Here is a 44,976-nt window from a genome sequence, read left to right as displayed (position 1 = left end):
ATATGCATAAATTGCTATCTTCGTCTTGTTGCTAATCCCATGCTTTCTTTCCTGTTTATAAAAATCAGAATCTAACATTATATTAGCTCTTTTTCAACTTGGGGTAAACATACGAGCGTCTGGCTGAAGATGGCTTTTTGTAAAAATGTAGGATTCTTAATACCAATAGTTTCGGGTGGTACATACAGATTACAAACATTTTATACATTGCACAAAATACTATATATTAAACAAATGTCAAACGATGTCAGGTTTCCACACACGCTGTTGAACCCGGTAGATGTTTAGGCTCCCATATAGTCGCATGATTAAAAGTCGCTTCTATTCATATTAATCCGTGATCTCAAATTCCGTGACCACGATTCCGTGATCGGATGGGTATAAAACAGGACCGTTATCTCCTATCCGAATCGGTTCATTGATGTATTCATGGTAAGTTTTGGATTTCAGAGGATTCAGCAATCTGCCTTTGTAAAAGATGTAATCGATGCGATGGGAATCGCTTTTTCCTTTTGTGTTCCATGTAATGCCCGGATGCCTTAACACATCGGGGTTCAACGCCCGGTAGGTATCCGTTAATCCAAGATCTTCCAACACTTTGGTGGCATACCAGGGGACTACCAAACCATCATGTATACCTTTTGTTTCTTCGCCCCAGTCCAAGTGAGATGGTGTATTGAAATCGCCGCCAATAATGAAGGGTATGGAATCCGATTCCGCAGCATACTTCTCAATATAAGGCAACACCTTTTGAATCATTTCATACTTACTACCCGTTTTTTCCATATCGAGTAGTTCTTTAGCATTCATCCCCATCTTATGAGGCTCATCATACCAGGGCGTATAATGAAACCAATTCGACAGAAATCGTATGCTCTGATCTTCTATAAAAATTTCTCGTCCTCCGAGGTAAAAAGGGTACTCCGTATCGATCCGCTCTCCGAAAGGGTATTTGGAAAAAATCGACAAGTTAATGGACTCGTCATCCAAGGCAGTGCCCTCGGGTGCGATCAGATGAAAGTGATATCCCAAAGCATCCGCAATTTTCTTGCCCGACCCATAGGTTTCGACCATCAAAACCACATCGGGATTAATTGCCTGGATGATTTTCACCACATTCTCAGGCCCTTTTTCTATGTCATTGCCCCCATGGAGGATATTCCAGGCCATCACTTTAAAGGTAGTGACGGGCTCTTGTGCAAAACTTTTCATGGCCAGAAGTGTGATGATAGCAAGCGCGATGGAAGTTCTCATTTCTAATCTATTATTAGACATTCCATATAATACCATGCCTTTATTTTTACGTTAAACTTTTCAATGGGCCTGGTGGTCTGTTTTATATGTTCTTATAAATAAACACCCTGCGCTTCCATCCCCAATAAGTTTGGGATGGAAGCGCCATAATTCTATATTTTTGATTGAATGCGCTTCCAGATCACTTCGGGCTCACGAATCGCAGATTGAGCCAGGCGATTCAATAGCGCACGGGAATTGAACACTCTAACGTCCTTCCCCTTTTGTTACTGGTTCTGATCACCGGTCGATGATCCAGGCATTTAAATAGTGATGAGGCGTTTCCAGGACTACTTTAAATAGTTCTGAATCGGGCATTCCAATTGCAAATTCGGCTTCTTCTTTGGATAAATCAACCTCACCTAAACTAAAATAGTGATCCTCTCCCCCGTAGCGAAAATGATTGGTCGTGGTTATCCAAACCCGCGCTTTTCCTCCGTTGTCCAAGGAGTCCCAGGTCAATTTAATTTTTTCACCCACCTTTCCTGAATTCCGATTGACCAGATCACTCGATTTTTCTGCAACCAGGTTTACTGCGTCTACTTCACTCATCAAAGAAACGCCGTCAAGCTCCATAGCCCGGTATTTGGGTATGGATACCTCCATAAAATCAGCAATGGTCGGCAAGATATCCACAACAGCCACCCGGTAATTTTGCGCATATTCGTTGAGTTCATTCTGATTTGTGACAATCCAGGTGGCTCGCTCTCGTTCTGACTGTCCGCCATGGTCTTTTCCGGTATCCGCAGAACGGCCGTGATCGGTGGTAATCACGACCAACCATTCTTCATTGTTGTTCATTTCCCGTTCTTTCACAGCTTCCCATATCCGGCCCACCTGATCATCCATCAACCGTATGGATTCATAGAACTTAGGATGATCTCCATATTGATGCCCCATGTTATCGGTAAACTGCAGGTAAACCCAACTCATGTCCGGCCCTTCTTTCCGGATATTTTGGGCCGCTTCGTCCGCAACCAGGTTATCAATATCCCGGATATACGTCGTCGCTTCATCATGGGGAAACCGGACGGTATCCTGTTCAAAACCATCAAAGTAGTAATCCATCTGCAACCGACCGGTGGCATCCAACCCCGTTCCAATCAACTTAGTCCGGTTATCCAGCCATGTGGAATACACTGCCATTGTCTTTGCAGGATATTGTTCTTTAAAATATCGAAAGATGGTCCAATATCGATAATTGGGATCCTTAATTTCATTCCCCCACACATTGTGTTTATTCGCCCAGGTCCCGGTGAGTAAACTATTGTATCCGACAGCTGAAATGGTAGGTGTTTCCGAATAGGTTCCCGCACCACCACCCACATAGGCCGGAATAAATGCGCCTTCTTCAGCAATAGCATCCAGATGGGGTGTACTGACTTCCTGAATCACATCGTCTGAGATCCCGTCTACGATCATAAAGAGCGTTTTACGATCAGGTTGATCTCCATTCTGGCTGTAGCTCGGATTCACAAAAATAGTGCAGAATAAAATGAAAAGAAAATAATTATTAAAAGTCATTCTTCAAAAATTAGTTATCAGTTTTGGTTTTTGTATTCATATTTTGAAAGCCGGCAGTATTATTTCCAGGTAAAAAACGAAGGTAGTCATAAATTAACACTGTGCTCACCGTTCTTCTATTCAATTTAACCTCAAAAAGTGTGCGGAATATAGTTATTCTTAAATGTACCATCCGGGTACAAATCGAGCACCGCATACCCCGGTGGTGTTTCCAGGTAGTAGCCCTTACCGGCAGAGGCCTCGTCGCCATCCCCCCACCAAAATCCACTAAGTGCCCCGTTGCAACGGTAAGAAACCCCATTGTACCAGGCTTCATCCACCATATGTTGATGGCCGCTGAGGCACAGCTTTACCTTATCCTTGTGCTTATAAAAGAGGGTTTTCAACTCCTCAAAATCCGAATGCTGTCCCCCGACAAAATGATCGGTGACGCCCAGAATGGGATAATGGGACATCAGCAATACCGGTGTGTTCTTCTCCAAAGCATTTAATTCATCTTCGAGCCATATTCTTTGATTTGAGTCGAGTTGAATCCCGGATTGATTGCTGTCCAGGACGAAAAAATGCCAACCTTGTCTGTAAAATGAATAATACCGGTGCGGAATTTTCAAACGTTTCACGGCATATTCTTTTCCATACATCGCATCATTTTTGGAAGGTGCTGCCCACCACATATCGTGATTACCCAGGCAGCTGTGCATCTCATAGCCATCGGCCAAAGCTCGAAAATCATCCCATACCTTCCATTGTTCTTCCACCCTTTGCCGGGTGACATCGTCATAGGAGGCATCGTGAATGGAATCGCCGCCGTTCAGAAAGAAATCAACCTGCTCATCAAGAATAGCCTCCATGGCCCGGCGTGCACGCGCCGGAACCTCTTCTTCCGGTCTGATGTGCACATCTGTGATGTGCGCAATTCGTAATCCCTCTTTTTTAGACTTAGGTTCGGATGACCATCGAGTCCAGCTCAGTCCTGCACCTGCTGAAAGGAGGGTGTTTCTAATCCAATCCCTTCTTCTCATTTTACCAACCAAATATTTGCTCCAGATTCGGATTCAATACCATTTGAGTCGCTGGAATCGGACGGTAGTAATACTGGGGTGTCACAAAAGTTCGAGTTGCATTCTCGGTGATAATTTCACCTCCCTCTTCGCCATTTTCGAGATAAACGGTTCCACTGCCATCCGCTATGGTACTCACGCGGTAATAAATCAACTTCTCCCCCAAAGAATTGGTTTCCTTTTCATCCTCGAATGGAATATCTTGATCAGCACTGATTAGGGCTATATCAACCACGCCGTCTCCGGTCATATCATACTGTCCAAGTCCGGGAAAATACATCCCTGAAGGCGCTTTAGTCAATAAATCGCCGGCGGCCCATCGCATCAGATCGCCGAATCGGAAATCTTCAAAAGCCAATTCTACCCGACGCTCCCGTCGGATTTCCAGTAATACCCCGGCATTTTCGCCTCTCAAGTTAGGGTAACGCTCCATAAGAAACGGGTCCGGATTCGCATTAGCCCAGTCATAATCCAGTACATTAACACCAGCACGTTCCCGAAGCACATTGATGGTTTGATCCAGTATGGTTTGATTAACCACTCCCAGTTCTGCCGATGCCTCCGCATAAATCAATAAGATTTCAGCATAGCGAATAGCAGGAAAATCAGTACTTCGCTGGACAATATTATCGGGGCTGTTGTCATAGCCTTTGATCTGATGATACCCCGTAAAGTTTTTATTTAACCGTTGAATATATGGATTTTCATCTCCTCTGTTCTTCCAACCCGGATAGGCATAGGAGCTCATCAACCGGAAATCCCGGTTCAGGAATTCCTCTACATAAAGCTTCTCCCTGAAGTTTTCCATTTCTGTGAACCGGCTGCCATCACGCATCAGGTAAGTCTGGAGCAATTCCCGGCTAGGGCTTTGTTCATAGTCACTAAAAATAGTAGACAACTCCAGACCATGGCCTATTTCGTCATCATAAATATGGGGCATTACAACCTCCGGATTACTGGTAAGATCCTGGGATGAGAATAAGGTCTTGTAGTCCGTTTCGGGGTTGCCGGTATTGTATATGGAGAACAACCCACTATCCATGATATCTTTGGAAACAGACTGAGCGATTTGAAAAAATTCATCCGCCGTATTTTGAAGCTCCAGTTCGGGGTGGTATTTACGCCAGGAGCCCTCGGACAACGCAATCCGGGCATAGATCGATGCAACCATCCATTTTCCCGGGGTGCCTTCAGCCACTTCTTCCCTAACGTGTTCGTAGGCAAATTTCAAATCAGCCATAATGTTTTCCACCACCATCTGACGTGAATCACGTGGTTTTTTAAGCGCTTCCTCGTCAGAAGTATTCAGTGTGGAAGAATACCAGGGCAGATCAGAATACCGCGTAACCATTCCGTAATAAAACCGAGCCCGATACATTCGCGCCAGTCCGATGTAGTGATTTTTAATATTTTCATCCACATCGGCCTGATCAACATTTTCCAAAAAGTAGTTAATGTCACGCAATCGTCCCCAATTCCAACCACCGGTCAACGTCTCTGGAGAAGGAGATCCACTCAACAGGGTTTTTATTTCGACGGCACCGGTGGTCGCCAGATTGTCCGTACCCTGTTCTCCTTGATAAGCCCATTTACTCTTAAGACTTAACAAACCGTCAATGTACAATTTCAGGTCTTGCTCTGTTTTGAAAAATTCTTCGGGTGAAATTGATGTTTGCGGATATTTATCGAGAAAATCGTCGCTACAAGAAAATAGAACGCCCGATAAAAATACGATCATAATATATGCTGCTGTATTTCTCATTGTATATAGTTTTAGAAATTGATGTTAAGTCCGAAAGAAATCTTCCGCTGGAAGGGATAAGCCCATCCATAGCCATCCTCTACCGCTTCGGGATCCATAAACTCCTTGATGGGCGAAAACTCAAATAAATTTTCACCGGTAAAGAACAATCGGAAACGACTAACCCGAACTTTCTCTGTGAGTTTTGCCGGAAGCGTATAACCCAGTGTTAAGTTTTTCACCCGGACGTAAGCTCCATTCAATAAGTGACTTGTTTGTGGTATATCGAGTCCTGCACCACCGTAATTATTGTCAGCCAACCACGATTGCAAAACCGGAAACTGAGAATCCAGGTTTTGTTCTGCTAAGCCGGCATCCAGGTACGATTGGGAATGCTGTTTACGCAACGATTCCGAATCACCTTCAGGCCGGTAAAAGTCCAGGTTCCACGGATACACATTGGCATAAGGCTGCTGGTAGGGGCCCCAGTATAAATAATGCTTGGGATAGAAGTCCCGCTTCAAAACTCCTTGCAGGAACAAGGAAACATCAAAACCATTCCACATTCCGGACATATTTGCTCCAACCCGATACCGGGATGATGTATTTCCTATTTTTACTAAATCCTTTGGATCATCCGAAGATCTTCCTTTTTGAATCGCACCATTTCCATCCTGATCGATATACTTTGGCCATCCGGGAACTATAGTTAGTGCACCCCAGGGGATTATTTCCGATTCGTCCAGCGCATCGATTTCTTCCTGGTTTGTAAATAACCCGTCACTCTCCAGGCCCCACAGCTCACCGATCTCTTGTCCTTCCCGCCATCCGGAGAATAGGTTCAAATCATTCTGAAATTTGGTAATCCAGGACCGGGAATCAGATACGATGAATTTCACATCAAAATCAAAAGGCTTGCCGGCCAGACTAACCGCGTTGCGGTAACTGACGGAAGCTTCCCATCCTTTGGTTTCCAGGTCAGCGATATTTTGTCGCGGCACCGAGGAACCCAAAACAGCTGGCAGCTCCTGTCCGGCGGTGAGCATACCCAGTGTTTTCCGGTTGTATATATCAAAAGCACCTTGCAGTTTTCCTTCAAAAAAACCAATATCAGCCCCGAAATTTAAGGTTGATACTCGTTCCCAGGTATAATTCGTCGGGTCAATCTGAAGAGAGGGTGCTCCTCCTGTAATGACCGTTGGTTGGGTTCCGTCTATAATGTACGTCGAATTCCCAGTTCCCAAGGTTTGGATATAAGCAAAATTTCCAACTTCCTGGTTACCTAAGTCGCCGTAGGAGGCCCGAATTTTCACAAAAGGCTCTGCGCCTGAAAATAAATTTTTAATAAATGGTTCTTCGCTAATGACATATCCCAAGGATACGGAAGGGAAAAAGCCCCAGCGTCCATCTTTAGGAAAACGTGAGGAACCATCATAACGCCCATTCAATTCAAGCAGGTACCGATCTTGATAATGGTAATTCAATCGTCCAAATACACTCCGTGTAGCGTATGAGCTATACCCGGCATCGATCGTTGGTTCTCCACTGGTCAGGTTGATATAAGGAAGTGAGGAAGAAATCAACACATCCTTGCTGGCAGCCAGGCTGGAAAAAGAATAATCTTCCTGGTTGACACCGCCCAGTATTTTAAAGAAATGATTCCCGTCCGTTTTACTATAGGTCGCAAAAAGATCCAATATCGTGTTGTTGAGTTGTCCATTGGTTTCTCCGACACCACCAGTTCCTCCTTCTGTCCGTACATCGTCCGGACCAAATCCAATCTGGTATTGTGTGGTATACCTGCCATACTTCCAAAGTTCTTTTTTGAACGACACACGGCCGGTTACCGTTAATGCATTTTCGAAAAAATTCGCATTGGCCGAGAGAATATTTTGAAATCCGGTCAGTGTGTTTAAATTTTTCCCACCGTCCACGAGGCTGGCTGCCAATCGACCTACATCTGTATTGGCCCAGGTTCCGTCGGGGTTCTCAGCCACATCAATGGGGATCCGGTAATAAAGGTCCGTGAGATTTGTTCGTGGTCGAGCCCGCTCTGTTTGATAGATACTGGTGTTGTTGTTCAATTCCAACCATGTTAGTGGATCGAAATTCAATTTTGCACGGAGGCCGTTTCGATTGTAATAATCATCGGTCAATTTATTCAATCCGTTTTCATTGGTCAGATCACCGGAAAGATAATACCCAATTTTCCGACCATCTTCAAAACTGTATCCTCCGCTAAAAGCCAGGCTGTGGTTGTACGACATCGCTGAATTATTCAGGAAATAATCATTCCAATTGTTGTCTCCCATATAGGCCCATTTGGTTGGATCTTCCGGATCCAGACGCACTTCTTCTATGGATGGATCTTCCGATCGTTCTTTGGCCCATCTAAAATGTTCATCGGAATAATTGATATAATCCCAAGGGGTGTTGTTTGACCCGATTTCTTTCACTCTGCTGAAGATGTAAGGATCTGTGACTGGTTCCGGTAAGACGGTCGGTTTTCCCCACGCCATATAATTGCGGTATTCAATTTTTGTCTTTCCATCGCTGCCCGATTTAGTGGTAATCAGAATCACACCGTATGCTGCTTTTGCACCGTAAATAGCGGCTGAAGCAGCATCCTTTAATACAGAATAGGATTCAATATCTCCCGGATTGATTCGAAGTAAATCATCATAACTGGAGGCTATTCCATCAATGACCACCAAAGGACTTCCGCCGTTAATCGAAGTAAATCCACGAATATTAATAGTGGGTTTGGTCCCTGGGGTTCCTCCCGCATAATTAATGTTAAGGCCCGGGCTGATCCCTTGTAATCCCTGCATGACATTGGCCACCGGCCGGTTCTCAATTTCCCGACCATCAATGTAATCGACTGCGCCGGAAATATTTTCCTTTTTCTGGGTTCCGTAGCCCACTACCACGACCTCCTCCAGAGTTTCTGTATCAGTCAACATCCGGACATCAATGGTGGTCCGGCCATCCACGGGTGTTTCCACCTTCCGATAGCCAATGTAAGAGAACACCAGCACGTCATTGGCGTCGACATCCGACAGCGTATACATTCCGTCAAAATCTGAAGATGTTCCAATATTTTTGTTTTTCACGGTTATATTTACCCCGATTAGCGGCTGCCCATCTTCGTCGGTGACTTTTCCCGAAACATTTATCGCTACCCCCGTCAATTGGCGCAAGGGAGGAACCCATGCTGGCAGAAGCCTGGAAGATCCCGAACGCACATTATTGGATACGGTCGCCTCCACGGCGTCTTTTTCGTCGATGATTTTTTTAAAGTGTTTCATCATCTCCTTCAGCGATTCCAATCCTTCCTCAGTGTCCTTGTAAATAACGACAAATTCACTTTTAAACACCTTGAATTTCAGGTCCGTTTTACTAAGTAATACTTCCAATTCATCGTCGATGGAAGTCTTGCTGTCTTCATCATACTCTACGTTTATGTCGTCCACCAAGGTTCTGTCGTAGGTGAAGTATACGTCGTACTTTTTACTAAGAAGAGAAATCGCCGTCAGGAGAGCAATTTCACCGTCTGGTGCGTTATTGCTGGTAAAACCGGGGCTATACCCCGCCAGTAATAGTGTAAGAATCAATACCCATAGTTTAATTTTCATCATAACCGAGTTTTTTAAATTAGTATCTAATGAGGTAATTTCAATTTAATTCATAATAATCATCGTGTCGGATCAAGTTTTTACCCAATGCCAAAGCCAAACCTTCGGAAACCAATTCCCAATTGGTATATGGTAAAGCAAAGTCCATCGGTCGGTCATTGAGTTCTTCATCATCCAATGCCAATTGGACACCGTAGATCGCTTCCACTTGTTCGAGGATTTCTTTCACCGGTGTATTGGTGAATTTCAACACCCCATCTTTCCATTTGGATTGATCCGCAAATTTTTGATCCGTCGATTTAGTAATTTTATGCGTTTTATCCAGGACAAAAGCCGATTCTCCGGATGATAGGGTCACCCCATCACTTTTATCATTTTGATTAAATACCTGGAGTTTCCCTTCTTCCAGATAAATTTCTTCTTTACCATTCCGGTTTTTAACATTAAAGGAGGTACCCAACACTTGAATGGTTAGATCGTTGGAGTGCACTAGAAATGAACTTCCTTCCACTTTCTGGACATCAAAAAAAGCTTCGCCTTTCAATCGTACTTCACGGACCGATTGATCAGATGAGGACCAGACCAATTCAGAATTGGCATTGAGCGAAACGCGGCTATCATCCGGAAGGGTAATCTTTTTGGTTTCACCGTTGTAAGTGGTGTATATTAAATCATTGCTCGAAGTGGGATTTAAAAAAAACAGCCCGGCCACGATCAACACCAAGATAGAGGCTGCAGCGACAAAACGAAAGAACTTTGGATTCCTCCTAACCCTTCTTGCTGGCTCTTGCTTTGATTCCACTTTAATATGGGCCAGGTCCTTAACAAGAACTTCATCAAAATATTTCTTGTTTTCAGCTTTAGCGACCAGCGATAAAAATTCAAGGTATTCCTCTTTTGATATCGCATCTGCATTCAACTGGTTAACCAAATAATAAATTCTATTTTTTTTGTCCAACTCCGTGTGTTTAATAGATTAAATCGCATTCCCGTATAAAGACTCCAATGCTGTGGGGGTAGGTCTAATCGGTCGGGGTATTTTTCAAAAACTTTCCCATTTCTCGGCTTGTCAGACGTCATATATGCGTCCAATGTCTCCAAAAACTCAGTCTTTGAATCCCAGTGGTCTCGATACATTTCAATGGAATAACGATGAAATTATATAAAATACTGTTAAATTTGTCGTGTGATGGATGACATGCATAGAGACCAATATATCGGCAACAGACGGAAGAGCGTTTTCAAATTTATCTTGGGCAAAGTTAAAAATCCGCAATTGGCGGAAGATTTGACCCAAGAAGTATTTCTTCGGTTTATCCAATCGGTTAATAATTCCAACGAAATTAAAAGCCCAGAAGACTACCTTTTTACTATAGCCAGAAACCAGGTTTATGACTATTGGCGAAAGGCAGCCGCTGATCAAAAGATTCAGGAATCGTACTGGCGTGAAATCCAAATTAGTAAATTAACTCGTACTTCCCCGCTGATCCAGGATGACAGAAAAATTATTTTTGCGCACCTCGAAGAACTATTTACGGATCAACAAAAGAAGATATTCTTTCTTCATCGAAACGAAGGTCTCTCATACAACGAAATAGCTGACCGTTTGCAGTTATCCAAAAGCACGGTTAAGAACCATATGGTGGCTGCGTTGAAAGTCATCCGGAATTTCATGGATGAACATTTTGAGAAATTTATCACGGTGGTTGGAGGTATTTTTTTCTTCTTGTAAATCAAGCCAGCTAATCTGTAAATGCACGGAGCGCCAAGTGCACCAACTTATAAAAAATGTATAGGTATTATCTAGCGCTACCATCTTCAGCTTGTACCTCTTTAGCGCAAATAAAAGCTCTATTTGAGCTTCATTCAATCGACCTCGGAGCGGTCACAACTATGGTAGCTAATGGTCTTGCAGTATTCTTCGACTTCGGAGAAGTCGCCATGTCTAAGCATACATTACGACCCCTCTGAGGTCGACATTTTGACAATAACCGTTGCTAATAAACTTGGACCTGCGCTGCAGGTCTGATTAGAATCTACGTTTAGGGCGCTAAGTACGCCCCCCAACTCATCAATGAATTTATAAGGTTAGTTGATATTACATATATCAAAACCTGAAATACTACCTCAATACTGTGAAAAAAGGCATGAGATATAAGACATTTCAGTGATTGAAATGTACCGAGCCTACAGCTCTCAAAATAATTCATTCCGCTATCATATAATCCGAGCCAACGGCTCTTTACCCTTCATATATATCCTTTTCACTAGATAGACGAGAGCCATAGGCTCGACCAAAATATGGCAGCCCCGTCCCCAACAAGTTGGGGATTAATCCGGGGTAATTTTTCGTACTAATTAAATCGAAAGCCATAGGCTCGGAGCATATTACGTGATCACATGGTCCGCTTTCGCAGCAAACAAACATAGTCTGTTCTATTGTGATTACATTTTTAAAACCACAGAAAATTATGACAGATACACTGACCGGTAAATTTTCTTTAATTAGGTGTAATCTCAAATATGGCGTGTCATATTCTCATGTTTAATGACCTAATCGAAGCTTACGTTGATTTCAGGCTTTCTCTAGGAAATGACAATTATTATAAGTTCTATGCTTTCGCCATTTATAATAATGTACACCCAAGTCAATTTAGCACAAAATACAGCGATATAAATACTCCGAATGTAAGATTAATTACGCACTCAAATTCTCTGACTTGTTGGGAATAGAAGCGCTTCATATAATGCATACAACTTCTGAATTGCAGCCCGAGTCCATTCCGGCTCCCATCCTATTTCACTTGTTCGCCCGACATCAAGTATTCCATGCTGTTTTTCAATATTGTCTGATAGGCTTTCAATCCATGCGCCCGTTCATCATGCCCGAGCGTATTTGCGACAATGTTTGCGGCGGGGTGATCTACGACCCACACCACCGGAAAGGTGTCTCCTGATTCCAATCCGCGCCCTATCGCCAAAACCTCAATACTGGCTTCGGGGTCTTTTTCCCACCGGTACAGCTCATCGACGATCCGAAAAGTACCCGGGACTCCTCTCATAATGGGGTGATCCGGTTTGACCACCTCCACTTCAAATTCTTGTAACGCTTCGTGAGAACGAGAACCTCCCCCCACCAGGGTCTTATTATATTCCGGCCAATCCGCCCAGTTGTACCAGGTGCCCGGATGGTAAATGAGCATATTCATTTTACCGGAATTCACGCGATCCATAATAGCCATCCGGGTCTTTGGATCAAACGGTTTGTTATTTGTCAAAAATAAAAGATCAGTAGAAGGTAACATGGTTCTCAGTGCTTCCGGATCTTCGGTATACAGAACCGTATTTTTTCCATGGTCACTCAATATTTCACCATCCGCAAGACCAAAATACTTTAGAAAATCGTGGGATCCTCCCCCACCAATAGCAGCGATTTGCGGTGCATCTGTGTTTTCAGAAATATAAGACCCCGGGGCTGATACGACAATCACACCTTGCATCATGCGCCAATGACCAGGGAATGTGCATACATAGGGATAAATTCCGGGGGTGTTCGGTAACGTAATGACCAGTGATTCGCGATCACCTGGTTCCAGCATACCCGTGGCACCCAGGACATATTTCGAAGGAGGGACATAGGCCAGTTCAGCGGCATTGGGGTTGGAGGTAAAGGCATCCACCATGCCTCCAAACGATTCGAGCGTTCCGGGTTGAATTAGTACCAGATTATGAGGCATCTGATCTTTATTGCTCAACACGATTTCCACAGTCTGCCCGACCTGAGCATGCAAGACCGTTTTATCATAGGCCATTTCCTGATTAACAGCACGAAGCACAAAGCTCACATCAGCCTTTGGTTTACCAATTTTGCCGATTCCTACATCAATATGTTGATCGCCCGATGTATTCACACAATGCACCGCAATCACATTTTTCCCGCGTTTAAACAGTTCACTTTTCTCTGGGTCCAGCTTGAAATATTTATAATCTTCCCTATATCCGGTCTCAGATAACAAAAGCTGACCATTCACATACACTTCAAAATCTTCATCATGAACTATTTTCAAAATGGGTTCCCTAATTTCTGTATCCAGGGAGAATTCGCGCCGCAACCATATATCGGAGGACTTCCAGGACGTGTTGGTTAGGTCGGTATTGGCTCCGCCAAATATCCCGGCTCCTTTTTTCCAGCTTCTGTCATTAAAGTCTGAGTTCATCCAGTCATCAGCCGGTTGGGTGGTTGTATAACGCCATTCATTCCTACCTTCTTCAGCTGTCGGCAGAATCATTTCGACGGCAGCCGGATCGACCGATTCCGTATTTTTTTCCCGGTAATAAATTTTAATAGCCGCATCGATCCACTTGTCGTTTGTGTTGGCTTCATCCCGGGTTAGTTTTTCCATTTCCGTAAAAAGTCCGCTGGATTCGGGCAATTCACCTGCCTTAAGTATGGCAGCCAAACGAACTTGCGGATCCGAGTGGGATAATAATCCCGATTCAGCCAAATGTTCGCTCCCTTCCGCCGACAGTGGCAATAAAGCCAGGGCAGCCCGGTTCACCGCATAAGAATCAGATGACAGACCATTGATCAGTGCTGCATCAGCATCCGGGAAAGAACCACCGTAAGCCCCCAGACCATTCAGCGTCCACAACGCATGAAGGCGTGTGTGCTCCGGCACTCCATCATCGGAGGAAGCCAATGCAATTAATTCAGGAATTAAATCCGTCTTGTTTTCTTCGACGATTATGCGCTGCGCATTCGTTCGCCAAAACATATTATCACTTTCCAAACCCTTTAACAAACCTTCGTCATCCGTCGGGTCCAATGATTGCAAATCACTTGTCCGACCGTTCCGATGTGTAATCACATAGATCCGCCCGTGTCTGTAATCACGCAATTCGTTGAGATGCGCATTTCCTTCGCCTTTATCGGCGTTCCATATTTGATTGTCCATGCCCCGCTTGTCCGGGTTGTGTTGGATGACCGGATTGTACCAATCCGCCACCCAAAGATTTCCATCCGGACCTGTTTCTGCAAATACAGGCGCTGTCCACGCGTCAGTGCTTGCAAAGATATTTCCGCCATCGACCTCTTTGTAACCGGCTCCATCTTTCTTAATGCGGGCGATATGCACCAAATGTCCGGTGGGCTCACAGACATACATCTGGTTTTGATAGTCACTCGGATAATTTCGCGCGGTGTAAAAGTTCGCTCCGGAAGCAGCTGTATACCCTCCACGAACGTCCACTTGCTGCAATGGTATAGTATCGACCGGACTGATCTCATAATGCCCTTGAATAAAGTCGGCATTCATCGCCCAAGCGGGCATTTTGTCCAGATAATCATAGTGTCGTAGTGGAATTCCGACGTAACAACAGTGGTTGTTATTCGCAGTCGAACCAAACACTTCAAAATTTTCATTGAAACCGAGCCCCCAGGTGTTGTTATTAAATTGACCGACCGGTTCAAAGAATGAACCGTCTCTGGCAAAACGATACACCCCCATTTTAAATTCAATCGGTTGTCCCTGGAACGACTGTTCAAATCCAGAATACCCCACTGATCCCCAGATCATATTATCCAACCCATACCGTAGGTTTGAAGGGCCGGCATGGGTGTCCCAGGTTCCAAAGCCGCTAAACAAAACGGTTCTTTGATCGGCCTGGTCATCCCCATTGGTGTCTTCCAGAAAAACCATATCGGGAGCCTGCGCCACAATAGCCCCCCCTTTGACCAGAGTGATTCCTGTGGTCAAAGATTGCTCCGTGGCAAAATCTGTAAATTTATCGGCTTTTCCATCCCCGTTCGTATCCTCACAAATCGTAATCCGGTCCCCGCCTACATCGTTGCTCAACTCATGTGGGTAATCCTGCGACTGCACCACCCACAGTCTACCACGTTCATCCCAGGTAAATGCAATGGGATTGATAATATCGGGCTCCGCGGCAAAGAGTTGCACATCAAATCCGTCGGGAACCTGAATGTGCGTCATGGATTCTTCCGGATTGAGCGGATCCTGTACACGCGGGTCTTCACCCGTATACGTCAGTGGTGCCGGTGGTGGCTTTTGCTCGGTGCAGGATGAAAGGAGTAAAATTCCGAGTAAGAAAAACAAAAAAGTAAATGATGTGTACTTCATCGCGATGTGGTTATCAGTTAATATTTATTATGTTGTCTGTTCTTATGTTGTCTGTTAATGTGCTCTCTATGTTGAGTTCACAAGTTATCCTATACCATGTACTCTTTCACCCTCTTTTCTTTGAACTTGAGTCGTTGAGCTACAAGCTTTGAACTTTGAGCTTTCAGCTTTGAACTTTCAGCTTCCATGCTTTCAGCTTTTCTCTTTTCCAGCAATCCGCTCCTTTCGTTTGGTACTCGTTTTACTTTGAGCTTTCAGCTTAGGTCTTTGAGCTCCCCTTGCTTTCAGCTTTAAACTTTGAGCTTTCAGCTTCTATGCTTTGAGCTTGTAGCTCCTATACGGTTCTTCCCCGCTCCGATCGACGGTTCCGGCTTCCCAGCCCTGCGACGGAGAAAGGATCGCCAGGAATTCCAGATCTTCCTCCCCGGCATTGAAGGTTCCATGGACCACGTTTGCGTCGATATATACCGAGTCACCTGCCTCCAATATCCGCATTTCATCTTCGATCCACTGCTCTGCTTTTCCCCGGAGTACGTAAAGGATTTCATGCATTTCCGGATGGACATGAAAATCGTGTCCATCCCCAGCTTTAATGATGACTTTCACCATATAGGAATCCGCGTTTTCATTCAGTGTGGGATGTGAATGCCAATAATGCGATCTGTCGTCTACCTTTTCAAAGAGCTGATCGTCATGTTGGATGAAATTCCACTTTTTCTTCATACTACTATTCAAAAATTTACACTTATGATTGATATTAAACGTGAACGCATCATAATTCAAAATGCCCAAATGAATTTATCAAACGAAATTATAATCTGACAGCGTCTTGAAACTATTCGTCCATTGGAGCGTCAGTTTTAGTTCATCCGAAAGACATTTCAGCGGGCAGTTTACCGACCTGTCGTTTAGGATCTGATTGAAAAATGTTGGCAGATCTTGCTGGTGAAGTAATTTCAATACAAAGCACCTATACATTTTGCACCAAGAAACACTTTTTATCCCAAATACTGACAGGTTGGACATTATCGAGTTATTCATTAGATGTAAAAACCTCATTATGGCTTTGAAATTAAACTTTTCCAATCGCTGTCAGGTTAACTGCATACCTATTTTATATAGTCAACGATTTAAATTCTTTCGTCAAATTAGTCAACGACTCCTCTACCCCCATACGTTCCAACGAAGAAGCGCCGACGAACCCATGCAATCCATCCACATGATCCAGCGCATACCGTACATCATCCGGCGTATTGATCGGGCCGCCATGAGCCAGGAATATCGTATCCGGGTTTGATTTTTTGACCGCATCTACAATCCGTTGAGTACGTTCGATGGCATCATCCATGGAAGCTGTGGCATCGGTGACTCCAATGGACCCCCCCACTGTGGTCCCGACATGTGCAATAATGGCATCCGCCCCCACATCGGCCATCTGCACCGCTTCGTCCGGTTTGGCGACATAGACTACGGAAAACAGATCCATTTTAGATGCCAGGTTGATCATCTCCACCTCCTTCTGAAATGGCATCCCGGTTTCTTCCAACACATTTCTGAAATGGCCGTCAATAATGGAATGCGTGGGAAAATTATTCACCCCCGAAAACCCCATGTCTTTGACCTGGCCCAGAAAATGCCACATCCGTCTTCGCGGATCACTGCCGTGCACGCCGCAGATCACGGGAATTTCTTCCACGACCGGCAACACTTCAAATTCACCGATTTCCATCGCTACGGCATTGGCATCGCCATAAGCCATCATCCCGGCGGTCGACCCGTGACCGGACATTCGAAAACGGCCGGAATTGTACACGATAATAAAATCGGCCCCTCCTTTTTCAATAAATTTCGCACTGATCCCGGTACCTGCGCCGGCACCAATGATGGCCTTATTGGCATCCAGGGTGGTTCTTAATCGTTCTTTCACTTCTTCTCTGGTGTAGGGATTTCCTATCCCCGTCCATGGATTTGGCATTTTTTTAATTATTAATGGTTAATGATAAATGATTAATTATTTTCTTCCAAAATCTCTGACTCTAATTCCAACATGCTAAGTAGAGCATTTACAGCCATTTTTGCAAACTCCGGTGTATTTATGTTTTCATTAATTTCTTTGACTGTGATGGCATCCTTTACATTTTCTTTAATGGCATCGAATAAGATCCTGTCGATCTCAGGTTTATAAAATACCTCGCCTGTACCACCGATTTTTGACAAACCACCTAAAGGTAATAATATGGTAACCGGAGCCCGAGCTTTATTTAGTTTTTCTGCTATGATTTTTCCCAATTCTCGATTTTCAGCTTCATTGGTCCGCATCAACGTTACATCGGGCGCCCAACTATAGAGCTGCCTGTCCTTGTATTTATCGGGAACTGTGGCCATAGAACCGAAATTAACCATATCCAGACAGCCCGGCGCCACCACCTGGGGTAGGTTCATAGCAGAAGCAGCCGTTAAGCGATCGGGACCGGCACTACAAATGCCCCCGCACAGTTCATCAGCCAGTTCCGTGGTGGTTATATCCAATACTCCTTCAAAGAAATCCTCCTCAATCAGGGATTCCATGGTCTTACCGCCTGATCCCACTGCATGAAAGCTCAACACCTCATAATTCTTTTCCTGCAGCAGCTCCGAACACTTTTCGACACAGTTAGTCGTGTTCCCGAACACACTGATGGCAATGCTTTTCTTTTTATCTGCCCGAACTGTATTTGATGATCGGATCATCCCGGCCAAAGCACTGGCACCGCGCCGGATCACAGACCGGCTAATACTGTTTAGTCCGGCCAGATCCACAATGGAGGGCATCAAAGTAATATCCTTATGCCCGATATGAGCAGATAAATCTTTGGTGGCTAAGGTACTGATGCACAATTTTGGGACGCCAAACGGGACCTTCTGCATCACCTGGAGCCCCATGTAAGTGCCACCGCCGCCGCCCATGCTGATGATTCCATCCATTTTTTCTCCTCTACTTTTCAGTTCGTTCACGATACGTACAGCTCCGGTGCTCATGATCTCAAGCGCTTTACCGCGATCGTTTAAACTATGAAGATCATCCAGAGAACGACCTCCTTTTTGTGCGACCATCGGTGAATCATACTGCACGGCAAAGCCAACCTTACTCTTATAAACACCTAAGTTAATAGAAATCACATCCAGATTGTGCTGCGTCAGACAAGCGTGGAGGTAATCAAATTCCGCCCCTTTGGTATCAAAGGTCCCCGCCATAATGACACGGGGTTCATTTTTAATTGTTTTACATTGCATCTGGCTCCTATCTATTTTTGTGCATTTAATTTCTGAATCAAATCAACCTCATCCTGGCGGTAGGGTGTTCCATCTTTCCGGAAGATATCATGAAACCACACCTCCGGCTCCTCCCCACTTCCAATAGGAGTATTCCAGGCATAAATGGTGTTCGTTTTACCGCTAACCAATCCCCAATTTATAGCTCCTACCCGGAATTCTTTAAGTATTGGCATAGAATTTTTAAATGTGCTGTTATTTGTTCTGGCCATATACTCGGTGCATATCATGGGTAAGCCATGTGTTTTGAGTAGCTCAATGATGCGTGTGTGCTGATCTGGTCCTTCATAACAATGATAGGTCAATACATCGGAATGCAACGCTTGATAAATATTCAGATCTATAAGATCCCAGTTCCATAGTCCGACCGAAACAGGCTGAGCTGGATTGACTTCTTTAGCCCAGGTAAAAACGTTTTTCAGTAAAGCCATGGACTCATTACCTTTCCCACTGTTCCCGGGTTCATTGTACAAGTCCCAAAGCAGGACTCTTTCATCACCATCAAAGGTTTCAAGGATGTCTTTCAAATAGGTTTCCAATTGTGGGAAATTTGCAGTGTCTTTTGAAGCGGGGTTACCTGGATCCTGCATCCATCCGGAGTTCAGCTGCAATCCTCCCTGCGGTCGGAGTGCAGCTGAACGGGTCGGGGACAAGTCCTGGTTCTGCACTGTCCTCCCTACGGCCAGACAGCACCGAACCAGGGATATCACGGAATCCGAAAAAAAATTCGGCGCTCCGCGCATGAATAAAGGCCCCAGGAACGCCAGAAAAACTAAAATTATACTATTCATTTGATCATTCAATTTAACAATCTTATTATTTTTCTTTCACCACACCTCGTACAGGGGTAAGACCCTATCCAAGCGCTATTCTTCCCCCGGCAAGTTCACCACTGCGGCGGCACAGGCACTTCCACCACACGCACATTCACACCAACCCACACCCACACTTTCAAGGTATCTTCAACACCGTGTTTTCGGACACCGGAACGCCGAGGTGGGGCGTACCATCCGTATTCCATTCAATTTTTTGCATGCGGGGTGATCTTTTATGTCCACATCCCTCCCCGGGATTGGAATTCGCATGATACAAGATCCAATCCTCGGAGCCATCAGGCGATTTAAAAAACGAATTGTGTCCCGGGCCGTAAACACCGTTTTCCAGGGACTGCTTGAAGATCGGTTGCGGTGACTTTGTCCAGGCCGACGGATCCATCAGATCTCCTGATCCATCAAAACTCAGCAACCCCAGACTGTAGTAATCTGTCCAACAGGCACTGGCTGAATACACGATAAACACCCGTTCATCGTGTGTTAAAAATTGTGGTCCTTCATTCACATTCAGGTGCAAGGTATTCGGATCATTGGTCAGATCCCCTTGCTTTTCCCAAGGAAAATCCGGTTCTGAGATTAATACTCTGATTCCACGAATCGTCCAGGGATTTTCCATTTCCGCAATATAAATATTTTGCTGTCCATTCTCATTGCCTGGCCATCCGGACCAAATCATATAGAGTTGATCCTTGTATGTAAACACATTCCCATCGATCGCCCATCGATCCAGATGGGTGCCGACTTTCCCCTTGAATTCCCAATCGCCCTGAAACGGATCTTCCGATTTATTCTCCATTACGTACATCCGGTGGTTGTTATTATCCCCATCATCTGCTGCGAAATACACATACCAGCGACCTTCGATAAAATGAAATTCAGGTGCCCAAATATTTTTAGAAAACATTTCACCCGATGGAGGCACCCAGATGGTCCGTTTTTCCGCGGAGCTCAAGTTCGCCAGATTATCCGTCTTCCAAAGAATCAGTCGGTCCCCGACCGTATGGGTATAATAGTAATACCCGTCGTGCCAGGTACTGTACGGATCAGCTCCGGAAGGGAGGATCGGATTGGTAAAGGTGGTGTTTTGAGTAAATGATGGATTGGTCACCAACAGCCCCATCATCGTAAGAAGAATGAAACGCAATGAGGTGATCATAAATAGGTCTGGATTGTAATTCAGGTTTATCACTTTCTTGATGCTAAATAGAGGATATCCCCCACTTTCGTATTAATGTAATAGGTGTACATTTCTTTTGGATGGAATTCCGGCAAATCGACAGTACTATGATTCAAATGATTTCCGGCATGCATGGGTTGAAGATAGGAATTTTCTGTGGATTGAACCAAAAAATTTCCCCCGGTGATATTCAACGGTACGGGGCTTTTAATGGGTAGGGTACCTCCTCTATCACACTGAATAGAAGCAGATTCCAGTGTGCCATTTTCCCATGACACGCCTACTTCAAAACCTCCCCGGGCACGCAATCCGGACACACTTCCTTCCGTCCATGCATCCGGCAATGCAGGTAACAAATGAACATATCCATCATGGGATTGGAGCAACATTTCTGCAATACCCGCTGTCGCCCCAAAGTTTCCATCGATCTGAAACGGAGGGTGAGCATCAAACATATTGGGATAGCTGCCAGACCCGTTAAAGCGGTTGTCATTTTCCTTAACCAGATGGATGAGCTTGGACAGGATTTCAAGGGATTTATTTCCATTGTAAAGTCTCGCCCACATATTCACCTTCCACCCCATCGACCAACCGGTGGCCTGATCCCCTCGCCGTTCCAAGACGCGAAGTACAGATTTTGTCAATTCCGGTTCGGATACTGGTGTGATCTGATTCCCGGGATGAAATGGATATAAGTGCGAAATATGTCGATGATGGATATCCTGGTCTTCAAAGTCAAACTGCCATTCCTGCAACTGACCGAATGCCCCGATTTGATATGGGAGTAATTTCTTTAATTTTTGACGAACTTCACTGGCATAGTGATCGTCGATATCCAGTATATCCAGGGCTTCCAGATACCGGGTAAAACTTTCCCGGATAATGGCCATATCCATGGTAGGTCCGGGACTATGGGTGGATGTGTTACCATTACCATATTTAAAACCTTGTTCGGGGGAATGTCCCACCGGGGTAACCAGGTAACCGAGGTCATTGGGCACCAACCAATCCTTGTAGAAAAGAACAGCTCCTTTTAACAATGGGAACACTTCCTCCTTCAGGAAATATTTATCTGTCGTATATAGATAATGCTCCCAAAAATGGCTCGTTAACCACCCGGCTACCATGGGCCAGAAGGAACAGGGACAACTATCCACGGGGTCGGCCTGTCGCCAAATGCTCATATTGTGATTGCCCATCCATCCTTGATTGCCGAAGATCCGCCAGGCGGCTTCCTTGCCATTCACAGACAACTCTTTCACCGCTTTGAACAGTGGTTCGACACATTCCGAAAGATTGGTTACCTCTGCTGGCCAATAGTTCATCTCCAGATTAATATTCATGGTGTATGCGCTGGCCCAGGGAGGGATAACCTTTTCATTCCATATTCCTTGCAGGTTGAGCGGTTGTCCGCCTTCTCTGGAACCGGCGATCATAAGATATCGTCCGTACTGAAAAAACAAGGTGACCAGGTCTTCATCACCACCTTCTGCATATTTCAATATCCGCTGATCGGTCGTTAACTGCGATTGATCTGTGGGTTGATCTAGCGAAATTTGCACCCGGTCAAAGAGTTGCTTATAGTCCGCCACGTGCCGAGTGAAAAGTTCATCATAGCTGTACAAGCTGCATTGACCCAACTGCTCTAATGTCCTTTTTTCGGGCAAGTCCGGATGCAACGCCGGACTTTCCTGGAAATTGGTATAGCTCGTGGCTGCGGTCACAAAGAGAGTCAATGCATTAACTCCATCTACTATGATTTTCCCGTTTTCTATTTTTACGTCACCACCACTGTTCTCATACCTGATGCGAGTCTGAAAATACATCCCAAGTCCAGTTGTTTCTTTGCCATACAGCACCTGTTTAGCAAAAGTTTTACGAGTTCCATCCATATTGTAAATCTCTGGATATTTTCGTTGATCCACCAGCTTTTCAACGGTTTCCAGGGGTCTGCGTAATACGAAACCAGGAGCCTGGCCATCGAGCACAAGATCGTCCTCCTGACTGGACACTTTCATCGTCGGGGTATGGGGTGTGGAAAGTGAAACTTTTCCATCCAAAGTTCCTGGGCCACTAGCTTCCATCCGGATCACAATCACACGATCAGGATAGCTGGCGAAGACTTCCCTGCTGTATTCAGTTTCACCCACTTTGTACCTCACAGTTGCAACTGCCCGGGAAATGTCCAGTGATCGTTCATAGTCGGTAATCGGTCCATGAGGGTCCATATCGATCCACAGGTCACTCATGGGCTGATAACACTCTTGAGCTCGCCCCAGCCAATTATTTTGGATCATAGATTGTGCTTCTGCATATTTTCCATCACTCAGAAGCACCATCACTTCGGGGTATTTCTTGCGCACATTGATGCCCGTGTAGTTGGTATGCGGATCACCGGAATAAAGGGTTGTTTCATTTAGCTGGATACGTTCCTCGTCCGGATCTCCGAAGATCATAGCGCCCATATAACCATTGCCTATGGGGAGTGCCTCGGTCCAGGTCTCGGCGGGCTCGTCGTAGTGCAAGCGGAGCAGGTTTTCTTGACTTACTAGGGAATTTCCAAAGAAAAAAAAGAGAATGAGAAAATTGAATGCTTTCATAGAGGCCCGGTTTCGAACGATGCCAGTAAAAGTACAATATCTTTTTCGTTTATAGTAAAGCAAGGAAAGGGTCAATGCATAGCTCACTGAATAAATTTACCTCCTCACTCAGGTTGCTCTTTGAGGGATTCTTTCAGATTTACGAAATGAGCAATATCAACTTGATTTGAAATAAAACACACTCCAACTAATTTAATAGCTCTGAAAAGCTAAAAATATCACAACACGACCTCCATTCTACTTGATGTTTTTCTTCAATATCCTATAAGAAATACTAATGCGCTAGTAACTTTGCACATCGCTGAACGATTGATTCAATCAGACCTTAATTATCGTCTTTCTTAACAGTGTTCCATAATTAATGATGACCATATATAATAGATGTTGCAATTCTTAATTTTAAAACACTAAGATCAACCCTAGTCGACCAATCAATAGTCTTTTATTCTATGATTTTTATGATTCCACGCATCGCATAGTAATGCCCAGGAACCGTGCACACATATTCATATTCACCAGGCTTCTCAGGCACTCTAAAATAAATGGTCTCTGACTTATTTGGCTCCAACAAATGAGTATAGAACAAAACTTTATCGGAATCGGGAATATAGTTCATACCCTGGCCATCTAGTCCTAGTTTTAACGCCATTTCTCCAACCTCAATGGCAGAACCAGGCAACACAATGACCAAGTTGTGAAGCATATCATCATTGTTTTGAAAAACCAGTCTTACCCTGCTTCCTGCCTTAAAGGTCATTCTTTCGATATCGTATTTTAGCCCTGGTTTTGTACCGATTACCATGGTTTGATCAATATGTCCATTCCAATGCTCCGGTACATTAGTTACTCTTTTATTACTAATATCTTTTAGTGCATTTGATTTAAATTGGGCTTGAGATTTGACTTCCTTTGTTGTTTCTTTTTTCACCGTGGATGCCATTTTAACATTAGATCGCTTTAAATGGCGCATGTCGGCGCTTCCCTTTTTATGATCAGCCTTTTCCTTCTTATCTTCAGGGATATTATTTAATGTGTAATATCCAACATTATGCAAGAGCGATTTTCCAGCATAGGATACCACATCATGAATTTTTATCTCATGGATATAACCCAATTTCAGACTATCTACCACAACATTAACCTTTAGTCCATCATCAGAGATATTGACAGATCGGATAGGACAGGATCCTTTCTCTATTACAGGGCTACCGTAACGCGCCCGATATTTGTAATTAAAATTTGTGATTTCATATGAGCTGAGATCAGCTGCCAGGCCTCTGTCAACGGGTTGCGTAAATTCAATAAGAAAGCCGTCGGGGTTAGCTTTGACAGTTTTCATTTCAAAAGGTACGCTTCCTTTCCAAATTACCTTTTGCAGTCCATACGACTCCCCTCCTGTGGAAGACCATCCTCTACTCGTCATCCCGACCAACATAGAAGCATCGCTCCCCCATATCATTCTAAATACACCGGATGAGAACCCCTCCATAAAAGGGAATATGACACCCTGATATTCACCATTTACTAACTCCATATCCATTCGCATAATCTTACTCTGCCCCTGATCTCCGATAAATATGTGGCCAGCAAAAGGCCCAAAATTCCCTTCAGTATCATCAAATAAAAATCCTGCAGTAGAAGATCCCATAATACCATGTGGCAGCCATACGGCGGGCAACCTGAGTTCGGGCACCTCTTGGGCAACCTTCACCATCGATTCCTCTGTGTCCGGAACTTCTTCTGGTTTCAAATCCAAAGATAAACCGGATACATTCGCCCATTTCAACCCTTTCGGATTCCCCAGGAAATCTCCTTTTTGTACATGCGATATACGACCAGATCCTACCCAATCACCCTGGTTTTCAGAATAAAAGAACTCGCCTTGATCATTTACCCAATATCCGGCGGGAGATCGCAATCCGGTTGCGTAAGGTATAATCTTTCCGTAAGGAGTAACTTCGACTACCCACCCTCTCCATGGCACTAAACTTTCCATACGACCTAATCGATCAACCCATCCCAGGTTCAAGGTAACCATGAAATTCCCATTTGGAAGCAATGCAGGACCATAGGAATATTCATGATAATTACCGGAGAGCGGCCAGGAGGTAACTTTTTCATAAAGATCAGCGATACCATCTACATTTCTATCAACCAATCGAGTCAGTTCACCTCTTTGAGCTACATATAGCGCCCCACCTTTATAGGCAATACCCAATGGCTCATGCAATCCATGGGCATAACGTTTAAATGTTGGTTTATAATTTTCAGTATTAGACACCACCCACACTTCGCCCCTTCTGGTGCAAATGGCAATATTTCCATTCGGAAGATTGGTCATTCCGCCAACTTCCAGTAGTACATCCTCCGGAATTGGGATATCAATTATTTCAAAATAATCCTCCTCGCTTTGTGCAACGGATCCAAACGACTGTGTGAAAGAATGGGGAGAATACGACCACATAAGTGCGATCAAATAAATAAATTTACTCATAGTAGAGGAACTAATAATCTTCATTCTATTCATTTTACCAAATTATCGAATACCCGACCACTTTTTCTCCCTCATCAGAAGAGTTCGTTGGCAAAATCACCTCTACAGTACCGTTATTCTTTTCCATTAATTTTGGAACAATACCATTATCAAATTGGATGTAATAATCTTTGTCGCCGACCATATATAGGCCATTAGGTAGTTTTTTAAAACTTTTTTGAGAAGTGATCATAAAATCGAAATGTTGGTTGTCCGGATAGTTTTCAAAAACAATCTCCCTTCGCAATCCTCTTCCCTTTTCTAAATACCGAATTCGATCAAACAAAATACCCTCATCCATAGCATACTTATATATCGGAAGATCATCAGTCCCTACTTTATACCCCAAATAATCTGGAACATTTACTTCATCCATCGTTTGATTTGAAGCAATGTCAGACTTCTTCCTAAAAGTACCTACTAAATCCAACCCAATAACGCTCCCATTCGGAATCATCAATTGGGTAGATCCTCTATGATTCCACATTCCCGTGGCGTTGATAAAACCACCGTGCCAAACAGACAAAAGTTTACCTTCATCCAAGTCATAGGAGTAACTCACACCCCCTGGAAAACCTACTGCGACAGCATGTGTTTTCACATCACCTTCATCATTGTAAAAACCACGTTGCGTTACTATTTCCCCTTTACTTTTTCGTATAATCTTATTATAAGAATGATCAACGTTAAAGTTTACTGGCGCGTTTAAATGGGAAAATGAGATTTGAGGACCTTCCACACCAAGAAGTAGATCATTTTTATAGGCATAACCATATCTGAAACTTTTATAATATTTCAAATTCAAATCATAAGAACCAGGCTCCAAATTAATGGTCCCATAACCATTTCGTCTGGACCCATCCATTGAAATAACACACGTATCACCAATCACAAGTTGTCCACCTCCGTTGGGGCCATCAGGTCCGTCATCCGGAATCCACGCTAACATTAAATTAAAATAATAATCACCAGACTTCGGGACATGGATTTTCCCTTTTATCACACCTCCAAAATCATCAACCTTTGAAGGAACACTATGATCCAATAGATCAATATTTCGTTGATATAATTCGGGTCTGGTATCAAAATCACGGATGGAGGCAATACTATCGTAGGAACTGAGGACCATATCTGTCAAAGTAATATTCTCTGATTGATATAGTTTATATTTGATATTTTTAAGTGCAAATATTCCATGATCTCCCTGGAACATTATCGGCCCAAAACTACTTTCCTCCTTAAATTTAGCATCTCTGGTAGGTCCAGTTACCTCAATATTGTTTTGCACAAGCACCTCATTGAGATATACTTCTCGAAATACTCCATTTTTAATTTTATTCCCCGCCTCATCAAACCGGGGAGCTTGAAATAAAATCCTTAAATTTTGCCACAACCCTGGAGCCTTACTTGCATTGATGATAGGCGGGTTTCCGTGAAAACCTTTTTTACCCTTTGCAGCATTTTCATTCCAACGCTGGTAAATTCCACCATTATCTGAGTGCTGAGGGGTGGTTTCAAGCCAGGAATCATACATTTGAATTTCATACCGCCCCTGTAAAAATATCCCAGCATTGGATCCTTTCGCCATCATAAAATCCAATTCGATCTCGATGTCTTCGTGCTCAAAATTTGTCAATAAATTACTCACCCATTTCTCTCCTCTGGTATTCAATAACACACCAGTACCCTCTTCAATGACCATCTCCCCCTCACCATTCAGGTCAAAATACACGTCTTTCACCTTGATCCAACTTTCCGTCACATTGGCAAAATCTTCCAGGGTTTCCAGAGAGACTTCTGAAAATGGATAAGAATTAAATTGAGAAAAAAGGCTAATTTGACTAGAAATAAAAATTATCAATATTACTATCCGTACTTTTCTAAGCATATTACATTTTGATTTCAACACCCATACTGGCTATAATTCCCGCCGCAGTTACTGTGGAATATCACTTTTAATTATATTGCAATTGCGTTATTTTCGCCTGAAAATTCATCATACATTCACTGTTGTTGGAAGAAGAGGCATGGATCTTTGCCCTGATTCTCATAGTCCCTTCCTATCGTTTTCAAAACTGATCAATCCACCATCGTGCCATCCAAAGCACTTTAGACTTCTCCGATATAATTTCTCCGATAAAATTTAATTTGTCATCCGCTATCACCACCTGAGGTTTGAAATTCAAATCTGTTGTGTCCCAACACCTTAAGGGATCCTTATACATATCTTCCAGGTCCTGCGCGTAAGCTGAGATTATGAAGGGAAAACCCAGTGCCACAAATTCAATTCCTAAACTATATATTCGATGAAATGATGACCTCATAAATAAAGGTATTTAAAAATTTCTTATCGTAGAAAGAATATTTCATACTCCAAAAAATATATAATTCTTGTGTTAAAAAATATTCAGTGTTCTATATACTCAATGAGTCCTGGAATCATTATTAGGTCCTTTTTTTACATGGAATTATCTTTTCAATATTACCAACCTGGATTTTGCACCAAATTGGTATTGAGCGCTAATTCCTCTACAGGAAATGGCCACAAATAGTCCTTTTGAGGATCAAATGTTCGGGTTGATCCTTTTTGCACCAAAATGTAATTGTCATCTGTGAGGTTGGGCTCACCGGTTCCAAAACCATCTTCAAAGTAATAAGAACCCAATACAGCTACCGGTAAAACCTGCTCCGCGGTTTTCCAGCGAATAATGTCCCAATACCGGAACCCTTCAACGGCTAGTTCTATTCGTCGTTCTCTTCTGATTTCTTCTCTCATATCCAACCCATTTTTATCTACAAATTCATTGGTGAGCTTAGGCATGCCTACTCTTTCTCTGAGTAGGTTTATGCTCTGATTCAAATCCGCATCAGAAATACTTCCATTTAATTCATAAGTGGCTTCGGCATAGATTAACAATACCTCTGCATATCGGATCAATACGCGGTCAATAAAAGTCCGGTTATTGGTACCCAGTTCTTTAGGATCTAGGTATTTTCGTGATACAAAACCTGTTACGTGATAGGTTAATGATGGGATGGTAAATGTAGCATCCTGATTGTAGGGGTCTCCCTTTTTGAAAATGGTATGAGCCATACGAGGATCTCTGTTTTCAAAATACGCACTATGATCTACAGGTTCTGTATACAACGGGGACTGATCGATAGGCAATCCATCTTTCATTAAATAAGCATCTACCAGAGTTTTCGTGATATTGTTGGCGCCATTAATGATAAAACCGGCATTATAACTTCGGATATCATTACCGACACTGATACCATGTTGGGCTACAAAAATATTTTCTTTGTTCTGACGACCTTCACCAGCATACTGAAACAAGTCGAAATACGATGAGAAAAGTTCATGTTGTCCACTGTTTATCACTTTCTCTGAGGCTTCTATAGCAATCTGCAAATGCTTCTCCGGATTGCCATAATTGTGAAACTTGGAACGAGTTCCTTCGAATAACGCACTTCTCGCCTTCAAGCTCAACGCTGCCGTATTTGTCACACGTCCATATCCTTTGGAACCTCGTTTTGAAGGCGTTGGCAAAAACCCCGCTGCTTTATCCAGGTCTTGATAGATAGCTTCCATTACCTGCGCTCTTGATGATTTTGGTGCATACAGTTCATCCGAAACATCCGTAAGTACAGAAAGCACCAAAGGAACATCACCATATCTCATCACCAGTTCCGTATAGGCCCAGGCTCTGAAGAATAAAGCTTCCCCAACGTATTTATTAATTGTATTTTGCTCGACTCCAGTTGTTAGAGCAATGCTTGATTTTTCAATAAAATTGTTTGCAGCTCGGATAAGTTTGTAGTGGTTTTTATATTCATCATCTACTGAAGGAGCTATTCTGGTACCAGAGCTAATTTCATTCGCCACCAGACCAAACCCATCATCTGCCCAATTGTCATCACTCACCGGTAATTCCGGTAAGAAAGTATATAAATAATTAGCTGCGGCAATCAAGTCTTCTTCGGATTTCCAGTAAGACTGGTCACTGATCGCATCCTTCAGTGGACGGTCTACGTCACAGGATGCGAAAAACAAAATGAGCATAGGGTATATTAGATATTTCATAGTTTTTATTTTTTGAAGCGACATCATATTCTTTTTCAAATGTGATTAAAATGTAATGTTCAGACCCATTGATACTGTCGAAGTCATTGGATAACTCCAGTTTACACGATAGGGAAACTCTGGGTTAATGGAATTTTTCCATATCCCCATACCGGATAAAGTAAATAGATCCTGTCCGCTGAAAAACACTCGTATGTTGGACATTCCCAATCGGGAGGTAACCTGGTCGGGCAAGGCATACCCAAGTTGAACATTTTTCAATCGAACATACGCTCCATCTAATAACCATTTATCTGAGTTTTTAAAATTATGTCCGCTACCCACATATGGACGGGGAAAGAATGCGTCCCGGTTATCTTCACTCCAATAATCCAAGTGAACTTTAAGAGGTTGTTCCCAAGCCTGTTTCTGACCATTTGCCAAGTCAAGATGTATAAAGAAAACCCGTTCGCCGACTCCTTGAAGGAAAAACGAAAAATCAAAACCCTTCCATTCCAGGCCACCAGTTACACCAAAATTAAAGCGGGTTTGATCCGTTCCAAGATAAACCAAATCCCCTGGATCATCCGGTGTCCCACCACCTATATTGATGACTCCATCCCCATTCAAATCCATGTACTTTTGGTCACCCGGACCATTCCGCGCATCTTGAAATGCCCAGTTTTCCACTTCCTCCTCTGTTTGGAACAAACCGGCCCCCTTGAACCCCCACAGACTTCTGTATGGATATCCTTCCAAAATAGGGACTACCCAATCTTCAACAGTGCGCTGCCCCTCATAGCTGAGTAATTTATTCTGATTGTCTGCCACATTGAACCCAAAGGAATAGTTGAGATCGTTTCGTAAAGAATTTCTGTAATTCATTTCAATTTCCCATCCCCACGATTTCAATTCTCCATTATTGATTAATGAAGACCCGACCCCATACGTTGCCGGAAGCTTGACCGGAGTCAACATATTTCTATTGTATTTCACATAGTAATCAGCAGAGAATTGAAGTTTATTAGAGAAAAATCCAAGATCCACCCCGCTATTCATCGTTTCGACCGTTTCCCAAGTGAGGCTATTTGAGGGTACTTCATTTTGAAAGTAATAGGTTTGTCGGATTTCAGGCGAACCCAGGACCAGTGCATTACCTCTTTCTAGACGGTTTACAAAGTCATAATTTCCAATGCCACTTCCCAATGCACTACCCAATTGACCCCAAGAAGCACGCAATTTCAGTCTGGAAAATATGGAAGATTCAGCCAACCAGTTCTCATTATGCATATTCCAAGATCCTGAAACGGAAGGGAAGACCTTTGTTCGTAATCCAGGAGCCAATCGTGAACTTTCATCCACCCTGACCGTAGCCTCCAGAACATATTTACTCTGATAGGAATAGTTCATTCTCGCAAAACCGGACTGATAAGCATATTCGCTGATCGACTGAGAATTCTGTTTCGTTGCATCATCGCCTAATTGAAGAATAGGCAGATCGTTATTGATTAAATTAGCAGCGCTAGCTTTGGTTAGATTGTATATACTTTCTTCAAATTGATATCCACCCAGAAAAACAAACTGATGATCATTCGTAATTTTGAAATTATAATCTGCCAGAAACTGCAAATTATTATTCGTTCTCGATAATTGATTTTGAGTAAGCTCATTGGGTACATTAAGCTTGAGGATGGGTGTAAAGCGCCCCCATAACGTTACCGTTCTTTCAAAAATTTCATTTGTTCTGCGGTTGTATTGTCCGCCGTATATCGCTCTTAGACGAAGTCCGTCGATTAGATCTACTGCACTGACTGTAAATACGCCATTTAAGGTGTTGCTGTTTTCATTATTATATCCACCCTCTTTTAAATAGGCATAGGGTTTGTTAGCGGCACTAGTTCCTCCTTCTGCACTCAATCTGCCTTCAGGAGTGAAAATGGGGTACCTGCTTCGATACCTATAGGATAAACCCAATAAGGAAGAAACACTTCTCGAAGGCGACTCTCTTTCGGTGACACTATAAGAAACATTTGAATTAAATGAAAGGTGCTTTGTAAGTTTTGTTTGGAGATTGATTCGGGCATTATACCTTTCGTATTGGTCCGGACCAACTTTAAAGGCTCCCTGCTGATTATAGTATCCAAGTGAACCATGGAAATTAAAATCTTCACTCCCTCCTCTAACAGAAAAATTATGAGTTTGCATATTAGTCCGACTTCGGACGGTTTGCTTGGCCGGGTCCATGGGGTCAAATGAGATATACCGATTGGAATCCGAAGGATGAATGATGGAAGTTATGCCCTGATTCACCCTTTCAAAATCAGCATCACTATACGCCCGTCCAAGTCCGGCATTTTTAAAGGAAATATTTGAATACTCCATTTCTTCCAGTAATGATGAACGTTCCGGCAGATGTATAAATTTACTGGAGCCAAACAGATTCGAATAGTTAAAAACGGTCTTACCCTTTTCTCCTTTTTTTGTCGTAACTAATATTACACCTCCTGATGCTTGTGCACCGTACACAGCTGCCGCAGCAGCATCCTTCAGTACACTGATGTTGGCTATGTCATTTGGATTGATGCTATGAAGTGTATTTACTGGAACTGAAATTCCGTCTAAAATCAATAATGGATCAACATCCCCATTGATAGATGTTACACCACGTACTTGGACTTTAATATCTTCATTCCCCGGCTGACCCGACTGACGTGTGACAACCAACCCCGGTGATACACCTTGTAGTGCAGTAGCAGCATTCGTAATGGGTCTGTTTTCAATTTTCTTTGCGGTTACTGTGGATACTGATCCGGTCATGTTTTCTTTTTTCATAGTCCCATATCCTACAATCACCACCTCATCCAGCAACTGGGAATCGGCGATCATAGTAATAAACACAGTTGTTTTACCCGCTAAAGCTATTTCTTGGTTTTCATAACCGATATATGAAACTACCAAAACGGCATTTTCATTAATATTTTGCAAAGAGAATTTTCCCTCGAAATCGGTTGCCGTACCTTTATTTGTACCCTTGACCTGGACATTGACACCGATGAGTGGCTCGCCATTTTGATCAGTTACCTGCCCTTCTACATTAATAGGAGGGATGGTTAACACTTGACTGGGCAACTGATAGGTCAAAAGACGTGGGACGATTGATACCTCCTTTTTGCGTGAAACCGGACTCACCACTATAAACTTATCCTTCACAACTTTGTATTGCAGTGGTTTCCCGGACAGGATCAAGTCCAACGTCTGAACTAAGTTACGTTTTCCTCGTTCCAAGTTAACCAAGTAGCCTTGAACCTGATTGGTATTGTACGCAAACCGATACTCCGTCTGTTTTTCAATTTCCTTAAGTACCTGTGAGAGAATCTCTCCTTTAAATTCGAGAGTAACCATTTCATCCTCCAATCCCTGACCATACCCGTCATTGGCCATTACCAACTGCAGGCCCAAAATTGAAAACAATAAAAATGTAATGCTGATTTTCATCCAAAAACCTCTTGTTAATACGAGGGGTATTGACATATACCTCAAATAGTGAACTCGGGGAAATAATTTTTCCATAACTTTGTACTGTTTAAATGGTTCTCTAATCCTTTACTATTTAAATTTTATTCGGCAGACATCCGGACTCCACTCCGGGTGTCTGCTTTCTTATCAATCACAGCCATCTCCACTCAGGGAAACAACTTTATTCTCAATTTGGTATTCGGCTCCAATGACCAATGCTATCACCGCCACCACTTCACCCAGACCATCGGTCGGAACAAAAGAGGTCGTAAACCGACAATTTTTTAATGCCGGATCCTTAATATCAAATGTACAGTCCCACCGCTTGCTCACGATTTCAATGGCTTCCGCAACAGACATATCGTCCATGATAAATACCGCCGGTTCAACAGTGGTTGTCTGCTCTTCATCCATCTTATTCTTGGTCACTTCCCCACTCACTAGGTCAAGAATCAGTTGGTCATCCTTGTGCAGTATTCCCAATTGATGGGTTTCATCTGAGACCTCAACCTTCCCCCGGGTCACGGAAATAGTAAATTCTTTGTTTTTATCAATTGACGAAATGCTAAACGCTGTTCCCAATACACGTGTGGTAACTTCATTTGTATGCACTAAAAAAGGACGGAGACTGTCATGCTGAATATCGAAATAAGCTTGACCGTCTAGTTCGACTACCCGCTCTGACTTTGAAAACTCCCTGCTATACTCCAGCCGGCTACCGGGTTCCAACACCACATAACTGCCGTCCGGCAGGTAAATATGCTTCTCTTGTGCAATGGCCGAATCCACGACCAGCAGGTTGTCTTGATTCTCCACAGTAATCGTCTCCAAGACCGCTTCAGTTTGGCTAAAGTACCAATACCCAACTGCCGCTGCGATTAGGACCAGAACGGCGGCAGCTATTCTTGAAAAGCGAAAGATCATACCGGTTTGGGGACGGGTCGAATGGATCCTGGATTGTATCTCATTAAATAATTGAGATTTCAATCTATTTTTCTGATGTTCCGTTCGAACCGATAATCCATCGTTCTTGTCGTCGAAGTGATCGTAATAACTCTTTAGGAAAGCCACCTCTTCTGTGGTTGCTTTTCCTTGCACATATTTCGCAATTAATTTGCGCAATTCCTCTTTGTTAGAAATATTCGTCATTCTTCCGTTTCTATAGAGGTGTACCGGAAAAATGGATTAGTCCCAAAAGTTTTTCGACTTTTTTAAATTTTCTTTTCAAAGCGCTAATAACTCTTACGCTTAGAACTTGTTCTTCAGGTTCGGGGCCCCACCAAAAGTAGGGGCCACGCACCAATGTGGTTGCTGGGGTGTGACGCTTTGAGGGTAGCCCGTGCGGTCAGGCGTCTCACATTGTATGTTTGGAACTAGTTCTTCAGATTCGAGGTCCCCACTTAAAATAAGGAACACGCACCAGTGTTGCTGGTGTGTGACGCTTTGAGGGTAGCCCGTGAGGGGCAGGCGTCCCACACTTTATGCTAGAAACTAGTTCTTCAGATTCGAGGTCCCCACTTAAAATAAGGACCATGCACCAGTGTTGCTGGTGTGTGACGATTTGAGAGTAGCCGGTGAGGTAGCAGCCGTCCCACACCTTATGTTTGGAACTTATTCTTCAGGTTCGGGATCCTCACCAAAAGTTGGGACCACGCACCAATGTTGCTGGTGTGTGACGCTTTGAGGGTAGCCAGCGAGAGGCAGGCGTCCCACACCTGAGCATGCTCTTCAATTTATAAATGCAAAATGTATCAACAGCAGCAGCGTATAATACTTGGCCAGTTTCCATTGCAATTCCTTTACACAGTTGTTGAGTTGATTGTAGACCGTTTTACGGGTAACACCTAATTCATTGGCTATTTCAACTACGGACAATTGTTGTTTATAATGCAACACGAAAATCTGTCTGCGCTTTCTGGGCAAGGTATCAATCCAGGCTAAAAGCAATTTTGCCAAATCATCCCGGATCAATTCCTGATCCGTCTGAATGGGGGAAACCATCATCGCTTCAAATGGATCAAAGAAGTGACTGTGCTTATTGGATAGATTAATCTGGTTGTAGACCTGAAACCGGACTGCTCCATAGAGGTAGGATCGCAAATTATCGATGGCCACTTCCTTTCTTCGTTGCCATAGACTAACAAATACATTTTGTACGACATCTTTGGCCGAAGACTCCTCTTGCAAGCGCTGATACGCTTTCCGATACAATTGCTCCCAATATTGTTCGTAGATTTCATTGAAAGCGGCCTGCTCCCCTTTATTCAGACGAGCCAGTAGTCGTGCATCATTTTCCATTCGAAGCTGGGTCACTCTTTCAGATTATTAATTTCCTATGCCCTCCAAGGTAGCTATATTATTAACAATTTGAAAATTTATTTTTAGATACAGTTAATTTCCATACAACGATTGGAATTGCCATCACTTAACCAGACTGACAAATTCGAAACGCTGTCCATCAAAGAGCCCCTGATCACTTAATTTCAGTGCAGGAATCACTAATAATGCCATAAAAGACAATGTCATAAAAGAGGCTTGAAGCGTACTGCCCATGGATTTTGTCATTTCGTCAATTTGTTGGTACTGCACTGCAATGCTTGCTCCATTTTCAATAGACATCAATCCCGCTACGGGGAGGGGCATGCATCGTTCGTTCTCCTTATGAACAGCACAAATCCCGCCCTTTTCCTGTATCAATCGGTTAATGGCTTGGGCAATGGCGGAATCATCCACCCCCACTGCAATGATGTTGTGTGAATCATGCGCCACTGTAGAAGCAATGGCACCAGCTTTTAACCCAAAGCCCTGAATAAATCCGATGGATGGTTTCGCATTAGCATACCGATTCACCACGACGATCTTCAACACATCTTCATCCAGGTCAGATTCTATAGCCCCGGATTTATTTCTTTTTATTGGTATCCATTCTGATCCGGTGGTCAACTGTCCATCAAAAGCTTGTATAACCCGAACCTCCTCTCCCGGATCCGAGATGCAAATGGAAGATTCAGATATAGGATCACATTGAAATTGATTGATTACGCGGTTAATTGGACGAGGAAACAACACCCGTTCTCCATCAAAAACCTGTTGACCGTTCAAGTAAGTAGATTGGATATGAAATTGTCTAAGATCATCCACGATAATAAAATCAGCCGGATCTCCGGGACGCAACAAACCCACATCCAGGTTATAATGCGCTACAGGGTGCACACACGCTACCCGCAACACATCAAATAGATCATATCCTTTTTGAATTGCTCGTGTCACCAATGTATTGATGTGCCCCTCCACCAACTCATCGGGGTGCTTATCATCGGAACAAAACATTAATTGGTCGGCATGATTTTTCATTAACGGAATAAGCGCTTCAAAATTCCGGGCGGCACTCCCCTCGCGGATGATGATTTTCATTCCCGCATCCAATTTATCCTGCGCTTCACGCAGGGTAAAGCATTCATGATCTGTCGTGATGCCAGCCTGCGCATAACGAAGGGCATCGTCCCCTGTCAATCCCGGCGCATGCCCATCGACCGGTTTGCCGGCATGCTGTGCAGCCTGAATTTTCTCCACGACATCGGCATTTCTGGCCAGCACCCCGGGCCAGTTCATCATTTCTGCCAAATACTTAATCTCCGGACGAGCCATCAAACGCCGGATGCCATCCACATCAATTTCAGCACCCGCCGTTTCAAACGGGGTGGCCGGCACACAGGAGGGAGCACCAAAATAAAACTTAAAAGGCACCTGTTGACCATTTTCAATCATATAATCCACCCCTTCGACACCGAGCACATTCGCGATTTCATGCGGATCCGACACTGTAGCTACCGTGCCATGCCGCACAGCCAACCGCGCAAACTCGGACGGGACCATCATTGAACTCTCAATGTGAATATGGGCATCAATAAATCCGGGAAGGATGTATCGATCTGGGACCTCCGAATTCAATTTCACGATCCGGTCAATCTTTCCGGCTCGAATTTGGATCTCCCCCCGAAATACCCGGCGGTTGAATAAATCCACCACGTGTCCTTGAATTTCATTTTCACTCATAACGGATAAAATTTTTATTTCATCCAAGATATGAATTAGAACTCATTCTACACGATCCGATGCTTATAAAACAGCCACAGGATACCAAGTTGTCCCATATCATTAGCTGCCACGCCATAGCTCAAACCCAACCAATATAAAACACTTCCCTATTGTGGGGCCGAAGTGGGTGCGTTACTCTTAAACTCAGATATACCAGGAAACGCACCCATCGTTGCAGCTCTACGCCTGTAGAAAGAACTACCGTATTGAACCACGGCATTCGGACAGAGTAAATTTTGAGGTCTAAAGGCCAGCTAACATGTTTTGCGCAATACAAGTTATGAAGCAACCACCTGTTTTGGTGAGGTGATAAATAAAAACTGCTCAGCCACTATCTCGGTCACATACTGCAGGATTTTATTCTTGTCTTCATAGCTTCGTGTCGCCAGGCGCCCCTGGATCATCACTTCATCTCCTTTGTGCAGGATATTCGCCATATTTTCCGCCATTTTTCCCCAGGCGACCACCCGGAACCAGTCGGTGTTTTCCACTTTCTGTCCGATCGCATTGGTATAATACCGATTGACCGCCACATTCATATTGGCGAGCTTTTTGTCTCCCTGGGTGGTTTTTAATTCGACGTCTCGACCCAATCTTCCGATAATCTGAACCTGATTTCTTACATTTTTCATGATGTACCTATTTTATACGTGAAATAATAGGCACAAGGTAAGTGCATCACCATGCGATTACCGAAGATTAAACGAGTACTAACGTTTGTATCCGTTTGTAAACGTTTGTAAATGGATAGTGCTAAATTTGATTTCTTAGTATCCCAGGCTAGAAAGACTTTGTGATTGTCGCTAAAGAAAATATATACTACCCTGCATCAGGTGTAAGGCACGCTTGAAGATGCCTTCCACCATGACCGTGAAAGACACTTGCAGCCAGAGGATGTGCGATGGGTAGTGGCTTACATCTGAAAAAAACCAACCATTCTAAGTGTCAGGCGCACTCGAAGGTGCCTTCCACCATGCCGTAGAAAACAATTGCAGTCACACTACGCCCCAAGCATCAAGTTTTTTTTCGGAATAAAATATTTCTATAATATATATATATACTTCAATCTAAAAATAAATTGTTAAGATAATTTTCTATCTTGGTATTTTATTCATGGTATCCTATAGGGTATGTTATCGAGCTTGGCCCCAATGTTCTTTCACCCGAATACACGCTCTGCACCAGCAGGGAAAGAAAGCGTTTTATTCAGCAGGCATGGTACAACCAATACAAGATAATGCAGGAGCATTATGGTCAAACACACCAAGGATGACGGGGACCGGCAAATGAGGTGGTATTAAGATTCTGTACCTGGCTCCAGGGATTTGGAAGTGAAAATCCATGGAGTACCCTGCTGTATACTCATTTGGGTGATAAGAGTCTTTGAACCATAAGGAGTCCATTTGATGATATAGAGATACAAAAGTAATGGATGCATTTATAGCGCATTACACACCTAATAGGTGGGCTATCAGTGTAAAATACAGGCATATAAACAAGCTATCCTCAATTAAATATGGAAATAGAAGTACAAATAGGAAATTCCGAAATCAAAAAACAAATAATTGATGAAGTTTCAATTGTCATTGGAGACTACTATGATAAAGAGAATGGAGAACCCAAATATCTGATTCCAGATGATTTTAAACAAGCTGTTGTGGAGTTAACCGAGGACCAAACATACAAATCTTCAAGACCAAATGAAAATCATTTAGTATTAGGCAAGACTATTCGAGACAAGGGAGTAATAATAATAAATCCAGTTTTATTCACTGAAAAATTTGATTCTCAAATTCGTTCTACAATCTATCATCACGAATACTTTCATTTTTTATACGAATTAAAAGATAGAGAGTATGACTTGAATACTAAACATGGACAAATTAAATCATTTCTTGACTTTTATTTAGAAGAATATGGGGCACTTCGGCATGGAATTAATGCGACTAAAGATACTTTTTCTACAGTTACAGACAGATTAGTATGGTTCTTAAATTTAATGGCTGAAGGGCACTACGAAAACATAAAGAATAAGTCTATTTACTATCAATTCTTTTCAGAACTAATCTTAAAGTATAAATATCACCAAATCCAACTTAATGACTTTTTGCGTCAAATATTTCCAAAAGTTCGATCCTATACTTTAGAATTATTGTCATTTAGTGCTTATTCGGAAAGCTTGAACAATGAACTGTCATTCCAAATTGAAGATGACGAACTATTTACAACAAAAACAAGAACTATTGCTGAAGTTTTGGATAGCTACGGAAGTAAAGAAGAAGATATTCTAAACATTGATAAATACCTTGGAGCATTTGGGATATCTCTTAAAGATACGGTAGAAGGGTTATGGTGGGGGGTGCATTTTATCGAAAACCAAGAAAATGAAAAGTGAGGATAACAAGTGATATGAAATCAAACTTGCTATCGCTGGGTCCGCTCCATATCACAGAACCGTTACATGCCAGCATAGTGGAATCAGGTAATTAGATAAAGGACCAACGGTTCAGAAATTCCGAACAAATCAAAAATAAAATGAAAACTTTCAAAGTTCCGTCACTCAGATTTCAAAAGGCATGGCCGGTGATGACATTTACCCTTCGATGGAAGAGAAGGCTGCCCTATTGCTGTATCTTATAACAAGGAATCTTTTGCGAATAAGAAAATAGCCACTGCTTATTTCCTGTTATTCCTTGAATAGAATAACTTACTGTATTAAGATAGACTCCACCTGGAACGAATAAAAGCAAACCTACTTTGGTTCAATTTTAAAGACCAATATTGGTCGAGCATTCCAATGGACCTCTGGGAATAGTGACACAGTAATAATGGTCCGGGATGAAATATGCACAGCACATTGGAAAATCATCGAATAATTTGTCATCGTCTTCAAAACTTCCTGAGAAATGACGTGTTGGTTTACATAAAATAATTCGCTCACAAGATTATAATAGAATGACATTATTAAAATACTTCCGCTACGTCGCCATTCTGGAAGGCATCAGCTATTTGTTGTTTGGTTTGACGATGCCCCTGAAGTACGGTTACGATATTGCGGAACCCAACTACTACGTGGGTATGGCGCACGGGATGTTGTTTCTTTTGTATTGTGGAATGGGGCTCGTATGTGCCATCCAGTACAAATGGAAACTCGGCTTTAGCGTTTTGGTCTTTCTTGCTTCACTGGTCCCGTTTGGTACCTTTTACCTGGACGCCAAATACTTGAAGGCGAAGGACGCCTACGGGAAGGGCTGATGCAAACCAATTTGATTGTATTTGAATCTGTGGTTAAACAAAACCTCGTTAAGATCATTAACTATTGTAGTAAAAACGACACACTATGACTCATTTAAAACCAGGGGATCAGGCTCCCGAATTCGAAGGAACAGATCAAAATGGAAATTCCATCTCCATCCATGATTTTGACGGGCAAAAGATCGCCTTGTACTTTTACCCCAAAGACAACACGCCGGGCTGCACCAAGCAGGCCTGCAATCTCCGGGATAATTACAAAGCGCTTCAGGACAACAACTACGCCGTCATTGGTGTGAGTGCGGACTCCGAAAAGTCGCACAAAAAGTTTGAAGAAAAGTATGACCTCCCATTTCCACTCATCGCCGACACCGACAAAAAAGTCATCAAGGACTATGGCGTTTGGGGTGAAAAAAAATTCATGGGCAAAACCTATGATGGGATTCACCGAACGACCTTTCTCATCGATGAAGACCGAAAAATCGAAAAAGTCATCGAAAAAGTGAAGACCAAAGACCACACGGCACAGATACTGGGGTGAGTATTAATGGTTAATTGTTGATGGTGGATGGTCGATTATCGATGGTTGATTGTGGATGGAGTTTAGATCATAGTACGTAGATTTTAGAACGTAGATTAGTAATCCCAGTGATATAGATGCTCTTTGAATTTGACGTTTTTGCTCTTTCCCAGTCAGGATAAAGACCGAAACCGGACTCCACTTTCTTACTCCATCATTCAAACCAGGGCGGCAGGGAATTTATTCGGGCTCGGTAATCCCGCTTTAACGCACCCTTCCCACGGGCTTGCCGATCCCGGGATGGACTCTGGATCCGACTCGGCTGAGCTGAAACAGATCTCTTTTATGAGGGAGGAATAATTCCAGTAAAAGACTGGACGGATTTAATCCGTTCGCACAAGTTATCCTAGTAATCCTAATCAACCTAGTTCATCCTAGTGCTCCAAGAACTAATTTCATAGGGTTAAAAATTGCGCTTCCAAATCGCTGCGCGCTTACGAATCGCAATTGAAAGCACCATTCATCCCAATTCGACCTAGTCCGGCCCATCCTATTAATCCTTGTCATCCTATTAATCCTAGTCCATCCTAGTCATCCCAGTAATCCTATTAATCCTAGTCCATCCCAGTCCATCCTATTAATCCCAGCCCATCCTATTAATCCTAGTCCATCCTAGTAATCCTAATCAACCTAGTTCATCCTAGTGCTCCAAGAACTAATTTCATAAGGTTAAAAATTGCGCTTCCAAATCGCTGCGCGCTTACGAATCGCAATTGAAAGCACCATTCATCCCAAATCGACCTAGTCCAGCCCATCCTATTAATCCTTGTCATCCTATAAATCCTAGTCATCCTAGTCATCCCAGTAATCCTATTAATCCTAGTCCATCCCAGTCCATCCTAGTCATCCCAGTCCATCCTATTAATCCTAGTCCATCCTAGTAATCCTAATCAACCTAGTTCATCCTAGTGCTCCAAGAACTAATTTCATAGGGTTAAAAATTGCGCTTCCAAATCGCTGCGCGCTTACGAATCGCAATTGAAAGCACCATTCATCCCAAATCGACCTAGTCCGGCCCATCCTATTAATCCTTGTCATCCTATAAATACTAGTCCATCCTAGTCATCCCAGTAATCCTATTAATCCTAGTCCATCCCAGTCCATCCTATTAATCCCAGTCCATCCTATTAATCCTAGTCCATCCTAGTAATCCTAATCAACCTAGTTCATCCTAGTGCTCCAAGAACTAATTTCATAGGGTTAAAAATTGCGCTTCCAAATCGCTGCGCGCTTACGAATCGCAATTGAAAGCACCATTCATCCCAAATCGACCTAGTCCAGCCCATCCTATTAATCCTTGTCATCCTATAAATCCTAGTCATCCTAGTCATCCCAGTAATCCTATTAATCCTAGTCCATCCTAGTGCTCCAAGAACTAATTTCATAGGGTTAAAAATTGCGCTCCCAAATCGCTGCGCGCTTACGAATCGCAATTGAAAGCACCATTCATCCCAATTCGACCTAGTCCGGCCCATCCTATTAATCCTTGTCATCCTATAAATACTAGTCATCCAAGTAATCCTATTAATCCTAGTCCATCCTATTAATCCTAGTCCATCCCAGCCCATCCTATTAATCCTAGTCCATCCTAGTCCATCCTAGTCATCCTAGTCAATCTTTTTTACTATATTTCGATCCTCAAATAACCTTTACTATGAAAGAACCAAAAAACCCAATCCCATCTACACCCCATTCATCCCGTCGAAATTTCACGAAAACGATGACAGCGACTGCAGCCGGCTTTATGATTTTGCCCAGGAATGTGCTTGGAGGTAAAAACTATACCGCACCCAGCGACAAAGTCAACATCGGATTAGTCGGGGCGGGCGGTCAAGGCCAAAGTAATGTCCGCCATCTTCTGCAGTTGGATGATGTCCAAATCACTTCGGTAACGGATCCCGGTCGGTATTGGGACTTGCATCGGTTCTATTACAAATCCATAGCGGGTAGAGAACCCGTGAGTGAAATGATCGAAAAACACAATCAGGAAAAAGGATCCGGGAAGAAAGTACGTCAGTACCACCGGTTTCATGAAATGATGGAACAGGACAAAGACATCGATGCCATCGTATGTGCTACACCCGATCACACGCACGCTTACATTACCATTGCAGCCTTAAAAGCCGGGTTGCATGTATATTGTGAAAAGCCTATGGCCCACAACATTTGGGAAACAAGAATGGTGCGCAAGGTCGTTCAGGAAACCGGGCTGGCGACCCAAATGGGAAATTCCGGGCACAGTCGCGACGGCATGCGATCCACGGTGGAATACCTCCAGGATGGTGCCATCGGCACCATGCGTGAGATCCACGCCTGGGTTCCTGCAAGCCGCTGGACAGCTGGCATTACAGGACTACCGGAAGACTCCAGTCCCCTGCCCTATGATTTTGATTGGGAAGAATGGCTGGGCCCCTCTCCCTTCCGACCGTATAACGATTTATTTTCTCCGGTCACCTGGCGTGATTTTTGGATTTACGGATGTGGTGCTCTGGGTGATTTCGGGTGTCACGACATGGACCTCCCTTTCTGGGCTTTTGACCTAACGTCCCCTTCCAAAATTCAAATTCACCCTGCCGGACAAAGCAACAGTGAAATAGCACCTTACGGTGAAGCCGGCACTTATCATTTTCCGGAAAAGAATGGTCAGGCGGCCATGCAGCTGCATTGGTATTCCGGGGGCTTAAAACCGGCCTGGAACCCACACTTGCCCCCAGACTATAAATTCGGATCACGCAGCGCCATGTATGTGGGAGATAAAGGAGTTATCATCACGGACGGTGGCGATCGGCAACCTCAGATTTTTCCGGAGTCTTTGCGTGAAGCTTATGAAGCACCTCCAGAACGCATTCCACGTTCCAACGGCCACCACCGGGACTGGATTGACGCCATCAAAAATGGCGGACAGTCCAGCGCGAATCTGGATTATGGCAGTCAATTGACCGAGCTTACCCTTTTGGGAGTTCTTTCTCTGCGTTTGAATGGACAGCGAATCCATTGGGATGCTGAAAACATGAAAGCCAAAGGATTACCAGCAGCCGATGAAATGATCAAAGAACCGGTGGCGAATGCCAAATGGGATATCGACACACTGATGTAGCATAGTAAAGACATTCAATAAATGGTTCTTTTAAGAAAGTTGTCGGTGGTATTAAGCTCAAAGCAAGAAAAGCTCAAAGCATAGAAGCTGAAAGCTCAAAGCTAAAAGTAATACGTGTACCTGGCTTAATAAGCGTAGATGCTCAAAGCAGAAGAAGCGGAAAAGAGAAAGCTCGAAGCTCGAAGCTGAAAGCTGAAAGTATCACGTATACCAAATGATAAAGGCAGAGATGCTCAAAGTATCACGGTACAAGGCAAGAATAGCTCAAAGCATAGAAGCTCAAAGCTCAAAATAAAAAAGGCGATGAAGAAGAAAGACTTCGCATTCAAAGATTTAAAAGTGTGGCAGGGACTGTCAAGTAGTTTGTGTATTTGTGGAGTTCAAGAAGACTTTCCAAAAAATTTTGTGTTGAGCGGAATTGATCTGATTTTGTGAGTCTAAAAACTTTATACTATGAAAGATCAAACTCAAAAATTACTCGATGAATTGGTCAATCAGATTGCAGACAAGGATGAACTTGC

General features: G+C 43.4%; 27 protein-coding genes. 6 read left to right on the top strand and 21 right to left on the bottom strand.

Annotation, left to right across the window (positions count from 1 at the left end):
* Nucleotides 1–330: 330 nt before the first annotated feature.
* The 6 genes from KUV50_RS18515 to KUV50_RS18490 form a co-directional block, all read right to left on the bottom strand.
* Entirely contained in the window at nucleotides 331–1,254 is a 924-nt protein-coding gene (locus KUV50_RS18515) for an endonuclease/exonuclease/phosphatase family protein (RefSeq protein WP_222581702.1), read from the bottom strand.
* Nucleotides 1,255–1,533: 279 nt separating this feature from the next.
* On the bottom strand, nucleotides 1,534–2,817 hold the full coding sequence (locus KUV50_RS18510) for an alkaline phosphatase family protein (protein ID WP_222581701.1): 1,284 nt from the start codon (nucleotides 2,815–2,817) through the stop codon (nucleotides 1,534–1,536).
* A 131-nt stretch (nucleotides 2,818–2,948) separates the two neighbouring features.
* Entirely contained in the window at nucleotides 2,949–3,839 is an 891-nt protein-coding gene (locus KUV50_RS18505) for a metallophosphoesterase family protein (protein ID WP_222581700.1), read from the bottom strand.
* 1 nt (nucleotide 3,840) lies between these two features.
* Nucleotides 3,841–5,640, bottom strand: a complete 1,800-nt coding sequence (locus tag KUV50_RS18500; protein WP_222581699.1) for a RagB/SusD family nutrient uptake outer membrane protein — start codon at nucleotides 5,638–5,640, stop codon at nucleotides 3,841–3,843.
* 11 nt (nucleotides 5,641–5,651) lie between these two features.
* Nucleotides 5,652–9,257 (bottom strand): SusC/RagA family TonB-linked outer membrane protein, encoded by a 3,606-nt coding sequence (locus KUV50_RS18495; RefSeq protein ID WP_222581698.1) that lies wholly within the window; start codon nucleotides 9,255–9,257, stop codon nucleotides 5,652–5,654.
* 37 nt (nucleotides 9,258–9,294) lie between these two features.
* Nucleotides 9,295–10,212: a FecR family protein gene (locus KUV50_RS18490; protein ID WP_222581697.1), complete on the bottom strand. Its 918-nt coding sequence runs from the start codon at nucleotides 10,210–10,212 to the stop codon at nucleotides 9,295–9,297.
* A gap of 231 nt (nucleotides 10,213–10,443) precedes the next feature.
* Between KUV50_RS18490 and KUV50_RS18485 the strand changes: the two genes are divergently transcribed.
* Complete coding sequence (locus KUV50_RS18485) at nucleotides 10,444–10,986, top strand: RNA polymerase sigma factor (RefSeq protein ID WP_222581696.1); 543 nt, start codon at nucleotides 10,444–10,446, stop codon at nucleotides 10,984–10,986.
* Between the two features lie 1,063 nt (nucleotides 10,987–12,049).
* On the opposite strand, the gene KUV50_RS18480 is transcribed toward KUV50_RS18485, so the two are convergent.
* The 15 genes from KUV50_RS18480 to KUV50_RS18410 form a co-directional block, all read right to left on the bottom strand.
* The gene (locus KUV50_RS18480) at nucleotides 12,050–15,394 is read right to left on the bottom strand and encodes a PVC-type heme-binding CxxCH protein (RefSeq protein WP_222581695.1); all 3,345 of its coding nucleotides are present in this window, start codon (nucleotides 15,392–15,394) and stop codon (nucleotides 12,050–12,052) included.
* A gap of 312 nt (nucleotides 15,395–15,706) precedes the next feature.
* Nucleotides 15,707–16,117: a cupin domain-containing protein gene (locus KUV50_RS18475; RefSeq protein ID WP_222581694.1), complete on the bottom strand. Its 411-nt coding sequence runs from the start codon at nucleotides 16,115–16,117 to the stop codon at nucleotides 15,707–15,709.
* A 391-nt stretch (nucleotides 16,118–16,508) separates the two neighbouring features.
* Nucleotides 16,509–17,369 carry a phosphoenolpyruvate hydrolase family protein gene (locus KUV50_RS18470; RefSeq protein WP_222581693.1) on the bottom strand — a complete coding sequence of 287 codons (861 nt, stop codon included), beginning with the start codon at nucleotides 17,367–17,369 and terminating at the stop codon, nucleotides 16,509–16,511.
* Between the two features lie 32 nt (nucleotides 17,370–17,401).
* Nucleotides 17,402–18,667: a Tm-1-like ATP-binding domain-containing protein gene (locus KUV50_RS18465; RefSeq protein WP_222581692.1), complete on the bottom strand. Its 1,266-nt coding sequence runs from the start codon at nucleotides 18,665–18,667 to the stop codon at nucleotides 17,402–17,404.
* An 11-nt stretch (nucleotides 18,668–18,678) separates the two neighbouring features.
* Nucleotides 18,679–19,497, bottom strand: coding sequence for a hypothetical protein (locus KUV50_RS18460; protein ID WP_222581691.1), 819 nt, complete (start codon nucleotides 19,495–19,497; stop codon nucleotides 18,679–18,681).
* Between the two features lie 160 nt (nucleotides 19,498–19,657).
* Nucleotides 19,658–20,695 carry a family 43 glycosylhydrolase gene (locus KUV50_RS18455; RefSeq protein ID WP_222581690.1) on the bottom strand — a complete coding sequence of 346 codons (1,038 nt, stop codon included), beginning with the start codon at nucleotides 20,693–20,695 and terminating at the stop codon, nucleotides 19,658–19,660.
* Nucleotides 20,696–20,724: 29 nt separating this feature from the next.
* Nucleotides 20,725–23,316 carry a glycosyl hydrolase family 95 catalytic domain-containing protein gene (locus KUV50_RS18450; RefSeq protein WP_222581689.1) on the bottom strand — a complete coding sequence of 864 codons (2,592 nt, stop codon included), beginning with the start codon at nucleotides 23,314–23,316 and terminating at the stop codon, nucleotides 20,725–20,727.
* A 442-nt stretch (nucleotides 23,317–23,758) separates the two neighbouring features.
* Nucleotides 23,759–25,834, bottom strand: coding sequence for a plastocyanin/azurin family copper-binding protein (locus KUV50_RS18445; RefSeq protein WP_222581688.1), 2,076 nt, complete (start codon nucleotides 25,832–25,834; stop codon nucleotides 23,759–23,761).
* Nucleotides 25,835–25,844: 10 nt separating this feature from the next.
* Entirely contained in the window at nucleotides 25,845–27,737 is a 1,893-nt protein-coding gene (locus KUV50_RS18440) for a DUF1080 domain-containing protein (RefSeq protein WP_222581687.1), read from the bottom strand.
* A gap of 594 nt (nucleotides 27,738–28,331) precedes the next feature.
* The gene (locus KUV50_RS18435; RefSeq protein ID WP_222581686.1) at nucleotides 28,332–29,933 is read right to left on the bottom strand and encodes a RagB/SusD family nutrient uptake outer membrane protein; all 1,602 of its coding nucleotides are present in this window, start codon (nucleotides 29,931–29,933) and stop codon (nucleotides 28,332–28,334) included.
* Between the two features lie 45 nt (nucleotides 29,934–29,978).
* Complete coding sequence (locus KUV50_RS18430) at nucleotides 29,979–33,407, bottom strand: SusC/RagA family TonB-linked outer membrane protein (RefSeq protein WP_222581685.1); 3,429 nt, start codon at nucleotides 33,405–33,407, stop codon at nucleotides 29,979–29,981.
* A 168-nt stretch (nucleotides 33,408–33,575) separates the two neighbouring features.
* A complete protein-coding gene (locus tag KUV50_RS18425) occupies nucleotides 33,576–34,577 on the bottom strand; it encodes a FecR family protein (RefSeq protein WP_222581684.1) in 1,002 nt (333 codons plus the stop codon).
* 579 nt (nucleotides 34,578–35,156) lie between these two features.
* A complete protein-coding gene (locus tag KUV50_RS18420; RefSeq protein ID WP_222581683.1) occupies nucleotides 35,157–35,741 on the bottom strand; it encodes an RNA polymerase sigma factor in 585 nt (194 codons plus the stop codon).
* Nucleotides 35,742–35,849: 108 nt separating this feature from the next.
* Entirely contained in the window at nucleotides 35,850–37,484 is a 1,635-nt protein-coding gene (gene ade, locus KUV50_RS18415; RefSeq protein WP_222581682.1) for an adenine deaminase, read from the bottom strand.
* Between the two features lie 320 nt (nucleotides 37,485–37,804).
* Nucleotides 37,805–38,158, bottom strand: coding sequence for a single-stranded DNA-binding protein (locus KUV50_RS18410; protein WP_222581681.1), 354 nt, complete (start codon nucleotides 38,156–38,158; stop codon nucleotides 37,805–37,807).
* A gap of 884 nt (nucleotides 38,159–39,042) precedes the next feature.
* On the opposite strand from KUV50_RS18410, the gene KUV50_RS18405 reads away from it, so the two are divergent.
* The 5 genes from KUV50_RS18405 to KUV50_RS19510 all read left to right on the top strand — a co-directional run bounded on the left by KUV50_RS18405 (nucleotide 39,043) and on the right by KUV50_RS19510 (nucleotide 44,890).
* On the top strand, nucleotides 39,043–39,921 hold the full coding sequence (locus KUV50_RS18405; RefSeq protein ID WP_222581680.1) for a hypothetical protein: 879 nt from the start codon (nucleotides 39,043–39,045) through the stop codon (nucleotides 39,919–39,921).
* Between the two features lie 560 nt (nucleotides 39,922–40,481).
* Nucleotides 40,482–40,781: a DUF3817 domain-containing protein gene (locus tag KUV50_RS18400; RefSeq protein ID WP_222581679.1), complete on the top strand. Its 300-nt coding sequence runs from the start codon at nucleotides 40,482–40,484 to the stop codon at nucleotides 40,779–40,781.
* An 85-nt stretch (nucleotides 40,782–40,866) separates the two neighbouring features.
* Nucleotides 40,867–41,319: a thioredoxin-dependent thiol peroxidase gene (bcp, locus tag KUV50_RS18395; RefSeq protein WP_222581678.1), complete on the top strand. Its 453-nt coding sequence runs from the start codon at nucleotides 40,867–40,869 to the stop codon at nucleotides 41,317–41,319.
* Nucleotides 41,320–43,012: 1,693 nt separating this feature from the next.
* Nucleotides 43,013–44,455 carry a Gfo/Idh/MocA family protein gene (locus KUV50_RS18390; protein ID WP_222581677.1) on the top strand — a complete coding sequence of 481 codons (1,443 nt, stop codon included), beginning with the start codon at nucleotides 43,013–43,015 and terminating at the stop codon, nucleotides 44,453–44,455.
* A 303-nt stretch (nucleotides 44,456–44,758) separates the two neighbouring features.
* Nucleotides 44,759–44,890, top strand: coding sequence for a hypothetical protein (locus tag KUV50_RS19510; RefSeq protein ID WP_261395406.1), 132 nt, complete (start codon nucleotides 44,759–44,761; stop codon nucleotides 44,888–44,890).
* Nucleotides 44,891–44,976 lie beyond the last annotated feature (86 nt).

It is taken from the genome of Membranihabitans marinus, from assembly GCF_019802045.1.
In the GTDB taxonomy this organism is placed as follows: Bacteria; Bacteroidota; Bacteroidia; order Chitinophagales; family Saprospiraceae; genus Membranihabitans; species Membranihabitans marinus_A.
The sequence above is the reverse complement of the archived record's forward strand: the minus strand, read 5'-3'. Positions and strand labels throughout refer to the sequence as shown.

What these genes read in the sequence shown, in the direction of transcription:
- KUV50_RS18470 (WP_222581693.1), bottom strand. Translation starts at nt 17,369, where the DNA reads ATGCCAAATCCATGGACGGGGATAGGAAATCCCTACACCAGAGAAGAA.
- KUV50_RS18515 (WP_222581702.1), bottom strand. Translation starts at nt 1,254, where the DNA reads ATGAGAACTTCCATCGCGCTTGCTATCATCACACTTCTGGCCATGAAA.
- KUV50_RS18500 (WP_222581699.1), bottom strand. Translation starts at nt 5,640, where the DNA reads ATGAGAAATACAGCAGCATATATTATGATCGTATTTTTATCGGGCGTT.
- KUV50_RS19510 (WP_261395406.1), top strand. Translation starts at nt 44,759, where the DNA reads ATGAAGAAGAAAGACTTCGCATTCAAAGATTTAAAAGTGTGGCAGGGA.
- KUV50_RS18405 (WP_222581680.1), top strand. Translation starts at nt 39,043, where the DNA reads ATGGAAATAGAAGTACAAATAGGAAATTCCGAAATCAAAAAACAAATA.
- KUV50_RS18400 (WP_222581679.1), top strand. Translation starts at nt 40,482, where the DNA reads ATGACATTATTAAAATACTTCCGCTACGTCGCCATTCTGGAAGGCATC.
- KUV50_RS18505 (WP_222581700.1), bottom strand. Translation starts at nt 3,839, where the DNA reads ATGAGAAGAAGGGATTGGATTAGAAACACCCTCCTTTCAGCAGGTGCA.
- KUV50_RS18410 (WP_222581681.1), bottom strand. Translation starts at nt 38,158, where the DNA reads ATGAAAAATGTAAGAAATCAGGTTCAGATTATCGGAAGATTGGGTCGA.
- KUV50_RS18485 (WP_222581696.1), top strand. Translation starts at nt 10,444, where the DNA reads ATGGATGACATGCATAGAGACCAATATATCGGCAACAGACGGAAGAGC.
- KUV50_RS18495 (WP_222581698.1), bottom strand. Translation starts at nt 9,257, where the DNA reads ATGATGAAAATTAAACTATGGGTATTGATTCTTACACTATTACTGGCG.
- KUV50_RS18455 (WP_222581690.1), bottom strand. Translation starts at nt 20,695, where the DNA reads ATGATCACCTCATTGCGTTTCATTCTTCTTACGATGATGGGGCTGTTG.
- KUV50_RS18440 (WP_222581687.1), bottom strand. Translation starts at nt 27,737, where the DNA reads ATGCTTAGAAAAGTACGGATAGTAATATTGATAATTTTTATTTCTAGT.
- KUV50_RS18465 (WP_222581692.1), bottom strand. Translation starts at nt 18,667, where the DNA reads ATGCAATGTAAAACAATTAAAAATGAACCCCGTGTCATTATGGCGGGG.
- KUV50_RS18480 (WP_222581695.1), bottom strand. Translation starts at nt 15,394, where the DNA reads ATGAAGTACACATCATTTACTTTTTTGTTTTTCTTACTCGGAATTTTA.
- bcp (WP_222581678.1), top strand. Translation starts at nt 40,867, where the DNA reads ATGACTCATTTAAAACCAGGGGATCAGGCTCCCGAATTCGAAGGAACA.
- ade (WP_222581682.1), bottom strand. Translation starts at nt 37,484, where the DNA reads ATGAGTGAAAATGAAATTCAAGGACACGTGGTGGATTTATTCAACCGC.
- KUV50_RS18475 (WP_222581694.1), bottom strand. Translation starts at nt 16,117, where the DNA reads ATGAAGAAAAAGTGGAATTTCATCCAACATGACGATCAGCTCTTTGAA.
- KUV50_RS18435 (WP_222581686.1), bottom strand. Translation starts at nt 29,933, where the DNA reads ATGAAATATCTAATATACCCTATGCTCATTTTGTTTTTCGCATCCTGT.
- KUV50_RS18450 (WP_222581689.1), bottom strand. Translation starts at nt 23,316, where the DNA reads ATGAAAGCATTCAATTTTCTCATTCTCTTTTTTTTCTTTGGAAATTCC.
- KUV50_RS18425 (WP_222581684.1), bottom strand. Translation starts at nt 34,577, where the DNA reads ATGACGAATATTTCTAACAAAGAGGAATTGCGCAAATTAATTGCGAAA.
- KUV50_RS18445 (WP_222581688.1), bottom strand. Translation starts at nt 25,834, where the DNA reads ATGAAGATTATTAGTTCCTCTACTATGAGTAAATTTATTTATTTGATC.
- KUV50_RS18510 (WP_222581701.1), bottom strand. Translation starts at nt 2,817, where the DNA reads ATGACTTTTAATAATTATTTTCTTTTCATTTTATTCTGCACTATTTTT.
- KUV50_RS18460 (WP_222581691.1), bottom strand. Translation starts at nt 19,497, where the DNA reads ATGAATAGTATAATTTTAGTTTTTCTGGCGTTCCTGGGGCCTTTATTC.
- KUV50_RS18390 (WP_222581677.1), top strand. Translation starts at nt 43,013, where the DNA reads ATGAAAGAACCAAAAAACCCAATCCCATCTACACCCCATTCATCCCGT.
- KUV50_RS18430 (WP_222581685.1), bottom strand. Translation starts at nt 33,407, where the DNA reads ATGAAAATCAGCATTACATTTTTATTGTTTTCAATTTTGGGCCTGCAG.